The 55,178-nt window shown below is 46.8% G+C and carries 67 protein-coding genes (1 of these 67 running past the window's edge); 38 read left to right on the top strand and 29 right to left on the bottom strand.

Features of this window, described 5'->3' with window-relative positions; all coding sequences use genetic code 11:
• The 10 genes from MNV_RS20160 to MNV_RS07975 all read left to right on the top strand — a co-directional run.
• The coding region (locus MNV_RS20160; protein ID WP_218837945.1) for a hypothetical protein at positions 1-212 on the top strand (212 nt) is incomplete at its 5' end.
• 272 nt (positions 213-484) lie between these two features.
• Positions 485-787, top strand: a complete 303-nt coding sequence (locus MNV_RS07935; RefSeq protein ID WP_096205041.1) for a hypothetical protein — start codon at positions 485-487, stop codon at positions 785-787.
• Positions 788-796: 9 nt separating this feature from the next.
• Positions 797-2,239, top strand: a complete 1,443-nt coding sequence (locus tag MNV_RS07940) for a hypothetical protein (RefSeq protein WP_096205043.1) — start codon at positions 797-799, stop codon at positions 2,237-2,239.
• 70 nt (positions 2,240-2,309) lie between these two features.
• Positions 2,310-3,122 (top strand): cytochrome c3 family protein, encoded by an 813-nt coding sequence (locus MNV_RS07945; RefSeq protein ID WP_096205044.1) that lies wholly within the window; start codon positions 2,310-2,312, stop codon positions 3,120-3,122.
• A 3-nt stretch (positions 3,123-3,125) separates the two neighbouring features.
• Positions 3,126-4,034 carry a 4Fe-4S dicluster domain-containing protein gene (locus MNV_RS07950; protein ID WP_096205046.1) on the top strand — a complete coding sequence of 303 codons (909 nt, stop codon included), beginning with the start codon at positions 3,126-3,128 and terminating at the stop codon, positions 4,032-4,034.
• Positions 4,031-5,314 carry an NrfD/PsrC family molybdoenzyme membrane anchor subunit gene (nrfD, locus tag MNV_RS07955; protein WP_096205047.1) on the top strand — a complete coding sequence of 428 codons (1,284 nt, stop codon included), beginning with the start codon at positions 4,031-4,033 and terminating at the stop codon, positions 5,312-5,314. Before MNV_RS07950 ends, nrfD begins: the two co-directional genes overlap by 4 nt.
• 941 nt (positions 5,315-6,255) lie before the next feature.
• Positions 6,256-6,564 carry a hypothetical protein gene (locus tag MNV_RS20165; protein WP_218837946.1) on the top strand — a complete coding sequence of 103 codons (309 nt, stop codon included), beginning with the start codon at positions 6,256-6,258 and terminating at the stop codon, positions 6,562-6,564.
• 18 nt (positions 6,565-6,582) lie between these two features.
• The gene (locus MNV_RS07965; RefSeq protein WP_096205050.1) at positions 6,583-6,885 is read left to right on the top strand and encodes a PadR family transcriptional regulator; all 303 of its coding nucleotides are present in this window, start codon (positions 6,583-6,585) and stop codon (positions 6,883-6,885) included.
• Between the two features lie 14 nt (positions 6,886-6,899).
• Positions 6,900-7,847 carry a sodium:calcium antiporter gene (locus tag MNV_RS07970; RefSeq protein ID WP_096205051.1) on the top strand — a complete coding sequence of 316 codons (948 nt, stop codon included), beginning with the start codon at positions 6,900-6,902 and terminating at the stop codon, positions 7,845-7,847.
• A 13-nt stretch (positions 7,848-7,860) separates the two neighbouring features.
• On the top strand, positions 7,861-8,253 hold the full coding sequence (locus MNV_RS07975) for a hypothetical protein (protein ID WP_096205053.1): 393 nt from the start codon (positions 7,861-7,863) through the stop codon (positions 8,251-8,253).
• Positions 8,254-8,337: 84 nt separating this feature from the next.
• Here MNV_RS07975 and tnpA read toward each other — a convergent pair whose 3' ends face one another.
• Positions 8,338-8,793 (bottom strand): IS200/IS605 family transposase, encoded by a 456-nt coding sequence (gene tnpA, locus MNV_RS07980; RefSeq protein ID WP_096205054.1) that lies wholly within the window; start codon positions 8,791-8,793, stop codon positions 8,338-8,340.
• Between the two features lie 238 nt (positions 8,794-9,031).
• Here tnpA and MNV_RS07985 point away from each other — a divergent pair, with 238 nt between their 5' ends.
• Positions 9,032-9,520 carry a hypothetical protein gene (locus MNV_RS07985; RefSeq protein ID WP_096205056.1) on the top strand — a complete coding sequence of 163 codons (489 nt, stop codon included), beginning with the start codon at positions 9,032-9,034 and terminating at the stop codon, positions 9,518-9,520.
• A gap of 54 nt (positions 9,521-9,574) precedes the next feature.
• Here the strand turns inward: MNV_RS07985 and MNV_RS07990 are convergent, their stop codons facing one another.
• From MNV_RS07990 to MNV_RS08005, 5 genes are all read right to left on the bottom strand, one after another.
• A complete protein-coding gene (locus tag MNV_RS07990; RefSeq protein WP_096205057.1) occupies positions 9,575-9,796 on the bottom strand; it encodes a hypothetical protein in 222 nt (73 codons plus the stop codon).
• A gap of 190 nt (positions 9,797-9,986) precedes the next feature.
• Complete coding sequence (locus MNV_RS19510; RefSeq protein WP_179293871.1) at positions 9,987-10,139, bottom strand: hypothetical protein; 153 nt, start codon at positions 10,137-10,139, stop codon at positions 9,987-9,989.
• A 226-nt stretch (positions 10,140-10,365) separates the two neighbouring features.
• On the bottom strand, positions 10,366-10,854 hold the full coding sequence (locus MNV_RS07995) for a chorismate--pyruvate lyase family protein (RefSeq protein WP_306453630.1): 489 nt from the start codon (positions 10,852-10,854) through the stop codon (positions 10,366-10,368).
• Between the two features lie 11 nt (positions 10,855-10,865).
• A complete protein-coding gene (locus MNV_RS08000) occupies positions 10,866-11,180 on the bottom strand; it encodes a DUF5611 family protein (RefSeq protein WP_306453631.1) in 315 nt (104 codons plus the stop codon).
• Between the two features lie 58 nt (positions 11,181-11,238).
• On the bottom strand, positions 11,239-12,210 hold the full coding sequence (locus tag MNV_RS08005; RefSeq protein ID WP_096205061.1) for a hypothetical protein: 972 nt from the start codon (positions 12,208-12,210) through the stop codon (positions 11,239-11,241).
• 102 nt (positions 12,211-12,312) lie between these two features.
• On the opposite strand from MNV_RS08005, the gene MNV_RS08010 reads away from it, so the two are divergent.
• Positions 12,313-13,059, top strand: a complete 747-nt coding sequence (locus tag MNV_RS08010; protein ID WP_096205162.1) for a DUF128 domain-containing protein — start codon at positions 12,313-12,315, stop codon at positions 13,057-13,059.
• Between the two features lie 9 nt (positions 13,060-13,068).
• Here MNV_RS08010 and MNV_RS08015 read toward each other — a convergent pair whose 3' ends face one another.
• From MNV_RS08015 to oadA, 6 genes are all read right to left on the bottom strand, one after another.
• A complete protein-coding gene (locus tag MNV_RS08015) occupies positions 13,069-14,865 on the bottom strand; it encodes a M3 family oligoendopeptidase (RefSeq protein WP_096205062.1) in 1,797 nt (598 codons plus the stop codon).
• 102 nt (positions 14,866-14,967) lie between these two features.
• Complete coding sequence (locus tag MNV_RS08020) at positions 14,968-15,597, bottom strand: hypothetical protein (RefSeq protein WP_096205064.1); 630 nt, start codon at positions 15,595-15,597, stop codon at positions 14,968-14,970.
• Position 15,598: 1 nt separating this feature from the next.
• A complete protein-coding gene (locus MNV_RS08025; protein ID WP_096205066.1) occupies positions 15,599-16,012 on the bottom strand; it encodes a hypothetical protein in 414 nt (137 codons plus the stop codon).
• A 56-nt stretch (positions 16,013-16,068) separates the two neighbouring features.
• A complete protein-coding gene (locus MNV_RS08030) occupies positions 16,069-17,055 on the bottom strand; it encodes a biotin--[acetyl-CoA-carboxylase] ligase (protein ID WP_096205068.1) in 987 nt (328 codons plus the stop codon).
• Positions 17,039-18,535 carry an acetyl-CoA carboxylase biotin carboxylase subunit gene (locus MNV_RS08035; RefSeq protein WP_096205070.1) on the bottom strand — a complete coding sequence of 499 codons (1,497 nt, stop codon included), beginning with the start codon at positions 18,533-18,535 and terminating at the stop codon, positions 17,039-17,041. The genes MNV_RS08030 and MNV_RS08035 overlap by 17 nt, the downstream gene beginning before the upstream one ends.
• Positions 18,536-18,538: 3 nt before the next feature.
• On the bottom strand, positions 18,539-20,257 hold the full coding sequence (gene oadA / locus MNV_RS08040; RefSeq protein WP_096205071.1) for a sodium-extruding oxaloacetate decarboxylase subunit alpha: 1,719 nt from the start codon (positions 20,255-20,257) through the stop codon (positions 18,539-18,541).
• Positions 20,258-20,370: 113 nt separating this feature from the next.
• Here oadA and MNV_RS08045 point away from each other — a divergent pair, with 113 nt between their 5' ends.
• From MNV_RS08045 to MNV_RS08060, 4 genes are all read left to right on the top strand, one after another.
• Entirely contained in the window at positions 20,371-21,522 is a 1,152-nt protein-coding gene (locus tag MNV_RS08045) for an LL-diaminopimelate aminotransferase (protein WP_096205163.1), read from the top strand.
• A 129-nt stretch (positions 21,523-21,651) separates the two neighbouring features.
• Positions 21,652-22,566 (top strand): polyprenyl synthetase family protein, encoded by a 915-nt coding sequence (locus tag MNV_RS08050; protein ID WP_096205073.1) that lies wholly within the window; start codon positions 21,652-21,654, stop codon positions 22,564-22,566.
• Between the two features lie 2 nt (positions 22,567-22,568).
• Positions 22,569-23,594: a radical SAM protein gene (locus MNV_RS08055; RefSeq protein WP_096205075.1), complete on the top strand. Its 1,026-nt coding sequence runs from the start codon at positions 22,569-22,571 to the stop codon at positions 23,592-23,594.
• A 102-nt stretch (positions 23,595-23,696) separates the two neighbouring features.
• Complete coding sequence (locus MNV_RS08060; protein WP_096205165.1) at positions 23,697-23,951, top strand: DUF2551 domain-containing protein; 255 nt, start codon at positions 23,697-23,699, stop codon at positions 23,949-23,951.
• Positions 23,952-24,144: 193 nt separating this feature from the next.
• Here MNV_RS08060 and MNV_RS21005 read toward each other — a convergent pair whose 3' ends face one another.
• From MNV_RS21005 to MNV_RS08080, 4 genes are all read right to left on the bottom strand, one after another.
• The gene (locus MNV_RS21005) at positions 24,145-26,448 is read right to left on the bottom strand and encodes a 4Fe-4S binding protein (protein WP_096205077.1); all 2,304 of its coding nucleotides are present in this window, start codon (positions 26,446-26,448) and stop codon (positions 24,145-24,147) included.
• A 2-nt stretch (positions 26,449-26,450) separates the two neighbouring features.
• Positions 26,451-27,293 (bottom strand): CoB--CoM heterodisulfide reductase iron-sulfur subunit B family protein, encoded by an 843-nt coding sequence (locus tag MNV_RS08070; RefSeq protein WP_096205079.1) that lies wholly within the window; start codon positions 27,291-27,293, stop codon positions 26,451-26,453.
• Positions 27,290-27,883, bottom strand: coding sequence for a 4Fe-4S dicluster domain-containing protein (locus MNV_RS08075; RefSeq protein ID WP_096205081.1), 594 nt, complete (start codon positions 27,881-27,883; stop codon positions 27,290-27,292). The genes MNV_RS08070 and MNV_RS08075 overlap by 4 nt, the downstream gene beginning before the upstream one ends.
• Before the next feature lie 114 nt (positions 27,884-27,997).
• The gene (locus tag MNV_RS08080; RefSeq protein WP_096205083.1) at positions 27,998-28,267 is read right to left on the bottom strand and encodes a hypothetical protein; all 270 of its coding nucleotides are present in this window, start codon (positions 28,265-28,267) and stop codon (positions 27,998-28,000) included.
• Between the two features lie 126 nt (positions 28,268-28,393).
• Here MNV_RS08080 and cofC point away from each other — a divergent pair, with 126 nt between their 5' ends.
• The 6 genes from cofC to pdxS all read left to right on the top strand — a co-directional run bounded on the left by cofC (position 28,394) and on the right by pdxS (position 32,938).
• The gene (gene cofC / locus MNV_RS08085) at positions 28,394-29,038 is read left to right on the top strand and encodes a 2-phospho-L-lactate guanylyltransferase (protein WP_096205084.1); all 645 of its coding nucleotides are present in this window, start codon (positions 28,394-28,396) and stop codon (positions 29,036-29,038) included.
• Positions 29,039-29,096: 58 nt separating this feature from the next.
• Positions 29,097-29,531: a metal-dependent transcriptional regulator gene (locus tag MNV_RS08090; protein WP_096205086.1), complete on the top strand. Its 435-nt coding sequence runs from the start codon at positions 29,097-29,099 to the stop codon at positions 29,529-29,531.
• 1 nt (position 29,532) lies between these two features.
• The gene (locus tag MNV_RS08095; RefSeq protein ID WP_096205087.1) at positions 29,533-30,438 is read left to right on the top strand and encodes a metal ABC transporter substrate-binding protein; all 906 of its coding nucleotides are present in this window, start codon (positions 29,533-29,535) and stop codon (positions 30,436-30,438) included.
• Positions 30,431-31,180, top strand: coding sequence for a metal ABC transporter ATP-binding protein (locus MNV_RS08100; RefSeq protein WP_096205089.1), 750 nt, complete (start codon positions 30,431-30,433; stop codon positions 31,178-31,180). Before MNV_RS08095 ends, MNV_RS08100 begins: the two co-directional genes overlap by 8 nt.
• Positions 31,173-31,973, top strand: coding sequence for a metal ABC transporter permease (locus MNV_RS08105; RefSeq protein ID WP_096205090.1), 801 nt, complete (start codon positions 31,173-31,175; stop codon positions 31,971-31,973). Before MNV_RS08100 ends, MNV_RS08105 begins: the two co-directional genes overlap by 8 nt.
• A gap of 68 nt (positions 31,974-32,041) precedes the next feature.
• Positions 32,042-32,938: a pyridoxal 5'-phosphate synthase lyase subunit PdxS gene (gene pdxS, locus MNV_RS08110; protein ID WP_096205092.1), complete on the top strand. Its 897-nt coding sequence runs from the start codon at positions 32,042-32,044 to the stop codon at positions 32,936-32,938.
• Between the two features lie 102 nt (positions 32,939-33,040).
• Here the strand turns inward: pdxS and MNV_RS08115 are convergent, their stop codons facing one another.
• The gene (locus MNV_RS08115) at positions 33,041-33,550 is read right to left on the bottom strand and encodes a DUF3368 domain-containing protein (RefSeq protein WP_096205094.1); all 510 of its coding nucleotides are present in this window, start codon (positions 33,548-33,550) and stop codon (positions 33,041-33,043) included.
• Positions 33,547-33,852 (bottom strand): UPF0175 family protein, encoded by a 306-nt coding sequence (locus MNV_RS08120; RefSeq protein WP_096205096.1) that lies wholly within the window; start codon positions 33,850-33,852, stop codon positions 33,547-33,549. Before MNV_RS08120 ends, MNV_RS08115 begins: the two co-directional genes overlap by 4 nt.
• A 182-nt stretch (positions 33,853-34,034) precedes the next feature.
• Between MNV_RS08120 and dinB the strand changes: the two genes are divergently transcribed.
• The 11 genes from dinB (at position 34,035) to MNV_RS08175 (ending at position 41,001) form a co-directional block, all read left to right on the top strand.
• Positions 34,035-35,123, top strand: a complete 1,089-nt coding sequence (gene dinB / locus MNV_RS08125) for a DNA polymerase IV (protein ID WP_096205097.1) — start codon at positions 34,035-34,037, stop codon at positions 35,121-35,123.
• Positions 35,124-35,168: 45 nt separating this feature from the next.
• A complete protein-coding gene (locus MNV_RS08130; protein WP_143311701.1) occupies positions 35,169-35,888 on the top strand; it encodes a DUF5714 domain-containing protein in 720 nt (239 codons plus the stop codon).
• Positions 35,889-35,987: 99 nt separating this feature from the next.
• The gene (locus tag MNV_RS08135; protein ID WP_096205101.1) at positions 35,988-36,221 is read left to right on the top strand and encodes an SHOCT domain-containing protein; all 234 of its coding nucleotides are present in this window, start codon (positions 35,988-35,990) and stop codon (positions 36,219-36,221) included.
• 42 nt (positions 36,222-36,263) lie between these two features.
• A complete protein-coding gene (locus tag MNV_RS08140) occupies positions 36,264-36,998 on the top strand; it encodes a hypothetical protein (RefSeq protein WP_096205103.1) in 735 nt (244 codons plus the stop codon).
• Positions 36,999-37,180: 182 nt separating this feature from the next.
• Positions 37,181-37,804, top strand: a complete 624-nt coding sequence (locus MNV_RS08145; protein ID WP_096205105.1) for a class I SAM-dependent methyltransferase — start codon at positions 37,181-37,183, stop codon at positions 37,802-37,804.
• A gap of 81 nt (positions 37,805-37,885) precedes the next feature.
• Positions 37,886-38,182: an SHOCT domain-containing protein gene (locus tag MNV_RS08150; RefSeq protein WP_218837947.1), complete on the top strand. Its 297-nt coding sequence runs from the start codon at positions 37,886-37,888 to the stop codon at positions 38,180-38,182.
• Positions 38,183-38,184: 2 nt separating this feature from the next.
• Positions 38,185-38,805, top strand: coding sequence for a methyltransferase family protein (locus tag MNV_RS08155; protein WP_096205107.1), 621 nt, complete (start codon positions 38,185-38,187; stop codon positions 38,803-38,805).
• A gap of 15 nt (positions 38,806-38,820) precedes the next feature.
• Complete coding sequence (locus MNV_RS08160; protein WP_096205108.1) at positions 38,821-39,141, top strand: ArsR/SmtB family transcription factor; 321 nt, start codon at positions 38,821-38,823, stop codon at positions 39,139-39,141.
• Entirely contained in the window at positions 39,138-39,461 is a 324-nt protein-coding gene (locus MNV_RS08165) for a DsrE family protein (RefSeq protein ID WP_179293872.1), read from the top strand. The genes MNV_RS08160 and MNV_RS08165 overlap by 4 nt, the downstream gene beginning before the upstream one ends.
• A 12-nt stretch (positions 39,462-39,473) precedes the next feature.
• Complete coding sequence (locus MNV_RS08170; protein WP_096205109.1) at positions 39,474-40,001, top strand: OsmC family protein; 528 nt, start codon at positions 39,474-39,476, stop codon at positions 39,999-40,001.
• Between the two features lie 40 nt (positions 40,002-40,041).
• Positions 40,042-41,001 carry an aminopeptidase gene (locus MNV_RS08175; RefSeq protein WP_256999996.1) on the top strand — a complete coding sequence of 320 codons (960 nt, stop codon included), beginning with the start codon at positions 40,042-40,044 and terminating at the stop codon, positions 40,999-41,001.
• On the opposite strand, the gene MNV_RS08180 is transcribed toward MNV_RS08175, so the two are convergent.
• Positions 40,978-41,328: a winged helix-turn-helix transcriptional regulator gene (locus MNV_RS08180; protein WP_096205111.1), complete on the bottom strand. Its 351-nt coding sequence runs from the start codon at positions 41,326-41,328 to the stop codon at positions 40,978-40,980. The genes MNV_RS08175 and MNV_RS08180 overlap by 24 nt on opposite strands.
• Before the next feature lie 279 nt (positions 41,329-41,607).
• Here MNV_RS08180 and MNV_RS08185 point away from each other — a divergent pair, with 279 nt between their 5' ends.
• Positions 41,608-41,802, top strand: coding sequence for a hypothetical protein (locus MNV_RS08185; RefSeq protein WP_096205113.1), 195 nt, complete (start codon positions 41,608-41,610; stop codon positions 41,800-41,802).
• A gap of 91 nt (positions 41,803-41,893) precedes the next feature.
• On the opposite strand, the gene MNV_RS08190 is transcribed toward MNV_RS08185, so the two are convergent.
• Complete coding sequence (locus tag MNV_RS08190; RefSeq protein WP_096205115.1) at positions 41,894-45,385, bottom strand: ammonia-forming cytochrome c nitrite reductase subunit c552; 3,492 nt, start codon at positions 45,383-45,385, stop codon at positions 41,894-41,896.
• Between the two features lie 231 nt (positions 45,386-45,616).
• Here MNV_RS08190 and MNV_RS08195 point away from each other — a divergent pair, with 231 nt between their 5' ends.
• The 4 genes from MNV_RS08195 to MNV_RS08210 all read left to right on the top strand — a co-directional run bounded on the left by MNV_RS08195 (position 45,617) and on the right by MNV_RS08210 (position 49,611).
• Positions 45,617-46,687, top strand: a complete 1,071-nt coding sequence (locus MNV_RS08195; protein WP_096205117.1) for a formate--phosphoribosylaminoimidazolecarboxamide ligase — start codon at positions 45,617-45,619, stop codon at positions 46,685-46,687.
• A 25-nt stretch (positions 46,688-46,712) separates the two neighbouring features.
• A complete protein-coding gene (locus MNV_RS08200; RefSeq protein ID WP_096205118.1) occupies positions 46,713-48,074 on the top strand; it encodes an NAD(P)/FAD-dependent oxidoreductase in 1,362 nt (453 codons plus the stop codon).
• Positions 48,075-48,175: 101 nt separating this feature from the next.
• Positions 48,176-49,039, top strand: a complete 864-nt coding sequence (locus MNV_RS08205) for a triphosphoribosyl-dephospho-CoA synthase (RefSeq protein WP_096205120.1) — start codon at positions 48,176-48,178, stop codon at positions 49,037-49,039.
• A complete protein-coding gene (locus MNV_RS08210) occupies positions 49,036-49,611 on the top strand; it encodes a DUF447 domain-containing protein (protein ID WP_179293873.1) in 576 nt (191 codons plus the stop codon). The genes MNV_RS08205 and MNV_RS08210 overlap by 4 nt, the downstream gene beginning before the upstream one ends.
• 117 nt (positions 49,612-49,728) lie before the next feature.
• On the opposite strand, the gene secY is transcribed toward MNV_RS08210, so the two are convergent.
• The 9 genes in view from secY to MNV_RS08255 are tightly spaced (at most 9 nt apart) and all read right to left on the bottom strand, a layout consistent with a single transcriptional unit that may run on beyond the window.
• Complete coding sequence (gene secY / locus MNV_RS08215) at positions 49,729-51,213, bottom strand: preprotein translocase subunit SecY (protein WP_096205123.1); 1,485 nt, start codon at positions 51,211-51,213, stop codon at positions 49,729-49,731.
• Positions 51,214-51,217: 4 nt separating this feature from the next.
• Positions 51,218-51,688, bottom strand: a complete 471-nt coding sequence (locus MNV_RS08220; RefSeq protein WP_096205124.1) for an uL15m family ribosomal protein — start codon at positions 51,686-51,688, stop codon at positions 51,218-51,220.
• Positions 51,689-51,693: 5 nt separating this feature from the next.
• Positions 51,694-52,155 carry a 50S ribosomal protein L30 gene (locus tag MNV_RS08225; protein WP_096205126.1) on the bottom strand — a complete coding sequence of 154 codons (462 nt, stop codon included), beginning with the start codon at positions 52,153-52,155 and terminating at the stop codon, positions 51,694-51,696.
• A complete protein-coding gene (locus MNV_RS08230) occupies positions 52,156-52,779 on the bottom strand; it encodes a 30S ribosomal protein S5 (protein WP_096205127.1) in 624 nt (207 codons plus the stop codon).
• A gap of 4 nt (positions 52,780-52,783) precedes the next feature.
• Complete coding sequence (locus tag MNV_RS08235) at positions 52,784-53,302, bottom strand: 50S ribosomal protein L18 (RefSeq protein ID WP_096205129.1); 519 nt, start codon at positions 53,300-53,302, stop codon at positions 52,784-52,786.
• A gap of 2 nt (positions 53,303-53,304) precedes the next feature.
• Positions 53,305-53,754, bottom strand: a complete 450-nt coding sequence (locus tag MNV_RS08240; protein WP_096205130.1) for a 50S ribosomal protein L19e — start codon at positions 53,752-53,754, stop codon at positions 53,305-53,307.
• 1 nt (position 53,755) lies between these two features.
• Complete coding sequence (locus tag MNV_RS08245; RefSeq protein ID WP_096205132.1) at positions 53,756-54,400, bottom strand: 50S ribosomal protein L32e; 645 nt, start codon at positions 54,398-54,400, stop codon at positions 53,756-53,758.
• 5 nt (positions 54,401-54,405) lie between these two features.
• The gene (locus MNV_RS08250) at positions 54,406-54,936 is read right to left on the bottom strand and encodes a 50S ribosomal protein L6 (protein ID WP_096205133.1); all 531 of its coding nucleotides are present in this window, start codon (positions 54,934-54,936) and stop codon (positions 54,406-54,408) included.
• A gap of 9 nt (positions 54,937-54,945) precedes the next feature.
• Positions 54,946-55,178: the 3' portion of a 30S ribosomal protein S8 gene (locus tag MNV_RS08255; RefSeq protein WP_096205135.1), read on the bottom strand. The gene runs 157 nt beyond the window's last position; the window shows 233 of its 390 coding nt (coding positions 158-390); its start codon lies off the right edge, out of view; it ends in the stop codon at positions 54,946-54,948.

Raw genomic sequence — 55,178 nt, forward strand, 5'->3', positions numbered from 1 at the left:
CCGTCCAATCCGTGTCATCCGTGTTCTATTACAATTGGAAATGTAACATCACTACTGAGGGCGATACCTTCGATACATATGTCTGCCATATAGCAAGGGAAACCTTCAAGGGGGCGCTCGGCTACGCTTTCGGGAATAAGGCGGAATTGAATATTAAGCATTTATTAACCCACGGCGATAGTTTTTGCGAGGTGATTGTACGGATGCCCTGAGGAGTATGTCAATAATGGCAGGAGCCTGGCATCAATTGCAACATAATAGCATATTTTAACGATTAAAGCCATCAATCGGTCTGTTATCGCTTGCCTGAAGATACTTTTTTTTGACTTTTTTTTGGCATTTATGCCAATTTTATGCCATTGATTGGCATTATTTGCTGTTCTATGCCATAATATGCTATTCATTGGCTTATCTTGCTAAATTTTTGTCAAATATTCTTTTAGCCTTGACATTAGATAGTCTTGACTAAAGAAGGTGGTCAAATATGAAATATTGGATCAAGTATGTTGCGGCTGCCATTTGTGGGACTATCGCAGGAGCGGCTTATTTCCTTCCCTCCGGGATGTTCCTCGCTTTTGTTGCAGGGTGGCTGTTCCTTATCCCGGCGGCGGGTATTGCACTTCTTGCCTACGGGCTGCGGGAACATGTGAAAGACAGAAAGAACAGAATCATGGTATCCATCAAACCAAACGAAGCAATGAGGGCGCTGGTTCGCAGGGAAATGGAACTCCAGAGAGAAAAAGAACTGCTGTTAAAAGAACTCAGCAACGGGGTAAAACGGGAGTAGTGGGAACCAATGATTGTCACTAGGCACATCTCCCTTGATAACGACTGCATTGAAAAGATGGGACCCTATGTTGAAAAACACAACGGCAATTTCAGTGCTGCGATCAGGGAGATAATCGACCGGGCAGGGAAATACAGTACCCTCAAGAACCTGCAAATAATAGACAATTCACTGTTCAAATGGATGCTGAACGAGACCGACGGGATGCTGGTGCCCGAAAAAATACTGGATGACCTGATTGATCCCATGCTGATAAATTCAATGCAAAAACTTGAAGAACATCTTAACCGCAGGTTCGGTGAGCTTGAGTGGGATATAAACCTCGCCCTGAAATGTGATAACGATACCTATCCCTCTGAAGTATTGATAGAAATAAAAGGCGCTGCCCAAAAAATAAAGTTCGCCGCCCGGACGCTTGCCCAGTACCTGGTAAAGAATTCACCCGAGCATGCACCCCTTGAGATTAAATCTGTTTTTAGCTCGGACGGGTGCATAAAAGTCGAGTTATCCAGATCGAATAAAAAAGATGCACAGAACAGCCTGATTACTTTTTTTGGCGGGATGAACGAGGTAATAAAAGCCATAAAAAGCCGCCCGGCTTTCTGGAGAGCCGTAATCAGCGGACATCTTCTGAGCAATTACAATATGGTCACTGTCCACAGGAATTACTTTGAGGACTTACTGGCAGGTAAAGTGCCAATGGGAGAAATAACGATAGAGACCCTTGCTAAAAAACCACTGCAAGAGATTCCGCTAAAAGAAATGCTCTCCCTGATAAAGGAAGTTTATGAGGCATCAAGGGTTACGGACAGGGTAGAGATTGACAGGGAGAACATAATATTATTCCACAATTATAGAAATAAGGATGTAATAGAAAAACTGAAAAAAAGCATTACCACGCTGCTGGAAGCCAACGGTCACCTGTACGATGCCAAGTCGACAGCCAATATGATTGTGCTGACACACAGACCTGATGTGGGCATAAAGATCAATGAAATCGTAAGCAATCTCAAGATCAGCAACAGCAGGGTAGACCAGGACCTGATAATGTTCATGGCTTTCCTGAAAGGGCTGAAAAACATTCCGGACATACCATTATCCCTGACATTTCTTGGCAGGAGGATGGGCAGGTCCCTGCTGCAGGAGTACGAGAAGGAGAACAATGTCAGGAACTGGGAACTGACAAACTTCCAGAAAGCTCTGGAAATCATCGATTCCAAACTCCACAGGGATAGCGAATGGAAACTGGAAGGGAAAAGCCTGCTGTACACGGTCAGGAAATGCAATATCGTTGCCGAGGGGAGCACATTCGATACCTGCGTCTGTCATGCCATACGGGAGACTTTCAAAGGGGCAATGAGCTACGCTTTCGGGAACAGTGCGGAACTTGAGATCAAAAAATTGCTATCACATGGTGATAATTTTTGTGAGGTGGTAATACGAGTGCCATAGAAGTTAATGATAACAGGAGAAGAGATCAAAAAACCGTTGAGCGGGAAAAATACAGGAGGGAGTGAGTAAGATGAAAACATTGCTTGAAAACATAACATTCGTAAAAGGAGTAGAATATCTTATAGTCGTTGCATTTTGTCTGGGATTTATCGCGTTCTGGATACTGGTGCACAACAGGGAGATCGAAGCAAAAAAGATTGTTTCAGTCGCTATCCCGCTTTCCCTGGTCTTCAGCGGAGCTGCTGTTGTACTTGCCACGAACGGCAGCCGGGAGCCTGCTGTCAGCACCACCATCCCGGAATCTGCAATCCCGGAGTATTACAGTAACGGCAGCCCTGCCACTTTCGCAGCACATAACCCGGATAACTGGCTTAATGTCAGTAACCCGGAATATCTCTCAATAACCTACGGACCTGCGGTGAAATTCCACCGGATAATGAGCGATAAAGTAAGTTGCTCAACCTGCCATCACAACAGCGGGAACGAGGTCCGTGCATGCAAAGATTGCCACAGTGCTCCGTTTAACCCCCAGAATTCAAGTAAGCCTGGTCTTAAGGCTGCCTACCATCAGAGGTGCATGGACTGCCATAAGGAGTTATTCAATGGCCCGGAGAGTTGTACCCATTGCCATGATGGAGGGGCTCCCGGCTCCCTGGCGGTTTCTGCTCCCGACCGTCCCCACGGGCTTACGTGGGAAACCTGTTCCGGATGCCATGCAGATGGAATTCCGGGAGGAGGGCAGGAGGCTAAGATAGTGTACCATGACAACTGCCTCCGGTGCCATACAAAAAGCATCGCAGGCGCTGCAGCGGTGCCTGCCGACCATGCAGGACGCGCAAGTAATACATGCCAGGGATGCCACAAGCCGTCGGGAGGAGGATAAAATATGGTAACCAGAAGAAATTTCCTGAGGATCGGGGGCTCGCTCATTGCCCTGAGTGTCGCGGGGAATAGCGTAAAAGCTGCCGAGGATTTTGAGGGCAACCCGGATCGTCTTGGAATGCTCTCGGACATGACAAGGTGCATCGGCTGCCGCCGCTGTGAAGCTGCGTGCAATAAAGCCAATAAGCTTTCACCTCCGAAAACATCGTTTGAAGATACTTCGGTCTTTGAGGAGAAAAGAAAACCCTATGTGGCTGACGTACAGTCTTACACAGCGGTCAACCGCTACGAAGTGAATGGGAAAACAGTTTACCGTAAAGTACAGTGCATGCACTGCGATGAGCCGGCATGCGCTTCCGCCTGCCCTGTAGGCGCGCTTAAGAAATCCCCGGAAGGACCGGTGACCTGGAACGATAAGGTGTGCATCGGATGCAGGTACTGCATCATAGCCTGCCCGTTCTATGTCCCTGCCTTTGAGTATTCAAGCGCATTTGATCCGAAAATACAGAAATGTTTCATGTGCTACCAGAACAGGATAACAAAGGGCATTATCCCGGCATGCGCCGAGGCATGCCCTGTGGAAGCGATCACGTTCGGTAAGAGAAGCGATCTTATCAAGCAGGCATGGCTCCGCATATGGGATAATCCGGATAAGTATATCGACCACATCTATGGTGAACATGAGGCAGGTGGAACAGGCTGGCTGTATATCTCAGGTGTTCCTTTCTCTCAGCTTGACTTCCAGATGGATATAGGGACGACATCGTATCCAAAGTACACCAAGGATTTCCTGTCTATGGTCAATCTCACCCTTGTTTCATGGCCTGCGCTGCTGGGAGGGTTTTACCTGGCATCCCGCAGGTCGCATACGGCTCATGATGAAAAACCAGATGAGGAGGTGGATGAACAATGAACGAATATCCAGGTGAGTATGTAAAAAAACAATATATAGAGAACGAGATAACACCGGGCAGGGAAGAGACCGGTGCCGAGATAATAAGTAACTGGCTAAGTGAAAAATTCTTCATGGGTCTTACCCCGAAAGAATATCTGAAGACTCTCATCACGCCGTTAAACTTTGTCGCAGGCATTATTATCGCCGTCGGGATGTTCCTTATATTCCAGCGGTTCCTATTCGGTCTTGAAACAATAACCGAAGCTTCCAACGAGCAGCCGTGGGGACTTTTCCTGAGCTGGGGGCTCTTTTCCGGCGTGCCTTTCTCAGCGTCGGGATTTATCATAGGAACGGCTGTGTACATCTTCGGGCTCAAGAAATACCAGCCTATAGTCAAGAATGCCATTTTGCTGGGTTTCCTGGGATACCTGTTCGCCGTGATATTCCTGATGATCGACCTGGGAAGACCATGGAGGATATATTATCCGATGTTCATCTCGTTCGGCACAGCCTCGGTCATGTTCCTTGTGGCGTGGCATGTGGCTCTTTACCTCTCGGTCCAGTTCCTTGAGTTCTCACCTTCCACACTCGCCTGGCTGGGCTGGAAGAACGTTCGAAAGATAGCCGTGAGCATGACCCTGGCTCTTACTATATTCGGCGTGATGCTTTCCACGCTTCACCAGTCGGCCCTGAGCGCGATGTTCCTCCTTGCACCGGGAAAGCTTCACCCGCTATGGTACACGTCATATCTGCCGTGGCTGGCTTTCATCTCGTCCATAGGAGGCGCGATTGCCCTGGTGATCGTGGTAACCAGGCTCACGCAGGTTTTCCTGAATGACAGGGCTGATTCCCACTACCTCTCGAACCTTGACGACATTACAATCGGTCTTGGCAGGGCGGCGGCTTTCGTCCTGTTCACATACGTCGGGCTGCGCCTGATCAGCGTAATTCACGAGGGCTCATGGAAGTACCTGAATACGCCCTTTGGCTACTGGTTCCTTGTAGAGATACTTATCCTGGGCATTGTTCCCTTCCTGTTCCTGCATGGGGTCCAGAAGAAGAACGTAAGGCTTGTCCAGTACTCCGCAGCATTGACTATGCTGGGCATTATTATGAACCGTTTCAATATATCCCTGATAGCCTTTAACTGGAAACTGCCGGAAAGGGGTCTGTTCTTTTGGAAAGAAGTACTGGTCGTCATGGCTGTTGTGACCATCGAGATATTGGTTTACCGCTGGGTCGTGAACAGGATGCCGGTGCTGAGGCAGCATCCGGACTATATCGGGGATGAGCACTGACTGCTGGCCCGGTCAATCCGCCACACACGTATGGCTGCGCCATACGTGGATTCCCATTTTTGAATACTGCTGGCTCGGTCACTACTCCGCACTGGAAGGTGCGGAGCATCAGAGTGAGTGCATGAGTATTTCCTATCGTTTATTCGTGGTTTTAGCTTTTGTCAGTAGATGGGGGCACGGGATATGTATTGGAATAGAAAAGATAGACATCTCATATTTCGAAATTCTCAATAGCTTTGCTTATGCCCCAGACTTCGATTATCTTTTCCTCGTTTATTTTTATCAAAATGCCCGTCATTCGTGATTAGAACTGCGCCTTCCTGAAGACAGGAAACGGCGTTATGATGTCTATTAAATAACTTCTCTTCTGGGAAATACGATTTGTAGAGGCGCAAAGTTTGCAAGTAAGCTATATTATATAAATAATCTCAGCATTTATTGAACAACATACGCAACAGCTTTCCATTCAACCGAAAGTTTTAAATTCATTGATATCATATCTCGATATCGGAATTTGATATTATGATTGACAAAGATTTTTTGGAACGAGCTTATAACCCCAGCTCAGAAACCCCTGGCGATTTATACAACCGACTCTTCGGCTGGGAAAAGAAAGAGGAAACTATATGAACCCTTTTTACTACGAACTCATCAATTATGTAATGTGGGCGGTCACTGCTCTCCTTATTTTTGTCCGCTACAAAAACCAAAGAGACTACTGGTATCTCTTGATTGGTTGGTCGCTCGTCTTTCCACTCGACTATATATCTGATAAATATAGCCTGTTTCTTAGATACAATGAGGGCTTTACTATGCTCTTTGATCGCTACCCTTTGTTTCTACTTCCTGCCTTTGGGTGGTTCTTCGCCCTTCCGACAATCCTTTGCTTGCGCTTTAAGAACAAGATTGATGCTCTACATCTGTGGCGGAGAGTTGGCATTTTGTTTGTAGTCTTTTTGGCTTTGGGCTTTGTAGCAGAGATTGCCTCCACGTCGTCTGGTTATTATGCTTATTACTGGCCAAGCACGTGGATGATTAACGGAGTCGTGCCCTTGTCTATTCCTATTACTGACTCCATATACCTTGTAATGCTGTATTTCGGACACAAAGTGGCAATAGAGTATTCGGTAAACAAAAAATGGATATCCGGGTTTCTTATTCACATAGGCACTTACTATGTGGTGTTTGCACTTGGAATTTTAATAACTTGGCTTTTCGTCTGGGCCCTGGGAATCAAGCCGACATGGTAACCATCGTAATCTGATATTATGATAGACAAAGATTTTTTCCTTGGATTTATAAAAGTCCATATACTTCATCATGCCAGAAAAGAAGAGATTTATGGAGTAGAAATTTTAGATGAATTGAGAAGGCATGGCTATTCCCTGAGTCCAGGTACGCTGTATCCCACTCTTCATCTGCTGGAAAGAAAGGGTTACTTGAAAAGTAGAAAGGAAACCGTAAATGGGAAGGTAAGGAAATATTATGCAATCACGCCAGCAGGTTCAGAAATGCTGGAAAAGTCAAAAATGAAAATTAGAGAACTTGTGGATGAGGTTTTGGGTAGTTAAGGAGGTTATAAAAAATGAACACAATTGTATCCATAACACTGTTTGTTGTCGGACTTGGACTGGTCATCTATTTTGCTGAAAAACTTGTCAAGGGAGTTGTTGGAGCATCCATAGGATTTGGTATTTCCACATTCCTCATCAGCGTCATCTTTATCGGCTTCGACCCGGAAAATCTTGCTGTTGGGGCTGTAGGCTCTTTTGAGGGAGTAGCAGGAATTGCCCTGGGTTCCATCATCGGAGCTGCTATGGTTGCGATTGCCCTTGCATTTGGGATAACAGCAATTGTTGCACCTATGAGGTTTGAGCATGTCCCAAAGCAGATTCTTGCCGTGCCCATTCTGGCAGTACTTATCTTCTGGATATTAGCCTTTGATGGACAGCTTTCGAGAATGGATGGCGCATTTTTGCTCCTTGGGTTTGTTCTCTCCATTGTCTATCTTCTGCGGTTAAGTAAAAGAGGGCTTGATATCAAACCTACAGGAGAGGTTGCCGAAACGCTGGAGGAAGCTGAAAACTTAAGCAAATGGAAATCTTTTGGGCTTCTTCTTCTATCGCTTGCAGCTATCATCATTGGAAGCGAAATGCTGGTCACAGGTTCTGAGACCATCATTGCAAGCCTCGGGCTTTCTGATACTGTTTTTGGAATGACTATCCTTGCATTTCTGGTGAGCATCGAGGAGCTTGCAAGAGAGCTTCCAGCAGCGCTGAAAGGAAGACCTGAGATCAGCTTTGGGAATGTAGCTGGTTCCATCCTTGCTTTTTTCCTGTTTAATGCCGGGATTATAGCTCTGGTAAATCCTATCACAGTGGATACTGAGGTCTTGAGGTTCTATCTTCCTCTGTGCTTCGGTACGGTTATTGCGGTCTCGCTTTTTATGATGACCAAGAATATACCACGCTGGGCCGGTGGAATTTTAGTTGCCCTATATTTGATTTTCGTCATCGGAGGCTTTATCAGGTAGGAGTGTTACGGAAATGACAGAAGCAAAATCAACAAAAGTGAAAAGTATAATACCCTTTGACCAGCCAATTAAGATTGCTTTATTGTTTTTCCACTTTATCGGTTTCAGTATATGGTATGGAGGTGCAGTTATAGGTGCAGAAGCATCTGCCACATTTCCTGTGATGGCAGTGGTTTCTGGTGTGCTTCTGGTTGTTCGCGAACTCTATAAGGATGGGTTTGTATGGCTTATTGTAACTGAGGGAGCGTTGACCATTGTCAAAGTCGCGCTGCTTGTAGTTGCCAGTACACTGATGAGATATGAAGTTCCTATCTTGAGCATAGTAATACTGTGTGGGCTTCTCAGTTCACATCTTCCTGAAAGAATTAGAGAAAAGCTGATAGTGGGATGGGGCTATTACCAGTAATAGAGGCGTGCCCGTATTCAGTTCCACAATTATTATGCTGGTTTTAGAAAATCCTATGATGCACACTATCCCTATTGCCTTCAGTCACAAACCCCGTACATAAGGACGAGGCCTGTATATAGCGTTTTTTGCATGGTGTATATCCTGAGTTTCAATATACTTGCTTACAACTTCCCACCCATTTCCCACGCTTCCATGAAAACAACTTGGCGCCCAGAGATGGTCTCCGCACCATTCTTTGAGATGAGGGAAAGCTTCCCGTAATCTCTTGCTCGAAACTCCTTTTATCTTCTTCGCGATATAGCTCAGAGAATATTTTGGAGGATACCGGAAGAAAATATGGACATGGTCGGGATTTATGGCAATCTCGATTATTTCGATGCCCATTTCCGCACATGTTTTACAGATAATGCCCTCCGCAATCATTGCGACATCGTCCACCAGTATCTTTCCCCTGTACTTGGGAGCGAATACAATGTGATCGGACAATAAAGATACCGTATGTCTGTCGTGGCGGAGTTCTTTATTTTTCGTGTTCATTAAAGTCCAATAATGCCCGCTGAATTAAAACGGCTTGGCAAGCAAAGTGAAAGTATTAATGGAATTGACATAAACTAAACGCAGCATTAGGCGCAAATGGCAAACCGTCCCGAATGGAAGGGTAGATATATCCTGCGCACTTGGAGGTGTTGCACATCAGCATAACTGCCAACACGAATTGAAACTGTCACGTATTGGCGATACCTTCATATCTAACCTCCACTTTTAATGTAAAGAGATGACAGGACGCTCAATCGATATAGCACTCACGCAGTCAGAAGCCGGCGGCTGTATGGAATCGGTTTATGAAAACGTTTGCACGCTCACAACAGATCCTGAGTTGAGTTTTAATTACGCCACAACGGACGAGCTGAACAACTGGGGATTCTCTGAAGGATGTTTTAGCTGTTTTTTGCAGGATAAAAAAGACGTGATAATACAGGTCATTACGACATATCACCACAGGGATGGGGCGAACTGCGCATACCAGGCTGATGTGGACTATTTAAAAAAGAACGATTATGGTAAGTTAATAGAAGCAAAAACATTAGGTGAAGCCTCTGTCCTGTTCGAGAAAAAGCAGAGCGACGGGACAACTTATAATCTGTTATTTTTTAAAAACAATGTTTTTGCTTCGATCAGCGCTAAATATAAAAAAGAGAAAGCTGATAACGTCCATCATATCATCGGACTTGCCGAAAAAATAGAAGGAAAGATCGCAGTATAATATTTGAGTATATACTGCGTTTGTGCAGATGTGGACCTTAATCAAGTAGCCGGATTATGCGTCTAATTCAGCATCCTGACCGATCACAGTACGCTCAGATGTGGCATCGATTAGATCTTCTTTATTGATTTTATTCTTTGCCTCATAGTATTTCTGCTGCCACACACTTATCTGTTCTATTGCGAATTTTGCCTTCACATAGGGATTAAGTCTCTGGAACTCTTTATCCACATCGCCTAACAGTATTTTGATTTTGTCTTCATTCTTATCTCCCATTTTCTTTGCCCCCCGTACTATCTAAGATTTTAACTTTTGGAAATTATGTCCTCCCCTCCATATCTTAGTATAAACGTAGAGGTCGGGTACAACGTAATTCCCACTCCGTCGGTAAGAAGTTGTATTGTTATATGTATATATAAAACCATCGGAATTTTCATTCAGGTTTAAAATATCATATCCTGCCATATCAGCAAAACCTGTATTTCAAGTAAACTTTCCTGAATTTCCGCTTCCAGACATTGACCTGATTTGCTGCAAGCTTTGCCCGCTCATTCGGGGGGAGCTTCCTTAACTCTATATCTATTTCACTTACCAGTGATTCAATCCTATTTTTGTTCACTTTTCCCATCTCCTTCGCCATCTGTATATTTACCAGGGTTTTTATTTACAGCGGTTCTCTCCTCTTGTTCGCAACTATAGCTAATGCAAGAGATAAGTAAAACCTAAAATTTTCCCTTTATACCCTGTGAGAAAAACTTATGTTATAATGGTATTTATAACCTTCTGTACAATCCGTTTATTTTCAAATAAGCTATAAAATTATTTTACAATTTAGAATGAAGAATTCATATCTCCCACCTGTTATCCACAGGAAAGCACTCATTGATCCACATAAGTATCCTGTTATTATAGATGATATTGTACTCCCTTGAAAGCACGGGGATATCTCCGAAGAAATCACTGCCGACAATCTCCATTTTCAGTATATCCCGCCTGGTCTCAAGCTTGTGCTCCCGCAAAATCCTGCCTATCGGGATATCCGCACGCATAAGGTCGCTGCTGACCGCGGGCGGCATTCTTTTAACAGCCGCAAGGGACTTTGCCAGCACATATGTTGTTCCTTCCGCGTTCAGCGTCACAAGCCTGCTGTTCACTTCATCCCCGGCTTCTATTTCCAGAAGCCTTGCAATGTCGTGCGTGGCTTTTATGATTTTCTGCTCCAGGGTCACGACTTTAACTTTTTTCCCCGTAAGCAGCTCAAGCAGCAGTGTGACAGAACCGTCAGTGCCCGCACAGATGCGGAGGCATACGGGAATATCCGGTCTTTTTAGCACATCCCACAAATTCAGGCTCCCTGCACGTCTTTTTTGGCTTTTGCAAGGCGCTCCTTTGCAGTATAGCCTGTCGCCTCTTCAAGAAAAACCCTGTAGCGCCTGTTAGTATCGAGAATAACATCATCAGCAGCGCCTTTGCCGGATTCAGAATCGACACACATCTTCTTTTTATCGACCCAGACCGCTAACCTTGAAAATGCGCCGTAACTCAGCGTAAGTTTACCGTTCTCTTCTTTCACTTCCGCGGGAAAATTCTTCTTCAGCACTTCTCCGACTCGAGCAATATCCTGGGAAAACCCTCGCTTAAACGAATACTCCTGAATAATATCACCGGCGTACTAAAGGTCTGGCATAAGATTAAAAGATTACTGAAAAATTACAGGCTCAAACAAAATCCGCATCATTATAGACTTTTACCGACTCTACTTTCCCGTCGTACCCATTGATCTCCAGAGCCTCGCTTTTACCTCTTATCTCCCATACCGGGATATGGAGCAAATCCATTTCCATGTTTATGTCCTGCGGTTCGGGGGAAAATACCCTGTTCTCGAACACTATCGTATCCCCTATCATCTCGTTCAGCCTTACCTGCTTTGTGTGTTCCCTGATAACCGCATCCAGAGCCCTGTTCAATGCATCCTTTTTCTCGACTTTTGGCTGCTTTATCTCATAATTCTGGGTAGGTACAAGCGTATTATCCTGGATATCCTTGTATTTATTGAAGGAATTTACACCTGTGAGCGCATTGATATAACCTTCGCCCTCGCCGTTGAGGTCTATAACCCTTGATTTGAACTTCTTCTGGCTTTGGAAAGAATACCTGTAATACCAGACAGGGACGAATTTTAACTGCTGGTACTTCGGTTTGCCGACCTTGGTTTCAGCAATCGATAAAGAGTCCGCCTTCCCGATGTTGACTGCAACAGAGCGCAGGAATATCCTGATGGTCTTCTCATACTCTTTTCTTGGCGCTTCTCTGGGAACCTGAGCCAGTGGCATACTTTCTTTTTTAATTGGCTTCTGTTCGCCGGGTTCTTCAAGCGCCCCTGCCAAGACAGCCCTTCCGACTCTGGATTCAAGCTCACTCTTGTCCCAGAGTATTAACCCCTCTTCAAGAGCCAGAGAGCGGATTTTATCATCAAACGATTCTGAGATCTGTATGCCTTTACCCCCGTAACTCTGCACGCTATTTGAGAAATGCCTGATGCTGTTGGCATTGGTGGAAGGCTCATATCTAATGAACAGGTGCTCCGAATCTTTCTCCGCAAGCAGGTCGCTTATTTCCGACGGATTTATACTGTAACCGTAATACGTGAAGATTTTTCTCAATATATCAATCACTGCTTGCTTGTTCATAGGTACTACACCTCTCACCCGACTGAAATACTTTATCCTTTTGAAAAAACCAATGATGATGTCGGTAAGTATTTATCACGTATTGTAATTATAAGAATCAAGATGACCGATATAACGTTCATAATCTCAAGGATCGAAAGCATGATGTACGAGGTCACCTTTGACCCTGTTCAACGCAAAGGGAAAATAATAGCCAATATATCAATCGTTGATGAGGCTGACTTCAAGAAGGTCCTTAACCTTATCAGGCAGGCCGTACACAGCGGTCTCTCGGTCAGCCCGTACATTAAAATAATCCGTTCGGGTGAAAAAATCGGGAACCTGAAAATAGAGAAGGGGAAAACAGGCATAGCCACGGCATGCAGCATCACGATAGACGGCGTACTGCTCAAATCCGGCGTACCCGTCAAACCCAAATTCGGAGGTGTTGTGGAAATCCACGACGGTTCACCGCTGCGGTTTACGGATATTTTAACGTATGAAAGTACGACCATCGACCCGCTTGATGTACTGATGTCGCAGGAACTCACCTCAGTAACCGAAATGGTCAATACCGGCTCAGGCAAGATACTGGCGAACCTGCGGGAGGCTCCCATGGCGGCACGCGACAGGATAGAGCAGGTGCTTGACTCCCTCGTGGAAGCAGGGTTCTCATGCATCCTTGAGGTCGGGGAACCCAACAGCGATATACTGGGCATCCAGGTGGGCAGGGATAAACTCGGTATTGCTGTTATCGGAGGCACCAATCCCATGGCTCTTGTGCAGGAGCATGGCATCGATATCAATACGCAGGAAATGTCGATACTTCTGGATATCGGGGAAATGACACATATAGATGAGGTAAAATAGGTTTAACCTTCAGGATTTTACTATCCCGCTTTCCTGTACAAGCTCCTCTGCCTGTTTTAACATTTCATCCATTATCTTTAATCCCTCTAGCCAGAAACCCGGGTCGTCCAGCCGTATCCCGAAATCTTCAAGCAGCCTCTGGGGGGACTCACTTCCGCCCGAGGCAAGCAGCTTCATATATCCGGGAACGAAGCTCTTTCCTTCTTCCATGAACATCCTGTAAAGAGAAAGCACAAGCAGTTCGCCAAATGCGTAGGCATACACATATCCCGGGGCTTCAAGAAAATGGGGGATGTAACTCCACCACGCCCTGTAATTATCCGTAAGGGTGACCGAGTCTGCGAACATCTCTTTCTGCGTTCCTATCCAGAGTTCTCCGAACCGCTCCCGGGATAGTTCGCCCTTTTCGCGTCTCTCCCTATGGATAGCATCCTCGAACCTGTTCATGGCTATCTGCCGAAACACAGTGGCGAACATTTCTTCAAGTTTAACGCACAGCAGGCTCAATTTCTCGTCTTTGTCCGCAGCCCTGTCCAGCAGCGACCTGAACACCAGCATCTCCCCGAACACCGAAGCTGTCTCTGCCGTAACAAGCGGCGTCCGGCTGTTGAAATAACCCTGCTCCTTTCCAGCAAGGTACTGGTGTATGCCGTGACCCAGCTCATGCGCCACGGTCATAACGTCGCGGTTTTTCCCGGTATAATTGACCATCACATATGGATGTACATCAGGCGTGGAGGGGTCGCTGAAGGCGCCGCCCCTTTTGCCGGGCATAACAGGGGCATGTATCCACTTTCCGTCAAAGAACAGCCGGGCAATCCCCTCAGCCTGCGGGGAAAAATCACCGTAGGCTCTCAGAACTATATCTTTACATTCATCCCAGGGGACGACCATTTCTGCAGATACGGGAAGCGGGGCATATCTATCATAGTCGAATAACTCGTCCAGCCGGAGTAATGCCTTTTTTAATCTGTAATATCTCCGGGGAATGTCATACCTGCTCCTGACCGCATCCACAAGCGCCTGAACGATTTTATCATCTATCTCATTATCAAGGTTCATGGAACTTATCCAGTCCGGATACTTCCGCAGGCGGTCCGTAATCATCTTATCCGCCAGGATGGTGTTGAAGATATGCGCAAGTACATGAAGCTGGGCCGATAATCCATCTGTGAACTCCTCTGAAGCTTTTGTACGCACCTGGCGGTCGGGATTATAGAGGTCTGAAAGCACCTCTTCCTCTGTCCTGCCTTCTTTTCCGAACTTTGTCTGGGAAAGCAGTTTCTCAAAGAGCTTATTCCAGCTACTTGCCCCGACCGGGGATAATTCAGCCAGAAGTTTTTCTTCTATTTCCGATAAATGGTGGGGTCGGTATCTTCTCAGTTTTTCCAGGTAATGCCTGTATTTGCTGACCGCAGGAGCTTCAAGAAGCGGCTGTGCAATAATATCATCCAGCGACGCCCACTCAAGCTCAAAGAAAAGGAGGTCTCTCTGGAACTGGCTTGCGGTTTCATGGAACTTCTGCAAGAACGCGCTTGAGCCTGCATCGTTAGCCTGCGTGGCGAAATTGAGATATGCGAACGAGCCGATGCGCGCGGTTCTTCGGGAGATGTCTTCAAGTTCGGTGACTGAGGTGAGAAGTTCGGTGGGGGAGATGTCTTTTAGCTTTCCGCGGTATTTTGATGAGAACGATGCGACCCGGCTCTTGATGGTTTCTATGTCCTTTTCAATGTTCCCGTCGTTGATGCCCCTGTAAAGTGGGGTTAAATCCCAGACTATATCTTCACTCCCAAGTTTGGCTGCCATATCTGATGAGTTTAGGTTAGTATCTATTAATGATATCTATTTAGTCCGTTAAGCCTTTTTTTAACTATCCTCTATCTGGAAGTATTCTGTTTTAATCTGCCCTCACCTATATCCATACTCCCTTTTCGCGCGCATCAAATCCCCTATCTTTGTAGAAGTCAGAAGTTCAAAGACTATCCCCACCAGGAACAGGACAAAGAGATAATAAGCCGCAGCCGAAGCGCCTTTACTCAGAGCAATAGCAGCAGCAACAAGAGGTCCTATGAGCGTCCCGATAACCCCGGATGCGTGCATGAGCGCCCTTGCTTTAGCAGAAGCTTTCAGGTATGAGAAATAATCGATCTTCAGCGTTGGCTCAAATTTTGCCGGGCCGTTGAGGTAATAACGCATGAACCTGATACCGAGCAGAGTGCCTGCGAGATAATGCGAGAGAGGATGCAGCGTCGTCAGAAGCACAAGGGCGCTGATGTAAAGCATCCAGTCAGAATTTACCAGGAAAGCCAGGACTATGGCAGCAATTGTAAGGGCAAGCTCAAGCAGGTTCCCGATTGGAACGCTAAGGGTGAAAGAAACTTTTTCCCTGAATCTTTTCTGGCTTATTCCTGCTATTAACCCCAGCAGCTCATCGTCATTTATTCTATCTCTTTTCACCTGGTCGATAATACCCATGAACTCTTTTCCGTTATAGTTCTTCCTGAGCTGCTGGAGACGCTCTTTTAATTCTTCGTGCATATTACCTCGTCACGATTATAATAAGGTCTTTACTGTCAAAAACCTTGCCATCATAAATCACCTGTGCTCTCGCATGATATTTTATCTCATCGCCTGCGGCAAGAGTTCCCCGGACATCCATGAGCCTGAATCCCGAATCCTCGCCAGGGCGCAGGTAGCCGAGATCATAACTTCCGGGAGTGAAATTGAGATAAGGTTTGTCTGATGAGTTCACGTTGAACCGGACAACAGGATTGATGCCTGAGACACCGGAGTTGTTGACACGTATCTTTACCTGTTTAGCCTCGCCGTTCTTGAGACTGATGCTTGAGGGCTCAAGGTCAAGAATCACATCCTTCTTTTCCTGTGTATTTTTTTCAGACAGGCACCCTGCAAAAAGTGCAGATACTACCATAATCGCAATAATTATTTTCATATCAGCAGGGTATTATCATCTTATTATTATTAAAAAGTATTGTTATTCCTGCCTTATCATGGTCTTCTCAGGTGCTCGCAGTTCCCTGCAACAATCTTTTCAAGCTTCCCCTCGCCTGTCTCCAGTACCAGTGCGCCCTCGCTGTCCACTCCTATCGCTTCACCGTATATCGTCCTTGCCTGGGTCGTGATCTTCACCCATTCCCCGATGGTCGCGGACATGTTCCTCCACTCTTCGAGTATGGGTGAAAAACCATCTTTCTGGAACTTCAAATAAAGAGACTCGAATTCCCCAAGCAACCTCTGAACGAATTCAACGCGGTTTATCTCGCTGCCAAGCTCTTTTTTCAGGGAAGTGGATGTCTCCCTGATCTCTTCAGGGAATGATTCGGTATCCACATTCGCATCTATACCGATTCCTACAACACAAAAATCTATCAGGTCGATCTCAGCCTCGATCTCGGTTAGAATCCCGCAGACCTTTTTCCCGTTTATCAATACATCGTTTGGCCACTTTATTTTTGCCGGAAGTCCGTAACTGCGGACTGTCTTTGCGACCGATACCCCTGCAAGGAGCGTTATCCTGGACGCGTACAGCGGCTGTATCTTCGGCTTGATGATTATGGAAAGCCATATCCCGCCTTCAGGAGATATCCACTTCCGTCCCATACGTCCGCGCCCGCCTGTCTGGGATTCTGCAATGACCACGGTCCCCTCCTCGACCGAGCCCGCTATCTCGCGGGCGATGATATTGGTGCTTTTGGTCTCCTTAAAATACTGGATGTCTCTTCCGATTATTTGGGTCTTAAGCCCTGCCTTAACCGCCGCCGGTGTTAACAGGTCAGGCGTACTGGCAAGCGAATACCCGATATTTGTAGATGATTCGATCATATATCCCTCAGCCCTTAATGCCTGGATGTGTTTCCAGACTGCTGCCCTTGAGATCGCAAGTTCATGAGCAAGTTCTTCTCCGGAAACATGTTCACCTTTTCTTGCGAGCAACTTCCCAAGTATATTATATTTTATTTTATCTCTTATATTCATTGCGCTCGCCGTCTTTTGCAGTCTGTATGTAAGCCCCGACAGCTGCAGTTATCGCCGCCACTTTCTTATCCTCCATAGTCAGGGCTGAAGCCAGCGTGGCTCCCTTCTCCTTTTCAGCTTCCACGACTCTCTCGACTTCGGCGATGATATTGTGGTCTTCTATGAAATGTGTGGTAAGCTCACCGCGCCTGAAATATTCGTTATTCATAACAGCCTTATGGAAGGGTATGTTGGTTGTCACCCCGACAATGATATATTCATACAGAGCGCGTTTCATGCGGGTAATTGCTTCGTTCCTGTCCCTTCCCCAGACCGTGAGCTTTGAGATGAGCGAATCGTAGAAAGGCGTTATGGTATATCCCGTGTGCACGCCGCTGTCCACACGCACTCCGGGACCTCCGGATGAACGGTATCTTCTGAGCTTCCCTGGCGATGGCGTGAAGTTATTCAGCGGGTCCTCGGCGTTCAGGCGGCATTCTATCGCCCATCCTATCTGCCTGATATCTTCCTGCCTGTAACTTAACTCTTCACCCGCAGCAATCCTTAACTGCTCCTTTGCAAGGTCAACTCCTGTGACGACTTCCGTTATCGGGTGCTCTACCTGGAGACGGGTGTTCATCTCAAGGAAATAGTAGTTCCCTTTTGAATAAAGGAATTCGATGGTACCTGCATTCGTGTAATCAATAGCTGCGGCAGCCTTTACCGCATCCGAGCCCATTCTTTCCCTTAATTTCGGCGTCATGACAGGGGACGGGGATTCTTCGATCAGTTTCTGGTGCCGGCGCTGGATCGAGCATTCACGCTCGCCCACATGGATCACATTACCGAAGGAATCAGCAAGTATCTGGAACTCGATGTGGCGCGGTTCTTCCAGGTATTTCTCGATGAACACCGTTGCATCCCCGAACGAGGACTTTGCAACCCTCTGTGTGGATTCGATGGTCTGAACAAGTTCCTCGGTTTTCCGGACTATCTTCATCCCGATACCGCCGCCGCCAGCCGCGGCTTTTATAATCACAGGGTAACCGATTCTCTCTGCGGTTTTCACGGCTGCATCAAAATCACTTATACCGCCATCGCTTCCGGGAACGACCGGGATCCCGGCGGCAACCATCGCTTTTTTTGCTGTTATCTTGTTGCCCATGTTCTCGATAGCCCTGCTTGTGGGACCTATGAATGCTACCCCCTCTTTCTCGCACCTTGCTGCAAAATCCTCGTTCTCGGAAAGAAAACCGTATCCCGGATGGATGCCTTCTGCGCCGGTTTTATGCGCTACGTCGATTATAGTGTCCATGTTCAGGTAGCTCTGGCTTGCCGGGGCAGGACCGATGGGATATGCCTCATCAGCATACTTTGCAAAGAGAGCGTTCTTATCGACGTCGCTATATACCGCAACAGTCTTTATGTTAAGCTCCCTGCATGCACGCATGACGCGGATTGCGATTTCACCGCGGTTTGCTATAAGCACTTTTTTGAACATAGATTATCCGATGATTAGTAACGTATCCCCGGCGCTCACTGTACTGCCTTCCTTAACTAGTATCTCTTTCACAGCACCAGCGTGGGGAGCATGGATATTGTTCTCCATCTTCATCGCTTCAAGTACCATTACAACATCGCCCTTCGCCACCGAATCGCCTTTTTTGACCTTTACCTTCAAAACCATGCCCTGCATACTTGCAGTAACTGCGCCATCAACAGCCTTTGGTCGTTCAACCACCATCTCCCTGGCGGCTGCGCTTCCCCCTCCGGCGGATATGATCTTTACATCGAACACATCGCCGTCAACCTCGACCTTGAACTCACTGGGCAGTGCGGAGGCAGCCCTCATGTTGTTCGGTTTTGGAGCCTCAAGAGCCTCTTCCTTTGCCTCGCCACGCAGGAACTTTGGTGCTATTGCGGGATACAGGGCATAGGTCAGTATATCCTCGGGTTTTTTGACTATCCCGAGCGCATACGCTTCTTTTGTGACCTTATCAAGCTCAGGGGGCAGAAGGTCGGCAGGGCGGCAGGTGATCGGCTGCTCGTTGCCCAGGATTTTCGTGATTATCTCCTTGCTTATGGGGGCAGGCGTGCGACCGTACAGGCCTTTGACATAATCCTTTACCTCTTTAGGTACGACCTTGTAGCGCTCGCCCATCAGTATGTTCAGTACCGCCTGGGTACCCACGATCTGGCTTGTGGGCGTAACAAGCGGGGGATAGCCAAGCTCTTCGCGCACCCTTGGCATCTCAGCAAGTACGTCGTTATATTTATCAAGGGCGTTCTGCTCTTTTAACTGCGATACCAGGTTTGAGAGCATTCCTCCGGGAATCTGGTATTTTAATACGTTCGTATCTATTCTCTCCGAAATGGGGTCAAGGATACCGCGATATTTTTCCTTTATATCCTCAAAGTACTTCTTGATCTCCGTAAGCAGGAAAAGGTCAAGACCGGTGTCATAAGGCGTTCCCTTAAGTGCCGCTACTGTCGTTTCTGTGGGAGGCTGGGATGTACCCCAGGCAAATGGTGAAAAAGCGGTATCCAGGATATTCACGCCTGCCTCGCATGCAAAAAGGTAGCTCATCGGAGCCATCCCGCTCGTGCAGTGGCTGTGCAGATCGACCGGGATGCTGATCTCTTTTTTCAGGGCTTTTACAAGGTCGTGGGCGTTCTTCGGTGAGATAAGACCTGCCATGTCTTTTATGCAAAGTGAATCGCATCCCATCCCTTCAAGCTGCTTTGCCATCTTGACGTAGAGCGGAATGGGATGGACTGGACTGATGGTGTAGCATACCGTGCCCTGCACATGCGCCCCGACGCGCTTTGCGGTCTTGATTGAAACTTCCATATTCCTTATGTCGTTCACGGCATCGAATATCCTGAAAATATCAACGCCCGTCTCAGCCGCGTGCTCTACGAACTTTACAACGATATCATCCGAGTAGTGCCTGTACCCCACAAGGTTCTGCCCGCGAAGCAGCATCTGGAGCGGCGTCTTCTTGACGGCCTTCTTAAGCGCCCGCAGCCTCTCCCAGGGGTCTTCGTTCAGGTAACGTATCGATGAATCGAATGTCGCCCCGCCCCATACTTCGAGCGAAAAGAATCCCACCTCGTCCATCTTCTCGGCGATGGGAAGCATGTCCCGTGTCCGCATGCGTGTCGCTACGAGGGACTGGTGGGCATCGCGCAGTGTTGTATCCGTGAGTTTTACTTGAGCCATGGTTTCTGCGCCCTATTTGGCTCTATTGTTATTTAATTTGTGGTATTTTTCAGTGCCCTGTTAAAAGGCTCATATCTTATATACCATAAAAACATCTGAAAGCCCGAATGATTATGTACGCCAGCAGGATAACTTCATTACCACCATACTTGTTCGCAGCTATCGACAAAGCAAAGCAGGAGGTTATCAAAAAAGGCGCTGATGTTATCAACCTGAGCATCGGCGACCCTGATTTGCCCACTCCGCCCCATATCGTTGAGGCGATGAAAAGATCGGTCAGTAATCCCGAGAGACACCGTTACCCGTCTTACGAAGGGATGCTGGCTTTCAGGACGGCTGTTGCCGCCTGGATTAAAAAGACCATGAAAGTAGACCTAAACCCTGAGGACGAGGTTCTTACCCTGATAGGCTCAAAAGAGGGCATAGCCCATATCCCTCTTGCATTTTTAAATCCCGGCGAAGTTTCTCTCGTGCCCGACCCTGCGTACCCGGTGTACAACATCGGGACGATACTGGCGGACGGCAAACCCCACAAAATGCCGCTCCTTGCGGAGAACGATTTTCTTCCCGACCTTGATGCAATACCAGCAAGAGTAGCGGAAAAAGCGAAAATTATGTTTATCAACTATCCCAACAATCCCACCTCTGCAACAGCCTCCATAAAGTTCTTTGAAGAGGTGGTGGACTTTGCGAACGAGAATGACGTACTGGTCGTCCATGACAATGCCTATTCGGAGATGACCTACGATGGCTATAAAGCGCCGAGTTTCCTTAGTGTAAACGGTGCAAAGGAGATAGGAGTCGAGATGCATTCCCTCTCAAAAACATACAATATGACGGGATGGCGGATCGGTTATGCAATCGGGAACCGCGATATACTCAGCGGTCTTGGGAAGGTTAAGACCAACGTGGATTCGGGCGCGTTTGAGGCTGTCCAGGAGGCGGGTATTGCGGCGCTTTACGGTCCCCAGGATTGTGTCCGTGAAATGAACGGCGTATATAAGGAAAGGCGGGATGCCCTGCTGGCAGGGTTAAAAGAATTGGGATTCGAAGTAAAACCGCCAAAAGCCACTTTCTATGTATGGACTCGTGTTAAAGGGAGCTCGCTTGATTTCTCAAGGATGCTGCTTGAAAAGGCAGGGATCGTGGCAACGCCGGGCGTAGGGTTCGGTGAATACGGCGAGGGCTACATAAGGTTCGCCCTGACACAGCCCGTGGACAGGATCAATGAAGCTGTTGAAAGAATGCGTAAACTTGGGATTTAAAACTTCATGAAAATTCATATTAGATTAATCGAATTCAGAAAAGCCTATTTACGATAAAGTTAAAATCATAAGGGAATATGCGTTTGAATAGAAACTCTTTTGTGTGCTTCGGTTATAGGGGGGTAGGTAATGGACATTGAAGAGCTTTTAACAGAGCGCGCAGCACTTGTCGATTCCGAGCTTCCGGTTCTGCTTGAGAATATTAAACCTCCCGAACTCGGGGCTGCGGTAGCTTACGCCATAGCTTCAAAAGGAAAGCGGATACGCCCGGCTCTTGTCACGCTGGCAAGCGAGGCTGTGGGCGGAACAGCCAGGGAGGCAAGCTTTGCAGCCGCTTCTATCGAGCTGATACATTCGTCATCCCTGGTGCTTGACGATGTGATAGATAAATCAGAAAAAAGACGCGGCAGGGATACTATCCATAAATTGTGGGGTACGGACATGGCACTTCTTACGGTCCAGATTCTTGCCGCCCTGTCCCTGAAGATAGCGGCGCGCGACCCGAGGCTCATCCATGCCATAGCAGATTCGTTATTCTACATGGGAGAGGGGGAAGCCATGGAACTCGTTGATTTTGCCAAGGATAAAAAGGGTTATCTTGATCTTGCTTTCCGGAAGACCGGTTCGCTCTTCGGTTCTGCTGCACAGGTCGGCGCGGTCGTAGGCGGGGGAAATGAGCAGCAGATAAAAGGCTTCACCGGCTTTGGCACCCATATCGGCATTGCATTCCAGATACGCGATGATATCCTGGATTGTATCTCAAGGGAAGAAGACCTCGGTAAACCGGTTAAAAAAGACCTTTTCATGGGAAGACCATCAATCGTCATCCTTGATGCCTTGAATTCCGGCATCTCGATTGAGCGGATGATGAAATGCAACAACGGAGAGCTTATGCATCTTGTTTCGGATTCTATAAGTTACGCGGAAAATACGGCACGGGAAGAATTTGAGCTTGCAAAAGGTCATATTGAGGAGCTTGATGAAAGCCTTGCAAAAAGAAAACTTATAGAACTGGGCGAGTATATCATCAACCGAAGCAAGTAACTATGGAAAAGGATAACAGCGGCTCTTTTTTTAATTATCTCCCCGAAGGGTGCCGCATGTGCTACAAGGGGGCGAAGATGGTTCTTTTCGTTACCGGGGTGTGCGGAAAGAATTGTTTTTACTGCCCTGTATCTTATGAGAGGCGCGAGAAAGACGTAATCTTCGCAAACGAGAAACGGGTTAAGAAGGATGATGATATAATTGAAGCAGCACTCTTAATGGATGCTCTTGGAACGGGGATAACGGGAGGCGAGCCTCTGCTGTACCCTGACCGCGTCGTGTACTATATAAAACTCCTGAAGAACAGGTTCGGTGAATCCCACCATATCCACCTGTACACGGCTCTTGCGCCTGGCAGGGAAGTGCTTAAATCGTTAAGGAGCGCAGGGTTGGACGAACTCAGGTTCCATCCGCCTCCTCATCTGTGGGCCAATATCGGTAAGACGCATTACAGGGATTCCATCGTTGAGGCGAATGAACTTGGCATCCGGGTCGGGATCGAGGTTCCTTCCATACAGGCGGATTTCCGTGGTATTTTATCATTGCTGGAAGAAGTCGGAGGTTTCCTGAACCTGAACGAGCTTGAATTTTCGGAAACCAATGCTGATGAACTTAAAAAACGCGGCTTCGTGCCTGTAGATGACGTTTCTTCAGGTGTCAGGGGAAGTAAAGAGGTAGCTGAGTTATTAAATAACAGCAGGCTCCATTTCTGCTCTTCTCTGTTCAAGGATGCGGTGCAGCTCAGAGAGAGGTTCAAACGCATAGCAAAAAGAACGGCGCGTGATTTTGATGAGATAACCGAGGACGGGACGCTTGTTTACGGCATCATCGAGGGAGATGGTCTGGACATCCTGAAAGATGCCGGTGTCACGGAAGATATGTACTCCGTCATGGACAGCTCTATTGAGACAGCATGGTGGATAACCGAGGACCTGGCTGAAGAACTGAAAAGGGCGGGATGCAGGGTGGCGGTAATCGAGCGCTATCCCATGAAAAACGGAATGCCTGTTGAAAAGACCCCTCTTTAGGTATGCAAAGGTATAAACTCTTAAAATTTAATAGTGGAAACGGTGGTCTCGCTGAGTACTGAAGGGAATGAGAAAATAAAAGTGCGCGTAACAAAGTATTTAATGCGCGATGAAACAGGGATACGTAAGTCTGTTTTGAAACTATTCCTGAACAGTAAGCCGTACACCACACAGGAAATATTTGATTCCCTCGTCAGGGAAGGCTTTGATGTAAATTACAGGGGCGTCTCGGCTATGGTGGGTTTGATGAACACAAGGCTTGGCATCCTGAGAATAGATGTAAAAGGCGACCATAATGTGTACTCTCTTAAGTACGAGTATAAGAACGCCGTAAAAATGGTGATGGATAATTACTGAAAAATTTTAAAAAGGCTCTCCGTGCCTCTGCGTCTGGTATGAAAAACAGACACCATTTAAACAACGAACTCGTACGAACTGATACGAACTCACGCAACCGGAGTTCGTATCAGTTCGTACGAGTTCGTTGTTAATGCCTATTTTGTTGTACTTTTTCATACCAGGCGCAGAGAACACAGAGAAATATCGGGATTTACTCTTCTGTAACCTCGGCGCTCTCCTCTTTCTTGCCCCTCTTCTCCGCCTTTGCGCCGGCCTGCGCAGCGAACACGTTCAGGAGGTCTGTCATTTTTTCGTACTGTGCAGTCTCGATGTGCGAATACCGCAGCGGCTTCTTATGTTTTCTTGTCTCCTTTTTAAGTTTCTTGTAAAGCTCATCCGAGCGCGATGTGAGTTTTTCATCAGTTGTACCCTCGATAAGCATTACTCCTGTGGCTCCGTATTCAAAAGCTGCATTTACAACATCGGCATCCAGGATATGGATGGACGGCACGCTCACGAACCTGACGAGTGAAGAGTACTGCTTCCGGTTCACGCCTGCAATATCTGCGGCGGCATAGGCATAAGGGTCGAGGAACACGATAACACCGGGCGCTTCGCCAAGTATTGCCTTAAGCTGCGCCTTCAACTGGTTGCGGGTGTAGTTCCGTATCTCAATGCCTTTTACCGGGCATGCAGGTACGCATATTCCGCATCCGGTACATGCAAGAGGCGACAGCACAGCTTTGCCGCCATCAAGGTTAAGGGCATTATAAGGACAGGCTTTCACGCAATCCCCGCATCCGTTGCATTCCAGGATCATGGGTTTTTCCGGCGGGATGAGGATTATGCCTTTCCCGAGGAACTGCGAGGCTTTATGCGCCGCGCTTATACCTTCCGTGACTGAATCATGTATATCCTTAGGACCGAGCGCGCATCCTGCGGAAAAGGCTGACTGGTTCAACGTATTCACCGGGTCAAGTTTTACGTGCTTTTCTTCTACGAACCCGTCATCTCCCAGGGGCACGCCGAGTTTATCCGCAAGTTCTTTTGTTCCTGCGGATGGCACGAGCGCAGGGCACAGCACTACCATGTCGAATACCTCGCGTCCTTTCATGCCGAGGTTCGTATCCTCGTACTGCACCATGAGCGTGCCATCGGGTTTAGGGATTATTTCAGCAATTTTTCCGCGAACGTAGTTCACGCCTTTTTCCTGCGTGTGGTGGTAGAACTCCTCAAACCGCCTTCCCGCAGAACGCATATCGATATAGAATATCCATGCCTCGGCATCGCCTTTCATCTTCATGACAAGCTGAGCCTGTTTCTGCGAGTAGATGCAGCATACCTTTGAGCAGTATTTCTTTCCTCTTCCTGTGAAATCCCGGCTTCCGGCGCACAGCACAAAAGCCACACGGTTGGGGAATGAGCCGTCCGCCTTCTGCAGCCTCATGCCGGTCTTGCTCTTTGCCGAGAGCATCTCTTCGAATTCAATTGCAGTCAGGAGGTTGGGTGCAGGATAGTTGTATTCTTCGATAACCGACAGGTCAAGAGGCTCAAAACCCGTAGCTATTGCGACAGCTCCGACAGAGATAGTACTTGTCTCCTCTTTTGCTTCCAGGTTTACGGCATCGCGCGGGCACACTTTCACGCATGCGCCACACTGCTTGCACTTGGACATGTCTATCATATATGCCTGCGGGACAGCCTGGGCAAAAGGCAGGAATATTGCGCCTGTGGGGCATTTCCTGGCACATGCGCCGCAGGATATGCATTTTTTAACATCTACATAGCGCGGGCTGTGTTTGAGAGTTATGGTGTAATCCCCCGGGCTTCCCTTTACATCCGCAGCCTCTGTCTGTGTAAGCATGGTGATGTTCGGGTGATTGTGCACCGCTACCATCTTTGGCGTAAGAATACACTGGGAGCAATCCAGCGTCGGGAAGGTCTTGGACAGACCGATCATATGTCCGCCCAGGAAAGGCGCCTTTTCTATCAGTATCACTTCATGGTTATCAGCCATTTCAAGGGCTGTGGTTATACCTGCTATGCCGCCGCCCACGACCAATGTTTTATCGACTAGCTTTTTCTCAAGCGGCACAAGCGGCTCTATGGAGCCTATGCGGGCTACTCCACCTTTTATCAGGCATTTGACCTTTGCATCAATGCCGGCTTTATCATGCACCCAGCTCGCCTGCTCCCGTATGTTCGTTATCTCAAGAAGGTTCGGATTGATACCAGCTTTCTTTGCCATGCTCCTGAAAGTCTCAAGATGCAGCTTGGGCGAGCATGAACCTATAACGACCCTATCGATTCTTCCCTTCTCGATGTCGTTCTTGATTCTCTCCTGCCCCTGGCTGCTGCACAGGTAATCCTGGATATTGACGATCAGGTTTTTATCCGTTTTCAGCATATCGGCGACAGCCTGGAGGTCTACAACGTCACTTATGTTCCCGCCGCACCTGCACAGGTACACGCCGATCTTCTTTGGCTGTACATTCTCAGGTTCTTTCTCTGTCATTGTTACCTCCCTATCTTAGCAACCAGTTTATCAGCAGGAACGAGATGCTTGTCCAGTCCCAGTTCTCTGGGACTCATGCCCATGGCAAGACCGATAAGTTGTGTGAAGTAAATAATCGGCATATCATATTTGATATTATATTTTGATTCTACTGCTTTCTGTTTGGCATCAAGCTGGAGATGGCACATCGGGCATGTCACTACCATGCAGTCTGCGCCGGATTCCTTTGCCATGGCAAGCAGGTCTTTTGCAAGGCTCAGAGCTAAATCCTCATTCGTTATGAGAACCGGACCCCCGCAGCATTTCGTTTTATAATAGTATTTTACAGGCTCCGCTCCCAGGGTCGAAATGAGATTGTCCAGCGATTTAGGATTTTCAGGGCTGTCGAACCTGTTCTCAGGTCTTGTCAGCAGGCAGCCGTAATAGGGTACGGCTTTTATTTTTAACGGCTTTTTGACACTCTCTGCCAGTTTTGCAAGCCCGTAGTCTTTTACTATGACCTCAAGCAGGTGTTTTGGTTTTGTATTCCCGTCGTATTTATTTTTGAGTTTTCCATTTATCATATTTTTTAAAGTTGCATCCTCAAGCGCGGTATTGGCGCGCATCAGGTTTGAATAACAAAGGTTGCACGGGGTTGCTATATCAAGCCCATTTGCCGAGGCAAGCGTTCTTGCCGAGAGCGCCGCTCGTACGTTCCTGTCGGGTACGTGCAGAGCGCCGCAGCAGTTCCAGTTCTTGACCTCCTCAAGCCCAATGCCGAGGCGGCGGAATACCGCTTCTACTGACATGCGGTAGTCAATGGCAGTGCCGTGCTGCGCACATCCGGGATAGTATGAGTATTTCATTTTTCAGCCTCCCCGCCTGTATCGGCTGCTTTTTCTTCGTTCTTTTCCTCTTCAGTTTTAAAGATGGCATCAAGTTCGCGTGCATCTTCCATCTTATCAGGCATTAGCGGCAGTTTTCCCCTGGACATAAGCGACAGACCGAAAGGAGCCTGTTTTATCATTCCGGGTTCGGACAGGCTGTATTTTGAGATAAGCAGGAACTCCGAAGCTCTTCCGCTCTTCTTTATCACATCCGAGAAAATGCTATCAAATTTGGAATTCTTGTTCTTTATGCCCTCGGCTATAGCTATCGGCTTTAACGTCTCCATAAGCTCGGTCGGGCGTATCCCCCGCGGGCAGCGTACCGAGCATGAAAAGCAGGTCGTGCATATCCAGATGGTATTGCTGTTCAGCACCTGATGTTTAAGCCCGAGCTGGACCATGCGCACAAGCTGGCGCGGCGTGTAGTCCATCTCATGGCTAACCGGGCATGAGCCCGCGCATATCCCGCACTGCATGCACGTTGGTATTTTCTCGCCGACCGGTGTTTTTAGAACGAGGTCGCGAAAAGCAGTGTCTCTGGTTTCCGGTAGTATTGTTTCTTTTTTCATTATTAATCCTGGAGGAAGGCGTATGAAGATGTCATGTTATATATATCTTATTAGATGACACTTTACGCCTGTAGATACCCCCGCAATTTTGACAAAACACAATTTTTATCCCGCCTACTTTTTCATTATAAAAAATTTACTATTGTATTGAGGAGTGAACTCAGGATGTTCCTCTTTCACTGCATCTATTGATTGTAATAATATATCTTCTTTTGTTGCATCGATTTGGGATTTTTTACCTAAACTGTTCATTCTTAAAGGCTGGTAATACAGTCTTAACATATTTTGCAGAGGGTTGCCCCTCGGTATATGTTCCATTTCTTCTTTCACTTGCTCTCTCATTTCTTTAAGTTTGTTTTTCGCCTCTATTATTTTATTGTTCATGCAGCGTACGTATGCATGTATGTACTCATGGTATATAAATACTTTGGTAGGATTTATCTCATACCATGGCGCACTGGAATGGTCTTTTCCAAAGCTTTTTATCGGTATACCCAGTCTTTTGGAGGTATGAGAGCCGTCATCCCGTTCAAGAAGGGCAACGCCAAATCGAGGTTAGGAAAGCTTCTCTCTGAAAAAGAACGAGAGGAGCTTGCAATGGCGATGCTCAATGATGTTGCAGAGGCGCTGCTTGGCTCGGGGTGTTTCGGGGTTATCGACTTATTGACAACTTCGATCATCGAGGTCAAAGGATTAAACACAGTATTGACTGAAAAAGGACTGAACGAGGCATTGAACGAGTACCTCGGAAAAATGTCCTCGCATTCGATCAATGAACCAGTTCTTATTATAATGGCAGATATTCCGCTTGTTTCGATAAAGAACATCAGGGACATTGCGGCATCCGCTACAGATGTTGTGATCGTGCCGGGGAGGATGGGCGGCACCAATGCCTTATTTATTCGCAACCCATCAAGCTTCCATGTGGATTACTACGGGGCAAGTTTCATAAAGCACAAGGAAATCGCGGCTGGAAGCGGTCTTGAAATTGAGGTCTTTGACTCATTTAATTTAAGTACGGATATTGATGAAGTCGCCGATATTACAGAAATCCTGCTTCATGGGAAAGGACATGCGGCACGTTATCTCAAAAAACTTGGGTTCACAGTGGTGGAAGCAGAAAATGGTGGCAGGGTTGGATTAAAAAAGATATAAATCTTAAGATTTATACCTGATCGATAACTATATTTGGAGTCACTCCAAATTTGGAGATATGAAAGGTATAAATGGACTGGAACTATCCCCGAAAAAGACAGACTATCTCAAATTCATTAAAGAGAAGAAAAAGGTAAAGACTACTGAAATATCCGATAAGTTCAAAGTCGATCCTTCTACGACGACCAAGATATTGCTTGAACTCGCAAAAACAGATCTGATAACCTATACACCTTATCACGGCTGTTCCCTGACAGAAAAAGGTATCAAGTACGCAGAATTCTTAAACAGGCGGCATGGACTTATAGTATGCATGCTGGTAGGTATGGGAATGGATGCAAAAACCGCATGCGAGGCTGCCGGAAGATTTGAATATTTTGTCACGAAAGATGTGGTGGACATACTGTGCAAGAATTTCTCTCATCCTGATCATAGTCCGTGCGGAACCAGGATAAGCCGTGATACCTGCTGTTGCTGTCCGGGAGGTCGCTGAGATGAACTCTGTAAAGTCTGCATTTACTCTTATTTCACTCACTGTGTTGCTTGTGAGCCTAACAGGGTGCATCGAGCAGCCGAAAACAAGTGAAAAAATCAATGTTGTTACGACTTTCTATCCTCTCTACGAATTTTCCAGTCGCATCGGGGGCGATAAAGCTGATGTCTCAATTCTTGTTCCGGCAGGAGTCGAGCCCCACGAATGGGATCCAGTTCCAAGGGATATTATTAAAATAGAGTCTGCCGACATATTTATTTATAACGGGGCAGGCTTTGAGCCGTTTATTGATGAGATAATAAAAAAGATAGAATCCAGGAAATTAATAATTACGGACTCAAGCGAAGGGATCGAGTTAATTAAAGAAGACGGGGTGCCAGACCCGCATATCTGGCTTGACCCCACCCTGGCAAAGTATCAGGTGAATGCCATAGAGAAGGCGTTCATCAGGGTAGATCCTCAGAACAAAGATTATTACAGCAATAATGCGCGTGAGCTTAAGCAGGAGCTTGATGCCCTGGATGAGGAGATATCTAAAGGATTAGCCCCCGCCAAAAAGAAGGTGTTCATAACGTCACATAGCGCATTCAGCTACTTTGCAAGAAGGTATAACCTGACGCAAATCGCAATTTCAGGATTATCTTCGGACATAGAGCCCAGCCCTGCAAAAATAGCCGGGATTGTCAGGCTTGCAAAGGAGAACAACGTGAAATATATCTTTTTTGAAACATTAGCAAATCCGAGGCTGTCCCAGGTTATTGCGAACGAGGCTGGTGCACGGACACTCGTACTTAACCCGATAGAAGGGCTCTCTGAGGAACAAATAAAACAGGGAGCGAATTACTTTACAATAATGCGAGAAAACCTGAAAAACCTCAAAATAGCGCTGGAGGCGGAAAATGGATGAAATAATTATTGAGATGACGGACATTAACCTGGAACGGGGCGATACACGCGTTCTTGAGAATATCAATCTTGTAATTGAGCGCGGGGAGTTTTTAGGGGTCATAGGTCCTAACGGCGCAGGTAAGACCACGCTGCTGAAAATAATGCTCGGTCTCATCAAACCTACGAGCGGCACAATAAGGCTTTTTGGTGAGGATATACATGATTTCAGGGACTGGTACAGGATAGGATACATACCCCAGCATGCCCTGAATTTTGATGAGAACTTCCCGATAAGCGTGCATGAGGTCGTATCGATGGGAAGGTTCGTAAAAAAAGGCATGTTCAAAAAGCTTGGGAAAGAAGACATGAAGACGATCGATGAGGCGCTGGAAATAGTGGGCATGACCGAATATAAGAATAGAAGGATAGGCGAACTCTCAGGCGGTCAGCAGCAGCGGGTATTCATAGCCCGCGCGCTATCAAGCCAGCCCGATTTGCTAATTCTGGACGAACCCACGGTAGGTGTCGATATCATCATGCAAAAAGAGTTCTATGATTTCCTGGAGAGATTGAACAAGGAGAAAAAAATCACACTGGTACTTGCGACCCACGATATCAGCAACATAACCGCCCGTGTCGGAAAAATTGCCTGCATCAACAGGAAGTTGTTCCCTGGATGCCATCCTGAAGAGCTTTTTGCCGGGGCTCTTGTTGAGGGCATGAGGTTCGTGCACCATTTACACGGGGATCAGCATGCTTGAGATTTTCCAGTATGGTTTCATGCAGCGGGCACTGGTCGCGGGATTAATGATAGCTGTCATATGTTCAGCGATCGGCACTTTTATAGTATTAAAAAGGCTTTCGATGATCGGCGACGGGCTTGCGCATATTGCCCTGGGAGGAATAGCTATCGGGCTTTTCTTAAATGTATATCCGGTAATATCAGCCCTGATATTTTCGGTATTGAGCGCACTCGGTATCAACAGCCTGAAGAGAGCCAGGATATATGGCGACCTGGCTATAGCGATATTCTTTTCCGCAGGGCTTGCTGTGGCTGTAGTTATCCTGAGCATTTCAAATGGCTTCAATGTCGACCTGTTCAGTTATCTGTTCGGCAGCATCCTGACCGTAAATGATACGGATTTGCAAATCATCTTTGGGCTGGGTATACTGGTTTTAGGGGCTGTGTTTATTTTTTATAAAGAGCTTTTTTATACCACTTTTGATGAGACATCTGCAAGAGCGGGCGGGATCCCCGTGGAGAAATTAAATACCCTGCTCATCGTGTTAACCTCGGTGACAGTGGTAGTTTCACTGAAAATAGTCGGTGTCCTGCTCGTCTCTTCCCTGCTCGTAGTCCCGGTTGCTACGAGCCTCCAGGTTTCCAGGAGTTTCAGGGGAACGATATTATCCTCAATGGTCTTTGCGGTATTTTCAGTGGTATCCGGCCTGATCATCTCCTTTTATTTCAATTTAGCCGCAGGCGGCGCGATCGTGCTGACCTCTGTTATCGTATTTCTAATAGTGATGATTTATAAAAACAGTGCTGGTTAAATCCGTTTTAGAAAAGGATAAAGGGCGCAAAGTATAATATCTCAGATTATAAGGAAGAATAACAAATTATGCAACTTGAAAAACTCAGACACGGCACAGAACTCCTGAAGCGCGGCTTTGCCAGCATGCAAAAAGGCGGCGTAATAATGGACGTCACCACTCCGCAGGAAGCGCAGATAGCAGAAAGAGCAGGCGCGGTGGCTGTTATGGCACTCCACGCAGTACCCGCGGATATCAGGAAAGCAGGCGGGGTCGCAAGAATGGCAGACCCGCAGGTTATAGCAGAGATAATAGACGCAGTAACAATACCTGTCATGGCAAAAGCCAGGATAGGTCATTTCGTTGAGGCTGAGATCCTTGAAGCGCTCGGCGTGGACATGGTTGACGAGTCCGAGGTGCTCACGCCCGCGGATGAGAGTTTCCATATCGATAAGACCGGGTTCACGATACCTTTCGTATGTGGCGCACGCGACCTGGGCGAGGCGCTCAGGCGGATACATGAGGGTGCAGCCATGATACGGACAAAGGGCGAAGCAGGTACGGGAGATGTGAAAGAGGCAGTCAGGCACATGCGCGCCATCATGGGTGCAATAAGGGAACTGAAAGGCAAAAGTTCTGAGGAACTTACAGCGGTAGCACGCAAAATAGAGGCATCGGTTGAGCTTGTGAAAGAAACGGCAGAATTACAGAGGCTTCCCGTAGTGAACTTCGCGGCTGGCGGCATTGCCACCCCTGCGGATGCTGCGCTGATGATGCGCCTGGGCGCGGACGGGGTTTTTGTAGGTTCGGGGATATTCAAGGCAGAGAATCCTGAAAAAATGGCGTCAGCAATAGTGGAAGCTGTGAACAATTACGATAATGCAGCGATGCTTGCACAGATCTCAAAAGGGCTCGGCGGGGCTATGAAGGGGATCGATATCAGGAATCTGACGGAGAAGGAAGTGCTGCAGGCAAGAGGATGGTAGGGTAGTTTCATCATGAGTATATACTCGTAATTCAACACTTTCTATAAAGAGCCAGCGCCTCATCTTTTATATGCAGTTTCATTATGCCCAGTAGTAATCCATTTATCCCCTCATTGCCATCACTATCTCCGTATACAACTCCGTCGAACACCTCCACCCCATGCGTATCATTTCATTCAAACCTGCAAGTGCCTCCTCTTTCGTCACCAGCTTCATTTTCATCATTCTGAGAAGCAGATAGATTGTCCCGTGATGCTCTATCCCTTCTATTTCAGCCATTCCCCTTGCCTCCTCATCATCCATCAACGCAATGCCATCTAACTCAGAAGCCAGCGCAAGGACATCGGCGTCGCCCTCATGGATCTTGGGGTTCTCTCTCAGATGCTCTATGTATCGCTTATTGGCAGGTGTTTTTACTTTGATTGTTCCGCTCTTAATGAGAGCTTCAATCATGAAAATCTCCGGTCTCCCGCTCTTTTTCCCTTCTTCTACAACCTCCCTGTAAACTGATCTTGTTGTATATTTATCTTCAGAAAAATGCTTTACTTTCTCGATGAGATTCACTTTCCCAAGGTAGATCAGCGGCGTTGCATCAAAAATGAGCGGTTTCATTGCAGCGCCTTTTTAATATCCTTATGTATAAAATTCTCAGATTTGACCCAGACTATGCCCTTTTCACGCACAAGGTCGGTAAAATCCCACACAGAAAGCCCAGCCATTTCCGAAGCTTTTAAAAAGGAGACTTTTCCTTCTTCCAGGGATTTCAGCGCACGCTCCTCCTTCCAGTGCTGCAACCCCTCTGCAAGCAATTTTCTTATCGAAGCTGATTTTTCAAGGGACTCTTCTCTCATAAAAGCCTCAAGTTCCTTAAAAACATCCTCCGGGATGCGTGCAGAAACGCTTATCTCTGTCATGTCTGTATTGTATGCATTGCATACATATAAGGCTTTTCTTTAAGTCGGTGTAGCTATTGCGGTGTTTGAATAAGTCAGTTCAAAGACATGCTCCAAAAATTACTGGATATATTCGGCGTGTTGTGCCGGAAATGTATGAAGTATAACAGGTTTATATTTACTAACCGCTATCTTTTGAAGGAATGTCCAACAATATCTCCAGAATCATCCTCCACATCGACATGGACTACTTCTTCGCCCAGTGCGAGGAAAGAGAGCACCCTGAAATAAAAGGCAAGCCTGTGGTGATTTGCGTCTATTCCGGGCGCGGCGGCGACAGCGGCGCGGTAAGCACGAGCAATTACGAGGCGCGAAAGCTGGGAGTAAAAGCGGGAATCCCGATATATCGCGCAAAGAAGCTTGCTCCAGATGCAGTATTCCTGCCCGTCAATATGGAGCTTTACCGCAGCATCTCTGATGAGGTAATGGAAATCTTGAGGAGTTATTGCGAGAGGTTCGAGCAGGAGAGCGTGGATGAGGCTTTCTGTGAACTCACAGGAAAAGTATCTGATTTTGACGAAGCTAAACTCCTTGCAGCGCGGATAAAAGACGAGATAAAACAGAGAACAGGATTGACATGTTCAGCCGGGGTAGCGCCGAATAAACTTGTTGCCAAGATTGCATCGGATTTCCAGAAACCTGACGGGCTGACCGTCGTGAGACCTGATGAGATATTACGGTTCTTATCATCTCTTAAAATCACAGACCTCATCGGCGTGGGGAAAAAGACAAGTGAAAGACTGAACGAGCTTGGAGTAAAAACCATCGGGGACCTATCAAAACTATCAAAAGATGATCTTATCAGGGAGTTCGGGCAGGCAAAAGGAGCATGGCTAAAGCAGGCATCGCAGGGGATAGACGATTCACAGGTGGAGGAGCGCGAAGGCACAGAGCAGATAGGGCGGATAATCACATTGAAAGAAAATACAAGGGAACTGAAGGTCATACTTGATGCAGTCGATAAGCTTTCAGAGGACGTGTACAGAAAACTGGAAACCCGGAAACTCAGTTTCAAATCCGTTTCATTTATCGCTATCTCCACCGATCTTAAAACCCGTACCAAAAGCCGCACTCTGGGCGCGCCTGCAAAGGACTTTGAGACCCTAAAGTCAACGGCGCATGAGCTTGCAAAAGCCTTTCTCAATGAGCATCATTTTCTCCTTAGAAGAGTAGGGGTAAGGGTGGCTAACCTGGCGGGGGAAAAGGAACAGAAAACGCTCGGTGAATTCTAAATGTCATAACAATATTCATATATTAGAATATCTATTAAGTTGAATATGGATAGCATCAAAAAAACAGAAAACTGTATGATATGCGGAGGGGAGCTGGCATACCTGACAAAAGCCATCCCTGTTAAATGCACGTACTGCGGGAAAGAGGAATCAGCCAGCATTCACTGCCCTGCAGGCCACTACGTATGCAACGAGTGCCATGCGAGCGATTCATTAAATGTCATCACCCAGTTCTGCCTGTCATCGGGCTCAAAAAACCCGCTTGAGATGGCAGGAACGATAATGAAGCACCCGACCATGCCCATGCACGGTCCAGAGCACCATGCCATGATAGCGGCAGTTCTGGTTACTGCCTATAAAAATCTCACAGGCAAAGCGAGCGATGAGGACATCAAAGAAGCTATACGGCGCGGCGCGACCGTGCCCGGAGGCTACTGCGGTCTTTACGGCACGGACGCCGCAGCTATAGCAACGGGCATAGCACTTAGCATAATACTGAAATCAAGCCCTCTGACCGATCATGAGAGGCGGACAGCGAATATGATGACCTCAAGGGCGCTTGTAGCCATTGCGAGCAACAGAGGGGTAAGGTGCTGCAAGCGGAGTACGTTTGCGTCAATCGAGGCGGCGATACAGTACTTCAGGGAGGTACTCAGCGTAGAAATGGAGCATATTCCTGAATCGAAACTAAAATGCGAGCATAGTCACAGGAATAAACAGTGCTCCTATGCGGAATGCAGGTATCATGCCGGAAAGACGGAGTAATCATGGATAATAAAGATTCAACATGCCAGCAGTAAAAAAGATATAATCTCAGTTAACCTAATTATATACTAAATCAATTGTTATTAGTGGAGGTCAATTATGCAATATGGAATGATGGACGGTTATGGTATGGGCTACGGAATATGGGGAATTTTGGGGCTGATATTCTGGATACTGGTAATCATAGGGTTAGTGCTGCTTATCAAATATCTGTGGGAAGGCGTGGGAACGAAGAGAGAACAGGAGTCAGCGCTTGAAATCTTGAAGAGAAGATATGCCAGAGGAGATATAAGTAAAGAAGAATTCGAAGAGAAAAAGAAAGACCTGTTATGAAAAAATAGTATGGGGGGTTCGAAATGAACCGGGAGATAAGATATGGATAAGAAAACTCTTGCTTTGTTAGCTATTGTATTGATTGTTGTAGGTATCGCTGGATTGGCTCTCAGCTCCGTTTACTCTCTTTTCACGGGATATTCGCCGCAATGGGGAGGCTATGGAGGGATGGGTCATGGAGGTATGATGGGCGGTGGAATGATGGGAGGAGGCATGATGGGTGGCCCAAGTGGTATGATGGGATATATGATGCAAATGATGGGCGGGAATATGCTTGTGAGTGGCGGCATCCCATATAATCCAAATGGAAGCATGGTCAGCCTGGAACAAGCCGGGGAAATCGCAAAGAGATATCTTGCCGTCCAGAATAATCCTGATCTGGAGCTTGCTGATTTGGAAGAATGGGAATTCAACTTCTATGTTGAATATAAAGAGAAAAGCACAGGAACCAAAGCATTCCAGATGCTAATAGATAAGTATAGTGGTATTATTTCTCCTGAGATGGGCCCTAATATGATGTGGAACACAAAATATGGTATGATGGGTACACAGCCAGGAGCTATGACCCTGACAAAAGAGCAGGCAACGGCATCTGCCCAGCAATTTCTGGCTTCTCGACTTTCCGGCACGAAAGCAGAAGATAGTGGAGCATTTTATGGCTACTATCACTTTGATGTGAAGAAGAATAATCAAATGTACGGCATGCTGGATGTAAATGGTTTCTCAGGACAGGTATGGTATCATACCTGGCATGGGAATTTCATTCGAGAGGAATAGGAAGTCGTTAAGATTGCACAATACAGATTGAAAAAATTAACATTAACGGCACTGAGAGTATTTGTAGAAATCAAATATCTTGGATATATGGCAACAGCAAGGAATTAAAACATATAGTGCTCTTGAAAGCGATTTGACAAAGTTCGTACTTCTTTTATTCCCATATTTCAAGGATAGAAACCATGACCATAAATAGCGCTAAAATATTTGATAGAAATTGGAAAAAGTATGAAGCGTGGTTTGAGAAGCATAGGACTACTTATTTCTCAGAGCTTAAAGCCTTAAAAAAAGTTATACCTGAGGGTTTTGGTCTGGAGGTTGGTGTGGGAAGCGGAAGGTTTGCTCAACCCCTTGGTGTTAAAATAGGCATTGATCCCTCAAAAAACATGCTGAAGCTTGCAAGAGAGCGTGGTATTCAAGTAATCCAAGGGGTTGGTGAAAATCTGCCATTTAAAGATAATACCTTTGATTTTGTTCTCGTAGTGGTTACTCTTTGTTTTGTGGAAAATCCAGTAAATGTCCTGAGCGAGGCTCGCAGGGTTTTAAAAAGGGGCGGCAGACTGATCGTTGGGGAAATCAATAAAGATAGCCAGTTAGGGCGATTCTATGAGGCAAAAAGAAAGAAAAGTGAGTTTTACAAATTGGCTACTTTTTATTCAGGTAACGAAATTATCGATATTCTGCGCAGTATTGGAATAAAATACGTTGAATCGTATCAGATCCCCCTGCAACCACACGAAATAGAGGAAAAGACAAAAGGAGCGGATAAAGGCGGATTCGTTGTAATAGCAGGTGTGAAGGAATGACGACAAAGGAACATTCATATATACGAATATTCATAATTTAGAATATAGTTTAGAATCCAAAATTGAAGAGATTGATAAAAAATGAGCAACAAAGATTCAACGCTGTGGATAACTATTGCGCTACTTATGGTAGTAATCGTGTTATTCGGAGGCGGAATGATAGGCGGAATGATGGGTTCTGGCATGGGCTTTGGAGCAATCATAATGGTGTTATTCTGGGGAGCAATAATCTGGCTTGTGATTTCACTTATAAATGCTGGAACACAAAAATCACAAGAAACGCCTGAGTCCGCGCTTGCTATCCTGAAAAAGAGATACGCCAGGGGCGAAATAACAAAAGAGCAGTACCTTGAGATGGAAAAAGAACTGACGGAGTAAACATGGTCTGGTACGGGAACTGGGCGGCTGTTATTGCAAGCATTTTATTCTTCACATTTTTTGCCGTGGGATTTGCTTACGCTCCGAGAAAGCGCGACTGGAAAACGCTTGGAATATATGAGGCTTTCATGGTCGCCCTGTTTACAGAGATGTTCGGCTTTCCCCTTACGATTTTCTTTCTATCCTCTATCCTTGGCATCTCGATACAGCCCACAGGCGAAACCGGTCATCTGATAGCAGTTGCACTAGACCGTCTTGGAATACTGGAACTTGATAAAGGGGTATTTCTGGTGATGGCGGTAAGCTCGATAATGATTCTGACAGGGCTTGCCCTGATCGTGCTGGGATGGAGGAAAATACATAAAGCTACAGGGCTGGTGAAGGACGGCATCTACAGATATTCCCGCCACCCGCAGTACCTGGGCATTTTACTGATCACTTCTGCATTCATCATCCAGTGGCCCACTATACTTACAGTGATAATGTGGCCCATCCTGTTGATCATGTATATTCGGCTTGCAAAGAAAGAGGAAAAAGAGATGGAAGAAAAATTTGGTGAAGAGTATCTGAAATATAAAGAAGAAACCGCAATGCTCATTAAAATCTTTAATGTTAAAATATGAACTGGAGTATATAAAATGGACAAGAAAATTTTTGAAATGCATGCAGAGATATGTAAGGTCTTTACAAATCCCAAAAGACTGGAAATAATAAGCCTTCTCAGAGATGGAGAGAAAACAGTGAACGAGCTGACCGAACTGGCTGGTGTGCCGCAGGCAAACGTCTCACAGCATCTCACAGTCTTGAGACAGAATAACGTTGTTACCACAAGAAGGGACGGAGCAAATATTTACTACAAAATCGCAAACCTGAAAATAATGCAGGCATGCGATTTGATGAGAGAAGTTCTTCTGGAACAATTAAAAGAGAATGAAAAGTTAGTAAAGAGGATGCTATGAAAATTGGAATAATAATAAACACTAACGAACCAGAAACTGTGTGGAATGCATTTAGATTCGGCACCACTTCTTTACTAATGGAGCACGAGGTAAAAGTATTTCTTCTGGGTAAAGGCGTCGAGAGTGAAAATATTCAGGATGAAAAATTCAATGTTCAGGAACAGATAGGACTGTTTGTAGAGCATAAAGGTCAGATTTTTGCATGCGGAACCTGCCTGAAACTAAGGCAGATGAAGGGGAGCGAGGTTTGCCCTATCTCTACTATGCATGATATGCTCCATATAGTCGAAGAATCGGATAGGATTTTAGTATTTGGTTAAAAAGGTGAAAAAATGATAGTAAACAGAGTAGATGTAGACAAATTCAAGGAAACAGTTGAAAAAGCAAGAAAAGACCCTGCCAATGGCAAGAAAACAATGGAAATTGAAGGTGAATGGAGGATCGGTAAAACCGGTCCCCAGTTTGAATCAAAGATAAAAACAGAAAAAGGAGGCGAGATCGCCATTCAATCTGATGAGACACTGATTCTGGGTGGCGGCGGCACGGCCCCTAACCCTGTTCAGTACTGCATTTATGGTTTAATAGCCTGCTATGCAGCAACCTTTGCAAAATGGGCTGCTGTGGAAGGAATTGTACTTAAAAGCTTTAAGATAAAGGCTACTTCGAACATGGATCTGACAAGGGCATTTGGTGTCACTCAAAACCCTATATTAGAGCATCTCAAATGGGAAATGATAGTGGATACAGATGCAAATATGGAAAAGTTAAATAGACTGAATGAAATCGCCAAGGAGAGGTGCCCTGGCTATTATTGCGTAACTCATCAGATATTTCCTGAAATTAAAATAATAAAGCAATAACAAATGGTAGAGGATGGCATTTTTCTGAGGGGTTTTTTAGTTGAAAAACAGTATTAAAACGGAAATTCTGCAAACTGCCAGTAAGATTTTAGAAATAAACATGGGCGCAAAGCCCGGGGAATCATTACTCGTAGTAACAGATACCGCAGTTTCAGCATTAATAGCTCAAGCCTTTTTTGATGCAGCCTCCAATATCGGGTGTGAGGCAATGCTGGTCAATATGCTCCCACGCGCCCATTCGGGTAAAGAGCCGCCCGGAGCAATCGCGGTGGCGACGAGGAATGTTGATGTTGTGATCGCGCCGACCAGTAAATCTCTCTCACATACGCAGGCACGTACGAAATGCGGCTGCGGTGGAGCGCGTATGGCCACAATGCCTGGAATAACAGAAGAGATGATGGCCAGTGGGGGGATTACTGCTGACTACAAAAAAGTAAGCAAGCTTGTTCTGGACACGCGTTCCATTCTCAGTTCAGCAAAAGAAATCAGAGTGACCACGAATCTTGGGACAGACGTTGCTTTTGAAGTCAGTGGATGCAAGTGGAAAGCTGATACCGGCTTATGCTGCGCTCCAGGATGCTGTATAAATCTTCCTGCCGGCGAGGTATATGTTGCACCGAAAAATGCAGAGGGAAAAATCGTGGTGGATGGAACCATAAGCGAACTTGGGCTTCTTAGCTCTCCGATAGAGATAACAGTGGAAAACAGGTACATCAGTGAAATAATGGGAGAACGAGCGGATGAGCTTATAACATTGCTTGATAGTGTCGGGAAATTGGCTTATAATATAGCAGAACTCGGTTTTGGGCTTAATCCCGATGCAAGAATGATTGGAAATTCCCTTGAGGATGAAAAAACTGGAGGAACAATACACGTCGGGCTGGGTGACAGCAGCACCATCGGCGGCGATGTTATGGCCGGGATTCATCTGGATGCTATTATAACAAAACCGAGGATATTTGTAGACGGCAGAGAATTAAAGCCTGATATCTCTCAATAATGCCCATTTCATCAAAGGTATTATAGCGTTTCTCAGTTCTACTCCATCTTTTGTTAGTGAGTACTCCACCCTTGGAGGTATCTCAGCAAATGCCTCTCTTTTGATTATGTTCACATCCTCCAGTTCTCTAAGCCTGTCTGCTAATGTTTTTGGGCTTATACCATCCAGCTTTTTTTCAAGTTCATTATAGCGCAGCCTCCGGTTATTCCCTATGGCGCTGATAATCAATAAAGCCCATTTTTTACTCAGGACGCCCATAATGCCTTCAATGGAACACAGGCATATATCATCCTCGTATGCGGCACATTTCCTGCTTCCTTTTTGCATAATTACTTCCTTTTTCGATAGCAGCTATTCAACTTTAAACTTTGTAGTTTAAATACTTTACTAACTGAAGTAAGTATAAAGATAAAAGGAGGTGATAAAATGTGCCAGTGGTGCATCCCGATTAACAAAAATAAGGAGACGCAGTTGCCATACCCTAAAGGGAATAAAAAAGAGGAGAACGAGGGAAAAGAGCAAGAAAATATCCTGAACAGAATCTGAAATCCGACCCCTGCAAGACGCAGGGGGGGGTAATTTTTTCATGCAAAAGAGGTGATAAAAATGGAGATAACAAACATCATTATTCTCTGGCTGCATTATCTGGCAACCGTAGTATGGATTGGCGGGATGGCTTTCAACATAATGGTACTCCGCCCTTCGATGACAGTAATTGAGCAGAACGAGCGATTGAAGATAAGTGATATGGTTCGGATAGTAATGGAAAAAATCGTCAGCAACGGGAAGAGAAGCCCCTGATGAATCTTCCCCTACCGCTGCCGATTTTACCAGGTTTTAATATTTAAGCTCTGACTGCCTCTACTTTCGCCTGTAGCCGGGGCAAAAGGTATCACGACAGATTGCTTATCGGTCTGTTCATGAAATTATTATTTGTGGAATTCTCACCTTCTGCAATATTGATGGCCTTAACAGTAGCGCTGGTGGGTACGAAACCATCCTTTAGCGTTTCCATGAGGATATAACTCCCTGCTGTTAGATTTTCGAAACTGTAAAACCCGTTTGTATCCGTGGTAGTTTCTTTATTCATTCCAACAGTTTCTGCTCCGGTCCCGATCAGCTTGATGTTCCAGTTCTCTATGCCCATTTCTCCAGGATCCCATACACTGTTTCCATTTGTATCATTTACCTTGAAGCCTGAGATGCTGCCGGCTGCAGGTGTTGGAGTTGGCGATGGTGTTGGCGATGGTGTTGGTGTCACTGTGACTTGATTTAGGAAGTTCACATTCGTTACATCCTTATTTTCGACGGTTATCACCCTGGATGTGGAGTTGGTAGGAGTATATCCTGCTCTTATTTCCTCAGTTACATTATAGGCACCCGGGGTAAGGTTCGTGAACTGGTAGAAGCCTGAAGCATTGGTCGATGTACTGTTTATTTGTGTGCCTGTGTAATCCAGAAGCATGATATTCCAGTTCTCTATACCCGTTTCTCCAGGCTCCCATACACTGTTGCCATTTGTGTCATTTACCTTGAAGCCTGAGATGCTGCCAGCCTTGGGTGTTGGAGTTGGCGTCGGAGTCGGAGTCGGAGTAGCTGTTGCAGTTACTGTTGGTGTCGCTGTTGCAGTTACTGTTGGTGTCGCTGTTGCAGTTACTGTTGGTGTCGCTGTTGCAGTTACTGTTGGTGTCACTGGCGTATTTGTGAAGTTTATGTTCGTGATGTCCTGACCGGCTATGGTAACATTCTGAGAAATCGAGCCATTGGGAGTAAACCCTGCTCTTGTCTCCTCGACCACAATATAGGTGCCGTTTACCAGGTTCGGTATCAGGTAGTAGCCTGTCGTATCAGTTGTGGTATTGGATACCGGAATGCCTGTTGTGGCATTCTCAGCCGAAATTAGCCAGCCCTGAATGCCATCACCTGTAGTGCTGTTTATCTTGAATCCCGATATGTTGAATGTCATCACCGGCGTCTCGCCCTGCCCGAGGGATGCATTGGCTTCTTCTGCAAGCCTCGCTGAATCATTGAGCAGATTAATCGCCTTTTGCGGATCATGCACGCCCCAGCTCCGGTCGTTCCTTACCTGGTAAAGTTTAAAGAACGCCTCTGCAAGCTTATTTCCGCTCAGGTTCTTCTCGCCTGTGGAGGCATTATATATGTTCCAGGCGTTCTCAACCGTATCATTGGTAGCATTCCATTTTGTCTGGATCTCTGTCTGGATGCTCATGATCTTATTGCTGATAGTGCCGGTCTGGGACCCCTCTGCATGGCAGCCTGAGCATGCTGTACCATTCCATGAGCCGTCGCTCTGCAGTCCTGTTACATTAACCTTGAAAGTATGCCCTGTTACTTTTTGACTGTCAGGCAGCACAGGCTCTGTAGTATTCGCTGGATCAATCTGCTTGATATACATATGGCATGAAGCACACTCGAACTTCAGGTTCGATTCCTTGAAGGAACCAAGGAACATCTCTTTTTGAGTCGAGATATGCGGCACTACAGCGCCGTGCGGTCCGCGTCCTGTCCAGCCGGGTACTGAAGTATCCGGTCTGTTTTCATGGCAGTTAGTGCACAATCCTGTTGTCGTCGCTTCCATGGTATAGTTAGCCCGATAACCGAACGGTCTGGGTAATGCATCCCGATCGTACCATGCATAGGGTTTTTGCGTTCCGAACGCCTGTTCTGTCCTGGTAAGCCAGTCTCCCATGTCGTGGATATTATGACAGATAGCGCAGGTAACGCCCTTGTAGTCTTCAGGCGCTATAGTCGTTGTCTCGTTCTGAGGATCCCAGTTAATCGGCGAGTGGCATCTGGCACACCTTGAAGTATTTTCCGGAGAGCCTTCCTCCACAAAATCAGTATTATTATGGCGGCTTGCCTTCCACTCCTTGACCACAGGAACTACTGAGAACCTGCTGTGGTTCAAATTCTGATCGCTTGTAACATGGCATGCTGTTCCGCGCGAGCACGTAGCACTTGGGAAGTTATTTTCATCCTTTACGTTGAAGGAATGGTTCTTCTGAGCGCCTGCCATGTGGCACTCGATGCATGTGGCCGGTTGTAGCCCAAGCCCTGGATAATTCTTTCTGGCATGGGAAAGGTTAACCTCGCCTATGTGGCCCAATCCGTGGTTATAGTGGCAGTTAGAGCAGAGCACTTCAGATATAGGACCGGTCACGTTGATCGGCCCGGGATAGCTCTCGTCCCTGTCGTATATCAGCGCGGGTGTCCTGAGCGTATCATAGATATCTTTACCTGCTTCCCTGCTGGCACTTGAGTTAAATAAACTATTCTTTGCATCTTTTACATCCGCCATCTTAGTTGCATTGAAACCTCCCGGAGAGAGCAGCTCCCTGTACTGATCATCAGACGTATTGTGAGGATTGTGGCAGCTTGCACACACCACATTGATAGCGGTCTCACCAGTCACAGTCCTGTTTTTAGCATAATCGAACGGCGAATGGCATTTCAGGCATTCTGCTGGTGCTTCAAGAGGCGGCGAATGAGCGCTTGATAGCCATGTGCCCTGCCTCGTTGATCCGTTATGGCACTGCAGGCATACCTGCTCGGAAACGTTAGCCTCTACCTGGTGCCCATTGCCTGCCGGTCCGTGGCATTCCTCACATGCAATACCAGGCTCACTCCATGTCCCTACTATACCGGGTAATCCGCTCTGGTTCCCGGAAGCGTTATAACCTGTAGTATGGCAGCTTCCGCATGTGTATTGCCTGGGGCCGTAATCTGCAAAAGTCTGGTTCTCTGCGAAGTACCTCTTGAACAGATATCCTGATTCATTCAGGTATCTCAGTTCCGGCTTGCCCACTATTACATAGGTCATATTCTCCCAGCCGGAACCCGGCGGGGTCGGGAGACCCATTGACTGAGCGGTGTTGTTACTTGTCAGCATGACACGATGCATCGTTCCCGTCCAGTTATCGTACTTTTGCTTGTGGCAGTTCTCGCATGTATTAGATTTCAGGTACGTTGGTGGGCCTGTAAGTAGATTGAAGTTACTTCCATTGACGTCCACATGGCAGTTGTAGCAAGCAGGCGGACCAAGATTTGCTGATGCAAGCGTGGTATCATTGTACCTGTGGCTGCTGCTGTAATTTTGGCCTGTAGATGTTAAATTTAAATCAGTAGTCGGTGGAGCTACATGACATTCAGTGCAACTATCAGTCGTTGTCGGCACTGCTGTGCCATCAAATCTGTGGATATCTTTGAAATAACTGCCGGTCGCTGTCAAATTTACAGGTTGTGTAAACGTTACATGGCAAAATCCACAATTCCCGTCATATACACTTCTTGAGCTTCCTGTTCCTGCCAGCGCCAGCAGTATTATTAATATTCCCAGTCCTATTATAATCTGTTCTCTTCTCATAATTTTCCCCCGTATTCTCTTTTGAGACCGTTGCAGTTTCGTGCTATTGGCTATCCTGATTGTTTATAAAAAAATTTAAAATGCAGAAATTCCGCTTAACATCAATACACAAGCTGCAACGCCCCCCTGAATAATAGTTGGTTTTTGTAATAATAAGGCTTATGGAAGCAAGCTTCCACAACCTTAATTAACCAAGTAAATTATATAAGTGTTGCACTACATGGGTGCACAATGGTCAAAACGAAGGAGATACTTGACATTTTAGAGAATTATGATAAAGACAACATAGCCATAGCCACGGTCTGCTCGCACAGCAGCCTGCAGATATTCGACGGCGCACGAAAAGAGGGATTCAGGACCATCGGTATTTGCATGGGCGCGCCTCCGAAGTTCTACGACGCTTTCCCGAAAGCAAAGCCTGATGAATTTTTCGTCGTAAAAGATTACAAAGAGATCCTGTCAAAAGCCGATGAACTTGCAGCAAAAAACGCCCTAATAATCCCCCACGGCTCTTTTGTGGAATACCTGGGTGCGGAGAATTTCCAGAAGCTGCGCCTCCCCACGTACGGCAACCGCAGGGTGCTTGAATGGGAATCAGACCGGGATATGAGCCGTAAGTGGCTTGAATCCGCGGGAATAAAAATGCCGAAGCAGATAAAGAATCCTGAGGATATCGACTCACCCATGATGGTGAAATATTACGGGGCAAAAGGCGGCATGGGTTTCTTTGTGGTTAAGAATTACTCGGATTTCAGGAAAAGGATCAATCCTGCCGAGAAATACACGATACAGGAATTTGTCCTGGGGACCCGTTATTACATGCATTACTTTTATTCACCAATAAAATCGGACGGTTATAAATTGAGCAGGGGCACGCTTGAACTCCTGGGCATAGACAGGCGCGTGGAATCAAATGCCGATGAGATATTCAGGATAGGTTCGCCTACGGAGCTTGCTGAGGCCGGGATATATCCCACCTTCGTGGTAACAGGCAACCTGCCTCTTATGATCAGGGAATCTCTCCTTCCCAGGATATTTGAGATGGGTGAGCAGGTGGTTGAAAAATCGCTTGAATTGTTCGGGGGCATGATCGGTCCGTTCTGCCTTGAAACGGTAGTGACCGATTCACTTGAGTTAAAGGTTTTTGAGATTTCAGCGCGCATCGTAGCCGGAACGAACCTGTTCATTTCAGGCTCACCGTATTCTGATCTTGTGGATGAAAAGCTCTCCATGGGACGGCGTATCGCCCGCGAGATCAGGATGGCGCGGGATATGGATATACTTCCAGAGGTGATATCGTGAAACCGCAAAAAATGAATATGACGTCCTGATCGTGGGTGCCGGGCCTGCGGGCATGTTCGCAGCAGATGAACTTGCAGGAAGGAAGAGTGTACTCGTCATAGACCAGGGGAGAGATATAGATGAGCGCGAATGCAAGATGAAGCGCCGGGGAATCTGTACTCACTGCGACCCGTGCGATATTATGTGCGGCGTCGGCGGGGCAGGGACTTACTCCGATGGTACGCTGAACCTTCGCCCCGACATAGGGGGTGACCTTGCCGAGCAAACCGGAGACCCCGAGTATGCCTGGGAACTGGTCGATCATGTGGATAAGGTTTTTGTTAGATACGGCGCGCCTGAACAACTATACATTCCCAGGGGTGATAAGGTCGAAGAGTTAAAACGCAGCGCTGCGGCTTTCGGAGCAAGATTCATTGAAATTACCCAGAGGCACATGGGGTCTGATAATGCACCGAAAGTTATCGGTAATTTTGAGAAGGACCTCAAAGACAGGGGTATTGAATTCCTGCTTGATACAAAGGTAGATGACCTGGTCATCGAAAACGGCGTCTGCACGGGAGTAATACTAAAAGACGGTGACCGCATCAGCTCCGGTTTCACGATAATCGCTCCCGGAAGGGTAGGTGCTACATGGGTGGATGAAATCGTAAAAAAGCATAAGATAAGTGCAAAATATGCACCAATCGATGTGGGTGTGAGAGTAGAAGTCCCGGCGATTATCATGGATCCGATTACAAAGATCAACCGCGATCCGAAGTTCCATATCCAGACAAAGACCTACGATGATTTTGTCAGGACATTCTGTACCAACGAGCATGGCTTTGTCGTTAAGGAAGAGTACGAGGGTTTCATAGCCACAAACGGGCATTCCCTGAGGAATTTGCAATCCGAAAACACGAATTTTGCCTTTCTCGTAAGGATAGAACTCACGGAGCCCATGGAGAACACCGTGCGCTACGGCAGGTCGATCGCGAAGCTTGCCACCACCATCGGCGGAGGGAAACCGGTACTCCAGCGGATGGGCGACCTGCGAAGAGGAAGGCGCAGTACCGAAGAGAGGCTCAAGAAGAATTCGGTGATCAATACACTGAAGGACGTTACACCGGGTGATATTTCAATGGCTCTTCCGCACCGCATTGTTACAGATATAAAGGAAGGGCTTGAGGTCCTGAATGAGATAATTCCGGGGGTGGCGTCTGATTCCACGCTCCTGTATGCGCCTGAGGTCAAGTTCTATTCTATGCAAGTCTTAGTTAACAGGAACATGGAGACCTCGGTCGGGAACCTGTTCGCTGCGGGTGATGGCGCGGGTTTGTCGAGGGATATCGTGAACGCGGCGGCGACAGGAGTGATTGCGGCGAGGGGTATATTGAAGAAAGAGGGATGAATGCTCAACGGTTAAGGAAGATATACTCTGGTTTATTATGCTTATTGAGAGCAATATAACAAGATTGTTATATAACAAAACTGTTATATAACAAATATATTATGTCCCCATCCCACATTGCCCGCTGCACCCAACTTGCCATGCTGCTTGAAGTCTCAGCCACACCCAAGCCCGGCAACATCGACAGAGACCATAACTACACAGACACCCGATTCGAGCATTTCCTCGCAAGCGCCGTGGGCGTATATCCGGTGCTGGAAAAGGCGGCGCACTCAAAATCCGGCATCGGCGCGCTCATCCATGAAGCCGTAAAGAAAAGCACGCTATGGCAGAAAGGTGGCAATACGCATTTCGGTGCGTTTATATTGCTCATCCCGCTTGTGATGGCTGCAGGTAAGTGTGAAAATGAAACATGCCTGAAAGCGCAGGTCCAAAATGTTGTAAAAGAAACGACAGTAGAGGATGCAATCGAGTTTTACAGGGCTTTCTCCGAAGCCAGAGTAAAAGTTAAAACTGTGGATGACCTCGCTCTCGGTGATGCTGCCTCCATTGATAAAATACGGGCGCAGGGTTTGACCCTTTTTAACATGATGGAAATTTCCAGCAGTTATGACATGTTAGCGAATGAATGGGTAAATGGTTTCCAAAAAACTTTTGAATGTTCCGGGTCGATAAGGAATAAAATCAAAAACCATGGCATTAATGATGCAGTTGTTCTTACATTTATGGAGCTTTTATCCAGCAATAAGGATACTTTTATCCAGACAAAGTTCGACAGCAAAAAAGCAGAACAGGTCTCCATGCGCGCCAGGGAGATATTGCAAAAAGCTGACATGGGCGATATAAGGGATGAAATTCACTCTTTTGATAATGAGCTGTTAAAGGAAGGTATCAACCCCGGCTCAACTGCAGATATAATTATTGCAGGATTATTTGTTGCGCTTTTTGAGGGGATGAGATTTTGATTGATATTGAAGAATATGGGATACATGAAGGAATATCCGAGATAATCCTTACAACCATCTCGCCCGGTGGGGTGCCCAATGCAGCACCGATGGGTTTACACAGGAAGGATGGAAGGCTCTTTGCCAGGATTTATAACTCAAAGACATTAGATAATATACTTAGCAAGCCCATCGCTGCGGCGAATATAGTGGATGACCCGGTTTTGTTCGTGCAGTCCGCGCTCTCCGACATTGAATCTGAAAGATTTGAATTGGTTGATAGTTTTCCTTTGCTAAAAGATACGCTGGGCTGGATTATATTTGATTGTACCTGCAAAAAAGGTGAGAATATTTCAGTTGTTGAGCTATCGCCTGTAAAGGGGAAAATAACCGCACGAAAACTTCAGCCAATAAATCGCGGTTTCAACGCTGTTATAGAGGCTGCGATCCATGCCACAAGATATGTGGTCTTGAAAGAGCAAAAATATTTTGATTGTATCGAATATTACAATTCCATCGTCAAAAAATGCGGCGGGGAGCGAGAAAAGAATGCAATGAGATTACTATACGAGTTTATAGGAATTCAAAAATAAAGTTATAGCAGAACACAGGACGCACAGATAACGTAGATTTTCACAGATGGCAAAAATCCGTGCGCATCCGTCGGATCTGTGTCATCCGTGTTCCTTTTCCTATCCTGCCTATCTATACTATTCCTTCCCGAAGAAGCTCCTCATCATCGGATGCATCTCCATCATCTGCTGGCTGGCGATATCCTCGTACAGCCTGTACATGATGCTTACGGTCAGCAGCAATCCTGTTCCGCCCGCGCCTCCCAGTGTGCCTAGAAGGCTGGCTATGAGCGTGAGAACTCCTATGAACGCGCCCCCGATCACAGTTACCTTGGGGATGTACCGCTGCATCACGCGCTCAAGCGTTCCGCTGCTTCTTCTGTAGCCGGGTATCTGCATACCTGACTTCTGTATCTTTTCTGCCACGCTCTTTGCACCCATGCCCGTGGTCTCTATCCAGAACAGGGCGAATACTATTCCGCCGAATATGAGCATCGCAGCATCAACCAGTACGTGAAGCCCTATCTGCCATACAGGAGGCTCCGGCATTCCAAGGCTTGTGAACCTCGACGATACGAGAGAGGGTATCCAGTCGTTCGGGCTGTTAATCGGGGCAAGATAGTACATAAGACCGTTCACAGGCGTAGCCTCCTTATATTCTCCTAATACCGTAATGCCCCTGCTTGAAAGTATAAGTCCGAGCAGCTGGATATTCGCCTGCAGCGCCCGCACCAGGATCATGGGCAGGACGCTTGCGTATATCAGCTTCACGGGGAACCTGCCCCGCGCGCCCCTTACGGCAGCATGGGCAAGTGGTATTTCGATACGTGTGCTTTCCACATACACTACCATGAGGTATATTATAATTGTACTTATAAGCGCCAGGATGCCGCCCTGCACAAGTAAAAAGAGCATTCCCTGACCTGAAAGGATATAATCAAGCCCGATATTGGATGACGGGCTGGCAATATATATCCACTTGGGGATAAGCCCTATAGGGAACCCGGTCTCATCCAGTTTCCAGTTGAATATGCCGGTAACTATCTGCTGCGACACACCCGCGATAATGAACAATCCCACACCTGAGCCTATGCCCCATTTGGAGACGACTTCATCCATGTACAGGATAAGAACGCCTCCGATGAATATCTGGATGAACAGTAATAAGGTCATAAAACTCACGCTTACGCCAAGCTGCGCCGCAAGCCCGGCATCAGGTCTCATATATCCGCCCAGTATCTGCGGCAGTGCTTCAACAGCTACCATTATGAACACAAGAAGCTTCTGCAGCCCCTGGAATATGGCCTGCTGATGCGGGTCGCTGAGATCCATCTTGATGACGTTCGCTCCCACAAGTAACTGCAGCACTATTGAAGCTGTCACGATCGGTCCTATGCCCAGTACCATCAGTGAGCCGGATGCGCCGGCAAAGAAGGCACGATACAGTTCAAAAAGGTCAATAGAGCTTTTATCCAGCCCGAACAAAGGTATGTTCGCAAGAGCAAAATACAGGACAAGGATAGCTAATGTCCATCCTAACTTCTTCTTGAAATGGACATGACCTTCAGGGCGCTTTACCGCTGGCAGCCTGTTCAGCAGGGGTGCAAGACTTTCAAATGCCATATTTTTACTCGGGTTTGGGCGTTTCTGTAGTCTCTGCAGCTTCTTCTGCCGGTTCTACTGCTTTCCCTTTGGCTTCATCGATCTTCTGCTTCGCTGTAGATGAGAATTCACTCGCTGTGATAAAAAGGGGTTTTGTAACTTTTCCGCTGCCGAGCACCTTTTCGATGCCGAGGTTTGCAAGATCGATATGGAATGCATCTCCTTTCATCTCTGCAACACCGTCTGCCACCAGTTGTTCGATGGCTTCATCGATTTCACCCACGTTGACAATGGTGCAGTCGTCCACTATAGCCAGAGGTCTTTTAAAGCCGTGTTTCCCGAAGAGAAGACCGCGCTGCATCGACCTGACAAAGTGATGCTTGCATGTCCCTGCGTTCCCGCGTCCGCCGCGGCTTCCTCCGCCCCGCCGGTTCTTATGGGTGCCGTTGCCGAATGTTCTCTTTCCCCTGAACTTTTTTATTTTTTGTTTTGCCATGATTGTTACCTCATCTTGTTCAGAAGCGAATTTATTTCAGTGCCGTGGTTTCCCAGGTCCCCTCCTTCCAGGAAGGTCCTCTTGGTACCCCGCAGACCTTTTCTTGCAGGATGCAGCCTGAATACCGGTTTCAGTTTTGGAACTTCGGTTATCGAGGCTTTTCCTTCACAGACAGCCTTAGCAAATTCTTCAAACGATTTGAACTTTGTGTTTTCTTTCAGGTATTCTTCAGTCAGGGCTTTCCTGCCTTCAAGCTTTCCCCTGTTCTTCAGCATCTCTGCAAGGGTTTCAGGATTAACTGTACCCCATGCTATGTAATCTTTTGCTTTGTGGATCATGCCCTGGTAATTTGGCGTTTCCGGAATGAGCACACAGTGGTTTATCCTGTCAAGGCGCAGCATACTGAGCGTATCCCTGATATCCTGCCGCGTCTTCACGCCTCCCCTGAGGCGAACTGCTGCGTACATTTATTTCACCTTCATAGTAGTAGTTTTCATAAGCGCATTATAGGTGGCTTTTGCAAAGTTGAGGGTAGTTCTTGTCTCACCCTCTGCTCTTGCCCATACATCCTTTATACCTGCAATCTCAAGCACCTTCCTGGCGGTTCCGCCTGAAGCCAGCCCGAGCCCGCGCGGAGCAGGTTTAAGCTCTACCTTTACGCTTCCGGCTTTACCCTCTACCCCGAATGGAACAGTATGTCCGAGACCGCAGCCGCATTCCCACGAGCCGCATCCTCTTTTAATACCTATGATGTTCATCTTGGCATTATCTATTGCTTTCCTTATCGCGATACCTACCTGGACGTCCTTGCCCTCTCCCAGGCCTAAAAAGCCATCTCCGTTGCCGACTATCACAGTGGCTCTGAATTTCACTCTTCTTCCTGAGTCCGTCATTCTCTGGACCATGTTTATATCCAGGACCTCATCCCGTATATCCGGGAGCAGGGCATCGACGATTTGGGCTTCTCTGATGGGCAGCCCTGATTCAACAGCTTCGCCCATGGTTGTTACCTGCCCTTCCTTGACCAGCTTGCCCAGTCTTGTTTGTGGCATCCATTCTACTTTTTCTTCTTGGAATTCTCTATCTCTCATGTTATCACCTGAACTCGCCCTGGATCTTTTGCTTTGCCGCCTCGAATTGCTCTGATACGCTGGTCTTTCTGTATTTATCTATATGTTTGCCTGTGATCCTGTCTTCTTTTGGCAGTATCTCCGGGTCGTGAGGTATTTCAAGCCCGGCATCTACTGCTCCTTTTAAAGCAGCGTATATTCGCCCGCCATTAGTTGAATGATACAATCCCATGTCAAGGATCGCCTCAGCCTGTCCTATTTTCCTGGCGCGGTATCCAAGTAACAGCCCCGTAAGGTAAGCCGATGGGAGATTTCCCGTCCCGCCTGTGTACCCGTATTTCTTCAGGTCAGCAGTATTCGCGGAGGCTATTGTCACATCTCCTTTTGCTTCAGGCTTTACTAGCTGTATGATCGTGTGCTTCAGGCTTTTCCTGACAACGAGCCTGGGTATTTTTGATATAAGCAGTTGCTTTCTTGCCCTGTAATCCGTTCTACCCATTCTTGCCCGCCTGAACTGCACCCTGTATCTTGCACCTGTCGCCATGGTTATGCCTCCTTGCCCAGTTGCTCTATATGGGACTTAAGATGCGCACGGCTTCGATATTCTCCGCCTTTGGCTTTAACGTATAATTTCCTGTATGTCGATGCATCAATAGTCTTGTTCTCTCGCAGTTCTCTGAGCATGCTTCTTAAGGCGCGTATTTTTTTCATCCACATCTCTTTCTTGGGTCTGCGCGCGCCTTTTGCGCCGCTCCTTGAGCCGTGGCCTTTCCTGTGCCCATAAGCGCGTGCCTCATGGAGTTTGCGCGCTCTTGCTCGGCTTACTCCTTTGACCGGGTTTTTACTGACCTTGCCTTCCTCGATCAGTTTGCGGATATCTTCCCGCGTCAAAGCTGCTGCTATATCCTTGGAAGCCTCCGGGTCAAGCCATACCCGGTTCACTCCTATATCCATTACTTCCGCAGCCATTCTTCTCTGGTTTGCCAGGTCTGTCATTTTACTCTTCCCTCCTTGTCGGGTTAAGTATCTTCAATCCAAGCTCTGCCGCTTTTGCTTCTATCAGGCTGCGCTTCCTTGACCCCACTGTATGGGCTATCCTTGCTGCCTGCCTGTCGTTCTTCAGGGATTCAAGGTCTTTCGGATTTTTCACAATAACCTCTTCGCATCCTGAGGGATGAAGTCCCCTGACAAGCGCAGGACTGCCGTAGCCAGCCTCGACGCGCGGGCATTTTCCTTTGAGATGATACCTTGTCTTATTGTGAATGCCATCTGGTCTTTTCCAGCGGTCTTCAAGCTTCTTTTTCTTGTGGGAATCCGTCTGCAGGAATGTCGGTTTCCTGCTTTTCTGAATTGTCCTGACATTCAGAAGCCGCTTTGTTTCATTATCAAGAGCTATAGTGATCGGCTGGGCTTCAACTTTCTCTTCCTCTGCCGGCTTTTCTTCCTCAACAACCATCTCATCGGCAGATTCCTTGATCTTCTTTGCGAGCTTATCGCCTATTCCTTTGACTTTCGCGATTTCATCGACACTTGCTTTTTTTATCGAATCTACGGTTTTGAACCCTGTATCATAAAGTAGTTTCGCCTTTGATGTGCCGATGCCGCCCAGTTTTGTAAGCTGATCGATTTCATTATCTTCCATGTTTTTCACCGCCCTGACCGTTCGACAAGATAAACCCCATCCTGGAACACCCTGGGATCGAATCTTCTTATTTTGGTGGCCTGCTGGATGTTGGCTGCTGTCTGTCCTACATCCTCTTTGTTTATTCCGTTGACGATTACCTGGTCTCCTTTTATCGTGACCTTGGTATTACCCAGGATATTGGCTTTTCTTGATTTCTTTTCACCAAGGAAGTTGCCTATTAACAAACTGTTCCCTTCAGCCTTCAACTGGATAGGAAAATGTGAATAAACCATTTTCATTTTATACTCGTATCCCTTAGTTATGCCGGTAATCATATTTTTCAAATGGGACTCAAATGTACCCAGCATAGCAAGCTGTTCTTTTCTCTGGTCCCCGGATTCTACAACAAGCTGCGAATCAGTCTTTTTAATCGTGATCCCCGGATACCACAGCTCTCTCTGGAGCGATCCGAGGGGACCCGTCACCGTCACTTTTATATGGTCGATAGCGACGTTAACGCCTTCGGGGATTTCTACTGTTCTTTTCGTTTCCATGATATTCACCTAATAAACGTATGCGAGTAACTGTCCGCCGATGCCGTTCTCTCTGGCTTCGGAATGGGTCATCACGCCGTCCGGAGTGGTCAGGATAATCGAGCCAAAGCCCCTGGCTGGCAGGAATCGCTTTTCCCATTTCTCGAATTCAGTGTTCCTGACAGCATGCCGTGGTCTGATTACTCCGCACCTGTTGATATTTCCTTTAAGCTGTACCTTGAACAAACCGGATTTTCCGTCGT

The sequence above is a fragment of the Candidatus Methanoperedens nitratireducens genome, assembly GCF_900196725.1.
Classification (GTDB): domain Archaea; phylum Halobacteriota; class Methanosarcinia; order Methanosarcinales; family Methanoperedenaceae; genus Methanoperedens; species Methanoperedens nitroreducens_A.

Coding starts and splice junctions, on each gene's coding strand:
- MNV_RS08190 (WP_096205115.1), bottom strand. CDS start 45,385: ATGAGAAGAGAACAGATTATAATAGGACTGGGAATATTAATAATACTG.
- MNV_RS08025 (WP_096205066.1), bottom strand. CDS start 16,012: ATGAAAATAATTATTGCGATTATGGTAGTATCTGCACTTTTTGCAGGG.
- nrfD (WP_096205047.1), top strand. CDS start 4,031: ATGAACGAATATCCAGGTGAGTATGTAAAAAAACAATATATAGAGAAC.
- MNV_RS07950 (WP_096205046.1), top strand. CDS start 3,126: ATGGTAACCAGAAGAAATTTCCTGAGGATCGGGGGCTCGCTCATTGCC.
- MNV_RS08140 (WP_096205103.1), top strand. CDS start 36,264: ATGGATAAGAAAACTCTTGCTTTGTTAGCTATTGTATTGATTGTTGTA.
- MNV_RS08095 (WP_096205087.1), top strand. CDS start 29,533: ATGAACTCTGTAAAGTCTGCATTTACTCTTATTTCACTCACTGTGTTG.
- MNV_RS07935 (WP_096205041.1), top strand. CDS start 485: ATGAAATATTGGATCAAGTATGTTGCGGCTGCCATTTGTGGGACTATC.
- MNV_RS07945 (WP_096205044.1), top strand. CDS start 2,310: ATGAAAACATTGCTTGAAAACATAACATTCGTAAAAGGAGTAGAATAT.
- MNV_RS08070 (WP_096205079.1), bottom strand. CDS start 27,293: ATGAAATACTCATACTATCCCGGATGTGCGCAGCACGGCACTGCCATT.
- MNV_RS08135 (WP_096205101.1), top strand. CDS start 35,988: ATGCAATATGGAATGATGGACGGTTATGGTATGGGCTACGGAATATGG.
- MNV_RS08050 (WP_096205073.1), top strand. CDS start 21,652: ATGGACATTGAAGAGCTTTTAACAGAGCGCGCAGCACTTGTCGATTCC.
- MNV_RS08180 (WP_096205111.1), bottom strand. CDS start 41,328: ATGCAAAAAGGAAGCAGGAAATGTGCCGCATACGAGGATGATATATGC.
- MNV_RS08220 (WP_096205124.1), bottom strand. CDS start 51,688: ATGGCAAAACAAAAAATAAAAAAGTTCAGGGGAAAGAGAACATTCGGC.
- MNV_RS08115 (WP_096205094.1), bottom strand. CDS start 33,550: ATGAAACCGCTCATTTTTGATGCAACGCCGCTGATCTACCTTGGGAAA.
- MNV_RS08080 (WP_096205083.1), bottom strand. CDS start 28,267: ATGAACAATAAAATAATAGAGGCGAAAAACAAACTTAAAGAAATGAGA.
- MNV_RS08250 (WP_096205133.1), bottom strand. CDS start 54,936: ATGGAAACGAAAAGAACAGTAGAAATCCCCGAAGGCGTTAACGTCGCT.
- MNV_RS21005 (WP_096205077.1), bottom strand. CDS start 26,448: ATGACAGAGAAAGAACCTGAGAATGTACAGCCAAAGAAGATCGGCGTG.
- MNV_RS08155 (WP_096205107.1), top strand. CDS start 38,185: ATGGTCTGGTACGGGAACTGGGCGGCTGTTATTGCAAGCATTTTATTC.
- MNV_RS08030 (WP_096205068.1), bottom strand. CDS start 17,055: ATGAATATAAGAGATAAAATAAAATATAATATACTTGGGAAGTTGCTC.
- MNV_RS08230 (WP_096205127.1), bottom strand. CDS start 52,779: ATGAGAGATAGAGAATTCCAAGAAGAAAAAGTAGAATGGATGCCACAA.
- dinB (WP_096205097.1), top strand. CDS start 34,035: ATGTCCAACAATATCTCCAGAATCATCCTCCACATCGACATGGACTAC.
- MNV_RS08170 (WP_096205109.1), top strand. CDS start 39,474: ATGATAGTAAACAGAGTAGATGTAGACAAATTCAAGGAAACAGTTGAA.
- cofC (WP_096205084.1), top strand. CDS start 28,394: ATGAGAGCCGTCATCCCGTTCAAGAAGGGCAACGCCAAATCGAGGTTA.
- MNV_RS08235 (WP_096205129.1), bottom strand. CDS start 53,302: ATGGCGACAGGTGCAAGATACAGGGTGCAGTTCAGGCGGGCAAGAATG.
- MNV_RS08055 (WP_096205075.1), top strand. CDS start 22,569: ATGGAAAAGGATAACAGCGGCTCTTTTTTTAATTATCTCCCCGAAGGG.
- secY (WP_096205123.1), bottom strand. CDS start 51,213: ATGGCATTTGAAAGTCTTGCACCCCTGCTGAACAGGCTGCCAGCGGTA.
- MNV_RS08005 (WP_096205061.1), bottom strand. CDS start 12,210: ATGAACAAGCAAGCAGTGATTGATATATTGAGAAAAATCTTCACGTAT.
- MNV_RS08150 (WP_218837947.1), top strand. CDS start 37,886: ATGAGCAACAAAGATTCAACGCTGTGGATAACTATTGCGCTACTTATG.
- MNV_RS07940 (WP_096205043.1), top strand. CDS start 797: ATGATTGTCACTAGGCACATCTCCCTTGATAACGACTGCATTGAAAAG.
- MNV_RS08015 (WP_096205062.1), bottom strand. CDS start 14,865: ATGGCAGCCAAACTTGGGAGTGAAGATATAGTCTGGGATTTAACCCCA.
- MNV_RS08105 (WP_096205090.1), top strand. CDS start 31,173: ATGCTTGAGATTTTCCAGTATGGTTTCATGCAGCGGGCACTGGTCGCG.
- MNV_RS08035 (WP_096205070.1), bottom strand. CDS start 18,535: ATGTTCAAAAAAGTGCTTATAGCAAACCGCGGTGAAATCGCAATCCGC.
- MNV_RS08160 (WP_096205108.1), top strand. CDS start 38,821: ATGGACAAGAAAATTTTTGAAATGCATGCAGAGATATGTAAGGTCTTT.
- MNV_RS08010 (WP_096205162.1), top strand. CDS start 12,313: ATGACCGATATAACGTTCATAATCTCAAGGATCGAAAGCATGATGTAC.
- MNV_RS08130 (WP_143311701.1), top strand. CDS start 35,169: ATGGATAGCATCAAAAAAACAGAAAACTGTATGATATGCGGAGGGGAG.
- MNV_RS08020 (WP_096205064.1), bottom strand. CDS start 15,597: ATGCACGAAGAATTAAAAGAGCGTCTCCAGCAGCTCAGGAAGAACTAT.
- MNV_RS08060 (WP_096205165.1), top strand. CDS start 23,697: ATGCGCGATGAAACAGGGATACGTAAGTCTGTTTTGAAACTATTCCTG.
- MNV_RS08075 (WP_096205081.1), bottom strand. CDS start 27,883: ATGAAAAAAGAAACAATACTACCGGAAACCAGAGACACTGCTTTTCGC.
- MNV_RS08225 (WP_096205126.1), bottom strand. CDS start 52,155: ATGTACGCAGCAGTTCGCCTCAGGGGAGGCGTGAAGACGCGGCAGGAT.
- MNV_RS07990 (WP_096205057.1), bottom strand. CDS start 9,796: ATGGGAGATAAGAATGAAGACAAAATCAAAATACTGTTAGGCGATGTG.
- MNV_RS08195 (WP_096205117.1), top strand. CDS start 45,617: ATGGTCAAAACGAAGGAGATACTTGACATTTTAGAGAATTATGATAAA.
- MNV_RS08245 (WP_096205132.1), bottom strand. CDS start 54,400: ATGGAAGATAATGAAATCGATCAGCTTACAAAACTGGGCGGCATCGGC.
- MNV_RS07970 (WP_096205051.1), top strand. CDS start 6,900: ATGAACACAATTGTATCCATAACACTGTTTGTTGTCGGACTTGGACTG.
- pdxS (WP_096205092.1), top strand. CDS start 32,042: ATGCAACTTGAAAAACTCAGACACGGCACAGAACTCCTGAAGCGCGGC.
- MNV_RS08165 (WP_179293872.1), top strand. CDS start 39,138: ATGAAAATTGGAATAATAATAAACACTAACGAACCAGAAACTGTGTGG.
- MNV_RS08090 (WP_096205086.1), top strand. CDS start 29,097: ATGAAAGGTATAAATGGACTGGAACTATCCCCGAAAAAGACAGACTAT.
- MNV_RS08205 (WP_096205120.1), top strand. CDS start 48,176: ATGTCCCCATCCCACATTGCCCGCTGCACCCAACTTGCCATGCTGCTT.
- MNV_RS08100 (WP_096205089.1), top strand. CDS start 30,431: ATGGATGAAATAATTATTGAGATGACGGACATTAACCTGGAACGGGGC.
- MNV_RS08185 (WP_096205113.1), top strand. CDS start 41,608: ATGGAGATAACAAACATCATTATTCTCTGGCTGCATTATCTGGCAACC.
- MNV_RS08120 (WP_096205096.1), bottom strand. CDS start 33,852: ATGACAGAGATAAGCGTTTCTGCACGCATCCCGGAGGATGTTTTTAAG.
- MNV_RS07975 (WP_096205053.1), top strand. CDS start 7,861: ATGACAGAAGCAAAATCAACAAAAGTGAAAAGTATAATACCCTTTGAC.
- MNV_RS07985 (WP_096205056.1), top strand. CDS start 9,032: ATGACAGGACGCTCAATCGATATAGCACTCACGCAGTCAGAAGCCGGC.
- MNV_RS07965 (WP_096205050.1), top strand. CDS start 6,583: ATGATAGACAAAGATTTTTTCCTTGGATTTATAAAAGTCCATATACTT.
- MNV_RS08145 (WP_096205105.1), top strand. CDS start 37,181: ATGACCATAAATAGCGCTAAAATATTTGATAGAAATTGGAAAAAGTAT.
- MNV_RS08240 (WP_096205130.1), bottom strand. CDS start 53,754: ATGACAGACCTGGCAAACCAGAGAAGAATGGCTGCGGAAGTAATGGAT.
- oadA (WP_096205071.1), bottom strand. CDS start 20,257: ATGGCTCAAGTAAAACTCACGGATACAACACTGCGCGATGCCCACCAG.
- MNV_RS08045 (WP_096205163.1), top strand. CDS start 20,371: ATGTACGCCAGCAGGATAACTTCATTACCACCATACTTGTTCGCAGCT.
- tnpA (WP_096205054.1), bottom strand. CDS start 8,793: ATGAACACGAAAAATAAAGAACTCCGCCACGACAGACATACGGTATCT.